Origin of the sequence: Azohydromonas aeria (assembly GCF_009760915.1) — a bacterium.
In the GTDB taxonomy this organism is placed as follows: Bacteria; Pseudomonadota; Gammaproteobacteria; order Burkholderiales; family Burkholderiaceae_C; genus Azohydromonas; species Azohydromonas aeria.
This window is the reverse complement of record NZ_VIDQ01000010.1, coordinates 1-53,288: the sequence shown is the minus strand read 5'-3', so window position 1 is coordinate 53,288 and position 53,288 is coordinate 1. Positions and strand designations below refer to the sequence as shown.

The window sequence follows — 53,288 nt, the reverse complement described above, 5'->3', positions numbered from 1 at the left end:
GACGCGCAGCGACGGGCAGATCCGCGCCGAGCTGCCCGTGGTCACCAGCGTGGGCCTGTGCAACCTGTGCGAGGTGCGCAGCCACGAGGTCGTGCGCGTCGCGGGCATGGCCTCGCACAGCGTGCGCTTCATCGACGGCGGCCAGCTGCGCTTCGCCTACAACGACCGCGGCGAGCTCGTCGAGCTGGTGTGCCTGGGCGTAGGCGTGGCGCTGGGCAAGGACGGCCGCGTCATGGCCGCCATGGCCGGCTCGCCCACGCTGCTGGAGTACGCCGACGCCCGCCGCGTCTGAGGCCGTCCGGCCTCAGCCCGCCAGCAGCCGCCCCACCAGCTGCAGCACCTGCGTGCCGCGGCGCAGCAGCTCGTCCTGCAGCAGCTGCACCAGCGTCACCAGCTGCGCCAGCACGATCAGCGTCGCCGCCACCGCCTTGATCGAGCTGGCCAGGGAGAACACGTTGAGCTGCTGCGCGAAGCGGTTCATCAGCCCCAGCACGCCCTCGACCACGTGCAGCAGCAGCAGCGCCGGCGCGGCCACCAGCAGCGCCAGCAGCATGATGCGGCCCAGCTCGCCCTCGAACACCAGCATCCCGCCCGGGGCCAGGCCGGCCAGCGGCTGGCGCACCGGCCAGCGATTGAAACTCTCGACCAGGGCGCCCACCAGCAGCATGAAGCCGCCGGCGGACATGAACACCCAGCCCGCCAGCCGGCCGAACAGCGCGCCGTTGAGCGTGGTCTGGTGGCCCGAGAGCGGGTCGTTGACCTGGGCCTGCGTGGTGCCGATCTTGTTGTCGATGAGCTGCCCCGCCGCCTCGAAGGCCCACAGCACCCCGGCGAACAGGAAGCCGATCGCCGCGCCCAGGAACGCCTCCTTGAAGAACAGCGCCGCCCATTGCGCGCCGGAGAGCTGCAGCGGCGCCGCCGAGGGCTGCAGCGCCAGCGCCAGCAGCGCCACCGACACGAACAGCGCGTTGCGCACCGTCGCGGGCACCACCTCCTGCGTGAAGACCGGCACCAGCAGGAAGGCCACCGCCACGCGCGTGACCGACAGGCCCAGCAGCAGCGCGGTGTCCGACAGCGTGCCGAAGAGCGCCAGCGCCTCCATGGCGAAAGCGTCCCGGGCGCCGCTTCAGCGCACCAGGCCGGCGAAGTCGCTGAAGACGCGGTCGCCGAACTGGTAGAGGCCGCCGCCCAGCATCGAGGCGGTCAGGAAGATCGTGACCACGATCGCGAAGAACTTCAGCACGTACTGCAGCGTCTGCTCCTGCAGCTGCGTGGCGGCCTGCACGAAGGCTACCAGCAGCCCCACCAGCGCCGCCACGATGATCGGCGGCGCCGACAGCAGCAGCACGAACCACAGCGCCTGCTGCGTCAGTTGCACGATCTCGCCCTGGTGCATGGTTGCGTCCTCAATGGGGTGGGTCAGAGGTAGGTCAGGATCAGCCCGTGGGTGAGCTTGACCCAGCCGTCGATGAGCACGAACAGCAGCAGCTTGAACGGCATCGACACGGTGGTGGGCGAGAGCATCTGCATGCCCATGGCCATGAGCACGTTCGAGATCACCAGGTCGATGACCAGGAACGGCAGGAAGATCAGGAAGCCGATCTCGAAGGCCACCGCCAGCTCGCTGACCGTGAAGGCCGGCACCACCACCAGGAAGTCGCGGTCCGTGAGCCTGGCGGCCTGTCCCGGGGGCAATGCGCGCTGCGCGGTTTTCAGGAAGAACTCGCGCTCCACCGGGCGGGCATGCTTGACCAGGAACTCGCGCAGCGGCTCCTTGGCCGCATCGGCCGCCTTGAGCATCGAGCCGGTGCTGGCGCCGATGTTGTCCAGGCCCTGCAGCCGCTCGCCCATCTGCACGCCCACCGGCGCCATGACGTACAGGCTCAGCACCAGCGCCAGGCCGTTGAGCACGACGTTGGGCGGCACCTGCTGCAGCCCCAGCGCGTTGCGCAGCAGGCTCAGCACCACCACCAGCTTGGTGAAGGAGGTGACCATGACCGCCACGAACGGCGCCAGCGCGAGCAGGACGACCGTGAGCAGCGCCGAGGAAGGGGAGAAGGAGGTGAGGTCCATCGCGCGGTGGGTTGCGCGGGGGAGCGCGGGGGTTCAAGCGCCGCGGCGTCAATACACCGGCAGCGTCGCGTCCTCCGCCTCGCCCAGCGCCTCGATGGCCAGCGCCCAGCCGCCGCCCCAGGGCATGAGCCGGCCGCGCGCCGCGCACAGCGCCGGCTGCCCCGGCTCGCGCAGCCACAGCGCCGCGCCCGGCCCGGCCTGCGCCAGCACCGCGCCGCCCTGCCAGCCCGCCAGCAGCGGCGTGCCCATGCCGTGCGGCAGGTCCAGCAGCACTTCGCACGCAGGCCCGGGGCCGCACGCGCCGGCCGCGTCCGCCACGTCCAGGCCCTCGGCTGCGGCCGGCGCGCCCTCGGCGCCCGCCGGCAGCCGTGGCGCCAGCGGCTGCTCCAGCGCCACCGGCAAGCCGGCGCCGCCGCGCTCGCCTGCCGCACGCAGCCGGCCGCGCCAGGGCGTGGCGGCGTCGAAGCTCTCGGGCAGCAGCAGCGCGCCGCCGGGCTCCAGCAGCGCCAGGTCCTCGGCCGCCAGCCGCGGGCAGGAGAGCACCAGCTGCGCCGGCAGCAGCGGCCAGCGCAGCACGGCGGCCAGCGCCGGCCCCGGCGCGGGCAGCGTGCGCAGCAGCGCCCAGGGCAGCTCGATGCTGCCGCGCGCGGCCACCGGCTCGCCCGCGGCGGTGGCGGCATCGAGCTGCCAGGCGGCGCGCACCTGGCTGCCGCGCTCGGCCGGCGCCATCGGGATCTCGGTCCAGCGCCAGTCCAGCGCCCGGCCGATCCAGTCCTCCAGCGCCTGCAGCTGCGGCTCGCAGCGCTGCAGCGCGATGGCCGCGTCCAGCGCGTGCGCCAGCGCCGGCGCCTCCACGCGCAGGCGCAGCGGCCCGGCCGGCAGCACGCACTCGAACACCGGGCCGCGCGGCGCGGCGGCGGCGGCGGCGGCCGAAGCCGAGGGGGCAGACCGGGGCGAAAGGGCAGGCTGCGCGGCGGCAGCGCGCGGGGCGTCGAGCACGGCGTCCATGCCCGTCACGCCCGCTGGCTGACCATCATGCGCGTGAGCTGCGCCACGGAGCGCGCCTGCATCTTGGCCATGCCCCGCGCGCGGTACAGCTCCACCGTCTTCACCGACAGCCCGATGCGGTCGGCGATGTTCTTGTTGTAGGTGCCCTGGATCACGTGGCCCAGCACCTCGCGCTCGCGCGGCGTGAGCGTGCGCTCGCGCGCCACGAAGCGCGCGTGCGCCTGCGCGTCCTCGCCGTCCGGCCCTGCGGCGGACGGCGCCGGGCCCGCCGCCGCGGCGGCCCCGTGCGGCACGGCGCCGCCGGGCGCCTCCTCGTGCGCCTGCGCGCGCCAGGTGAACGCGCTGTGCAGCGCCGCCTCCAGCGTGTCGTCGTCGAAGGGCTTCTCCAGCAGCGTGACCGCGCCCTTGCGCATGGCCTGCACGGCCAGCGGCACGTCGGCATGGCCGCTCATGTAGATCACGGGCAGCGGCGCGCCGCCTTCGAGCAGCGCGTCGTGCACGTCCAGGCCCGAGAGGCCGGGCATGCGCACGTCCAGCAGCAGGCAGGCCTCCTCGGCCGGGTCGCGCCGCGACAGCGCCTCCAGCGCCTCGTGCGGGTCACCCCAGGCGCGCAGCCGGTAGCCGCTGCCGCCCAGCCAGAAGGCCATGGCGTCGCGGAACTCGGGGTTGTCGTCGAGGATGTAGATGGTGCGCATGGCGGGGGTTCTCCTCAGCGGGAAGGCGCATCGGCCTGGGCCGCGCGCGGCAGCCCGACGTGGAAGGTGGTGCCGCGCTCGGGGTTACGGCTGAACCACAGCCGGCCCTGGTGCAGCTCGATGAAGGATCGGCAGATCGACAGCCCGATGCCCATGCCCGACGGCTTCGTCGAGGCGAACGGCACGAACAGCCGCGCCTGGGCCTCGTCGTCGAGGCCGCAACCGTTGTCGCTGACCTGCAGCTCCAGCTCGCCGTGGTGGCGCAGCAGCCGCAGCGCCAGGCGCGGCTGCGGCGGCGGGTCGGTGCGCAGCGCGTCCAGCGCGTTGCGCATGAGGTTGACCACCACCTGCTGCAGCATCACCTCGTCGCCGCACACCGGCGCCTCGCCGTCGGGCAGCGCCAGCTCCAGCCGGGCGTTGCTGCGCTGCAGGTCCCAGTCCAGCAGCGCGGCGCTGGCGCGCAGCAGCCGGTTCAGGTCCAGCCGCGCACGCCGCGGCTGGTGCGAGTGCGTGAACTCGCGGATGCGCGCCACGATGCGCGCGGCAAACATGGCCTGGTCGATGGCGCGGTCCAGCGCCTGCGCCTCGGCCTCCTGGAGCCGGCCGCTGGCGCGCCGCGCCAGGCGCGAGCGCAGCCCGCGCAGCAGGTTGGCGCAGGCGCCGATGGGCTGGTTGATCTCGTGCGCCAGCGTCGTGGCCATCTCGCCCACCGACAGCACGCGCGAGGTGAACAGCAGCTGCTCGCGGGCGTCGAGCTGGCGCTGCAGCGCGCGACCCTGTTCGCGCCGGTCGGCCAGGCGCAGCAGCCGCAAGCCGCCTTCGACGGGCGCGGACAGCTCGGCCTGCCACTCCTGCGCGTCGCCCAGCACCAGGCGCTGCGCCGCTGCCGCCGCGGCGGGGGTGGCGGCGGGCTGCGCACGCAGCGCCGCGGCCAGTCCCGGCAGGGCGTGCTCCAGATCCACCAGCGGCGTTCCCTCGCCCAGCGCGGGCAGCAGCCGCAGCCAGCCCGGGCTGGCCCAGGCGACACGGCGCCGGCCCGCGTCGAGCGCGGCCACGGCGTCGCCCAGGGCGGCGAAGGCGGCCGCGGCGCGAGCAGCGCCAGCGGTACCGGCGGGCGCGGCGGCAGCTTCAAGGGCATCAGGCACGGCATTCATGCGGGCTCCTCGGTGCGGGGTGTCCGGCCGCTGGGTTGCGGCAGCAGCGCCGGGCGGTTCTGTGCGTGTGGCGCGCGCCCCCGCGGCCGCGGGAATAAGTCACGCCGGCGCCGGCGCCGGCGCGGGGCCGGCCAGCGGCAGCGGGCACACCACCAGCAGCACGCTCCACTGCATGCCCAGCGCGTTCCAGAAGCTGCGCGCGGCGGCGATGCGCAGCGTCACGGCGCAGGGCGCGCGGCGCTCGGCCAGCACCGGGCCGAGCTGCACGGCGCAGTCCCCGGCCTGCGCCGCGTCGGCGGCGACGAGGCGGCGGCCGTGGCGCGGGTGGTGCTCCTTGACCAGCCGCGCGTGGCACCAGCGCGCCGCGCGTGGCGGCTCGCGCGGCGGCTCGCGCCATTGCAGCCCGGCTTCGAAGCAGGGTCCGGCCAGCCGGGCCGCCGCGCCGTTCGCGGCCGGACCCGGCGCCAGGACGAACGCCCAGGCCGCGCCCTGCGGCGCCGGCGCCTGCGGGCAGGCCACGACCACGCAGCGCCCGCGCCGCCACTGCTCGGCCGCCGCGCGCAGCGCCGGCGGCGGGTTGGCCCCGCGCAGCGCGGCGTGCAGCGCGCGCAGCAGCGCGTCCAGCCGCGAGTCGGCGGCATCCACGGCATCGAAGACCAGCTCCGTGCTGGCGCGGCCGTCCTGCGCGCCTGGACCGTCGTCCGGCGTTGGCGCGTCCGTCCCGGGCCCGGATTCCTGGCGCTGCCGGCGCGGGTCCGGCTCGCGTTCCTTGTCCGCTTCTCCGGGCCGCAACCGCGGCGCTTCGGGCAGGGGTGGCGGCAGCGTCCAGCCCATGCCCGGATCGACCTGCAGCCCCACCATCAGCGCTGGCGCCAGCAGGGCTTCAGGCAGCGCGAACTCGCCGGGGACGCTGTCCGCGGTGGCGGGCGCGCTGGCCTCCAGGCGCTGCTGCGGCGTCGGCGCGTCGCCCGGGGCGGGCGGCGGTCGCATGAAACCCTGCTGCACCGCCGTCTCGGCCGCCGGATGCGCCGCGGCCGGCAGCGCGCCGGACGGGTCTTGCGGGCTGGCCGCGGGGGCTGGGCCGAGCAGTCGCTCGGCCAGGCTTTCGCGCAGCAGCAGCCGGGAGGTGCCGTCGGGCGGGCGGGCCGCCGCGCCGGCTGCCGTCCCGGCTTCGCCGCTGCCCCCGGCAGCCGACAGTGCCTCGACGGCGTCCAGCGCCGAGACGGTGCTCAGAGGCAGGGTGTCCATGTCAAGTCATGCCGGGGTCAGGTCTTGCCTTTTGCCTGGTGCAACTACCTATGTGCTTGTGGTGAAGCAAGGTCGGTTCGGACGCATTGAGGGGGCAAAAGGCAAGACCTGACCCCATCTTTTGCATCTTTTGGCCATCAACCCGCGCCCCCCACCGCCACCAGCCCGCCCGGGCCCAGCGTCAGCCGCTGCGGCTCCAGCCCCAGCAGCTCCAGCAGGTAGCCGCGCGCGGCCTGGCGCACGTTGGCCATGGCGGCCGGGCCCTGGCGCAGCGCCACGGTCCAGGTCTCACCGATCAGAACCGCCAGCAGCGCGAACTTCTCGAAGGTGTCCTGCTGCTCGCGCAGCGCCAGCGCCGCCAGGCCCGGGCGCAGCACGCCGGCGAGCTGCGCCTTCAGCGCGTCGAACACCGCCGGCGTCGCGTCCACGCCCTGCAGCGCGCGCAGGTTCGCCACCACGAAATGCGCCGCCGCCTCGGCCACGTCGTCGTCCCGGCGCGATCCCGTGCCGGCACTGGCGCCCACGCTGCGGCGGTAGTGCGCCAGGCAGCGCACGTACAGCGCGCGCCGCTCCTCGCGCGCCGCCGGGCTGCCGGGCAGGGCGTCGGCCAGCAGGCCCGGCGCGCGCGGCACCCGCGCCGCGGGCAGCGTCAGCGGGGCGGCGTCGGCCACGGCGTGTGCATCGGCGAGCGCGTGCCGCATCCGCTGCGGCAGGGTGCGGGCCGGGCCGGCGGCGGCGAGCTGGGGCATGTTCATGCGGAGGTCTCCTCGGTCGGGTTCGGGATCGGGGTGGCGGCTGGAGTGGTGCCGGGACGCGGCGGGCGCAGCGCCGCGCGCAGCCGCTGCCGCCGCGGCAGGGCGCACGCGGCGCGCCAGGCCGGCGCGCCCAGGCGGAAGTGCAGGGCCACGCCGTCGCCGTAGGGCCGAGGGCCCAGCTCGCTGAAGCCCAGCGCCAGCAGCACGGCGCGCGCGCTGCGGTTCACGGGATGGCAGGTGGCCCAGACGCGGCCGAGTCCCAGGCGCGTGAAGGCGTGCTCCAGCAGCAGCGCCGTGCCGTCGAAGACCACGCCCCGGCCCCAGGTCGCGGGCAGCAGCCGGCTGCCCAGCTCCACCGCGCCGGGCTTGTCCGGCATGGGCATCAGGCTGAACCAGCCGGCGAACGCGTCGCTGCCACCACTGTCCGGCGTGGGTTGGGAAACGTCGGCGCGCCAGATGCCCAGCCCCTCGTGCTGGCGGTACAGCACCGCCATGCGCGCCAGGAAGAAGCGCAGCACCGCCGGGTCGTCCAGCGGGTAGTCGTCGGTGAGTTGCGCGCGCACCCGCGGCTCGCGGTGCATGCGCAGCAGGTCGGCCGCGTCGGCCGGGCCCAGCTCGCGCAGCCTGAGCTGCGGCGTGCGGCCCCAGTCGGCAACGGGCGCCGGGGCGGTGTCCACGATTCGTCGGGCATTCACGGCAGGTCTTCGGCGTCGGTGGAGGCGGTGTCGGGCGGGTGCAGCGTCAGCGCTTCGTGGCTCACGCCCCGGGCGCGCAGCCGCTCTTCGAGCCGCCCTAGGTTGCGGCGCAGCTCCTGCGGGTTCAAACCGTGCGCGCCGATGGACAGCGTCCACTGCGCGCCCACGGCCGGCGCCACGGCCTGCAGCGTCAGCGCCGCGCCCTGGAGGGGCTTGAGCGACACCTCGAAGGCGCGCGCCGCGTCGGTGGCGGCGGGTGCGGGCGCGGCCGACTGCGCCAGTTGCGCGCGCAGCGTCGCGGACGGGGCTTCCACCAGGCCGCGCGCGGACGGCGCCGCCTCGATGGGGACGGGCGGCTGCACGGTGGGCAGTCCCAGGGCGAAGGGATGCGGGGCGGGCGTCGGCGGCGGCAGGCCGGCGTCGGCGGGCGGCTGCCCGGTGTCTTCGTCGCCGAACGCGTGACCGCTGCCGCCGCGCTCGCCCAGCTGCGCGCGCTGGCGCAGGGCACGCTCGAAGTCGGCGGTATGCCTTTCGTCGGCGCAGGACCGTCCGGGCTCACCCCGGCGCGTGGCACCTGCAACCTGGCTGCTGGCAGCCGAGGTCGAAGAAATCATGGACAGCTCCCGGGTACAGGGTTCGACGACGCGTCGTTGCCGCTGGGTTGCCGCAAGGCGCTCCCGGGTTCAATGAATGACTCCGCTGCTTGGAAATGGTCCGGCAACAAGCCTTTCGCCGAGCGCGTGCGCCGATTTCAATGGAGGAAAACAAAAGCAGCCGATGCTGGATTTGATGGCTGCGCGTTTTCGCGCCAAATCAATGTCGCCAAATATCCGTGCCACGGGCCTGTTCACTCGGTGTTTTCGATCCGCATCTTCATGTCGGCACGTCTTCCAGGGTGAATCCGGAGGATTGCCGAGATTTTTGGAAAAATGCCGGCCGGCGGTTCAATGGCGCCGGCGTTTGCGGGAGATCCTGAATGAAGAAGCTTGCCGTGGGGGAACGTGCGACCTTTGAAGTGGATGCGCGCAGGATGTTCAACGAAAGTGGAATACAGGTTGAGAGTGGCGCGGTATATCGGCTGGCTGTGAGTCAGCAAATTGAAGCCTGGGACGATGCCTCGGTTCACTCGTCGCCACGTCACGGCTGGTCCATGCCGTGGTCCTTGATCGAACCTTTGGTCCGCCTGCGGGCCCGAGCCTCGAATGTGCCGATGTATGCACTGGTCGGTGCAGTGGATGAAGACCCCTCGACCTATTTTCATGCCTTGGCGGAGCAGGACTGGACGCCCAGCAGGAACGGCCAGTTCACCTGCTTTGCCAACGACTGGGCACGTAAATACGACAACAACAAGGGAAGACTCCTGCTCGAAATGACCCGCGTGGCCTGATCCGTCAATTCCAGGCGGGAGCGGGCTTTCAATGGCGAGGCCTTCCCTGGTCTTCCACTTCCAGCTCCAGCCGCCGCTCCGCCGCCTGCGCCCGCTCGCGCTGCGCCACCTCCATCAGGCTGCGCACGGCGTCCTGGCCGGCCAGCGCGCGCGTGAGCTCGGCGCGCACCTGCTGCTGCTGTTCCTGCGCGGCCTCCAGCGCGTGCTCGTCGTCGATCAGCCCGTACTCGGCGCGCTCCAGCAGGTCGGCCAGGCGCTCGCGCTCGGCCGCGGCCACCTCGATCCAGCGCGGCAGCGACGGCGCCAGCGCCCCCACCACGCCGCGCGCCAGCGCGTCCAGCCCGGCGCGCAGCCCGTGCACTTCCGCCTCGCGCTCGCGCACCACGCGCAGCGCTTCTTCCACCGCGGCCTGCGCCTCCGCGCAGCGCGCGCGCAGCCGCTCCACGCGCAGCGCGCGCAGCCGCAGCAACTCGCGCGCCTCGCGGATCACGACGCCACCGCCTCGCGCAGCCTCTGCAGCGTCTCGTCGAAGCCGGTGGGCTCTTCCGCGTGCTGCTGCAGCAGCGCCTTGATGGCGGGCATGCGCTCGATGGCGGCATCGGCCACCGGGTCGCTGCCGGCCTGGTACTCGCCCACGCGCAGCAGGAACTCGACTTCCGCATGCCGCGCCATCAGCGTGCGCAGCCGCGCCGCGGCCTCGCGGTGGTCCCGGTCTGCCACGCGAGTAAAAACCCGGCTGGCGCTGCCCAGCACGTCGATGGCCGGGTAGTGGTGCGCCTGCGCCAGCTTGCGCGACAGCACGATGTGCCCGTCCAGGATCGAGCGCACTTCCTCCGCCACCGGATCGCTGTTGTCGTCATCCTCGGCCAGCACCGTGTAGAAGGCCGTGATCGAGCCATGCGCGTCGTTGCCCGCGCGCTCGAACAGCCGCGGCATCTCGGCGAACACCGAGGGCGGATAGCCCCGCCGCACCGGCGGCTCCAGCGCCGACAGCCCCAGCTCGCGCAGGCCACGTGCGAAGCGCGTGACGGAATCCATCAGCAGCAGCACGCGCCGGCCCTCGCGCCTGAACCCTTCCGCGATGGCGGTGGCCGCGTAGGCCGCGCGCACCCGCTCCAGCGCCGGGCGGTCCGAGGTCGAGACCACGAGCACCGAGCGCCGCAGACCCTCCTCGCCCAGGCTGTCGTCGAGGAACTCGCGCACCTCGCGCCCGCGCTCGCCGATGAGCGAGATCACGATCACGTCGGCCCGCGCGCAGCGCGCGAGCATCCCCAGCAGCGTGGACTTGCCGCCGCCGGCCATGGCGAAGATGCCCACGCGCTGCCCCTCGCCCACGGTCAGCGCCGCGTCGATGGCGCGCACGCCCGTGGGCAGCGGCGTGTCGATGCCGCGCCGGCGCAGCGGCGAGGGCGCGTCGGCATGCAGTGGCGTCCAGTCGAGCGTGCGCTCGTCCAGCGGCCGGTCGTCCAGCGGCCGGCCGAAGGGGTCGATCACCCGGCCCAGCAGCGCCGGCCCGCAGGGCACGCGCGCCACGTCGGACAGGGCCTGCACCGCCGCGCCCACGGCCAGGCCCTGCAGCGGCCCGTAGGGCGCCAGGATCGCCTCCGGCCCGGCAAAGCCGATCACCTCGGCCAGCAGCGGCTCGCGCTCGGCTTCCACCGCGTCGAACACCCGAACCTGCTGCCCGATGCGCGCGCGCAGCCCCGTGGCACGCAGCACCGTGCCGCCGGCCTGCACCACGCGGCCCTGCTCGGCCACGGTGCGCGTGCCGTGCAGCGCGCGCAGCAGGCGCTCGGATTCCTCGGCGAACGCCGTGCTCATGGATTCGGCTCCTCCGCGCCACGCGGCGCCCAGGCCTGCGCCAGCCGCGCGAGCTGCCCCTCCAGCGACGCGTCGATGGCGCCGTGCGCCGTCTCCAGCCGGCAGGCGTCGATGGCGCAGGCGGCGTCGCCGCGCACCTCGATCCCGATGCCGGGCCCGGCCGCATCGAGCGCCGACAGCCGCGCGCGCACCGCCTCGGCCCGGTCCGGGTGCACGGCCAGCACCAGCGGCTGCGCCGGCACCACCTCGGCCGCGGCGGCCTGCGCCAGCGCGGCCAGCACGTCGTCGGCGGCGAAGTGGCCGAGCAGCTTGCGCACCACCTGCAGCGCCAGCGCGCCGGTGTCGCGGCGCAGCCGCGCGCGCTCGCGCTCGGCGGCCTGGCCCAGCTGCAGCAGGGCGCTGGACAGCTCCTCGCGCGCCGCGCGCCGGCCGTCCGCCAGGCCCTGCTGCTGTCCTTCGGCGCGCGCCGTCTCCAGCACCGCGGCGATGCGCTGCGCCTCGGTGCGCTGCAGCTCGGCGAGCTCCGCGCACAGCCGCTGCGCGTCCTGCAGCACCGGCACCTCGGCCGCGCGCAGCACCAGGCGCGGCGAGGCGATGCGCGCCGGCCCCTCGGCCTGCCACAGCAGCCAGCTCATTGGGGCACCCTTGCGCTGCGCGCGGTCCCGCCAAGCGGGACGGTGCGCCGCCTTCGCAGCGGCCGTGCGGCGGCGCTCATGCCAGCGCCTCCAGGCTTTCGGCGGCGGCGATGAGCTGCCGCGCCGCCTCGGCCGTGAAATCCAGCGGCGCCGGCACGGCCAGCAGCGGGGCGGCGGCGCGGCGCAGCGGCAGCGGCTCCAGGGCCGACAGCAGCACCGCCGCGCCCAGCGCCTGCAGCCGCTCCACCACCGGCGCGCCGTCGCCCACGCGCTGCGGCGCCACGCCCGGCGGCAGGGCGGGCACGGGTTGCGCCAGCAACGCCTTCCACCAGGTCTCGCCCACGGCGGCGCGCGCCGCGGCCACGCGCGGGCGGTCGATCCACAGCCGCAGCTCCGCGCCGCACAGCAGCGCGCCGGCGCGGCACTGCAGCCGGTCGCTGGCGGCGGCGTCCAGCGCCAGCCACGGCGGCGCGGCGTCGAGCGCGTCCCACTCGATGTCGCCGGCCAGCGCGGGCGAGGCCGCGAGCAGCTGCTCGGCGATGGCGGCGCGGCGGCGGCGGTGGAGGGCGGGGTTGGCGGTGGGTGGGTTCATTGCTTGTTGCTCGCTGAAATGACTTCGTATTGGCTGCGAAAGCGCAGTGCTGTCCGGAGAGGCCGCAAGGGCGCCGGCCGGAAGCCGACACGCCGCCCCCACTACTTCGTCATCCCCGCGCAGGCGGGGATCCAGGCGGTCCCCAAGGTGCCGATGGCTGGTCGGGTAGCTCACCAGGGCCCAAGGCACGGCAGGCGCTGTGCATCAGCTGGCAGCTGGCTTGGGGGCCGCCTGAATTCCCGCCTTCGCGGGAATGACGAAACAGGGTGCGGTGCGGCGCAGCTGACGGGAAACCTTTCACGGCGGGCCTTTTCGCATACCGTTGCCCCGGCAACCGCCATCAAACCTGCTTCACCCCCGCCGCCGCCCGCCTCAACATCGCCTGCAGCTCCTCATGCGGCGCATGCGGCGCTTCCGGCGCGGGCAGCGCCCGGGGCGCGGCGCCATCCCGCTCGGCGTGGGCGCCGCGCCGGCGCAGCCACAGCAGCCCCCCGCCGCCCAGCAGCAGCACGCCGCCCACGCCGCCGGCCAGCAGCGGCACGGGCGAGGCCGCGCGCGCCGCGCCGGCGGCGGCGGACGCCGCGGCCGGGCGTGCCGCGGGAAGTTCCTCCGCCGGGAACAGCGCCACGGTGACGTTGTCGTAGGGCAGGCCCTCGATGCCGTTGACCACCAGCGCCTTGATCTGCGCGACCTGTGCCGTCATGTCCTTGTCCGGGCGGTGCTTGATGAACACCGACGCCGCCGCCGGCACGGCCTTGTCGGCCAGCGGGTGCCTCTCGGGCATGACCAGGTGCACGCGCGCCTGCACCACGCCGTCGATGCTGGTGAGCGTGTTGGCGATCTCCTGCGACATGGCGTGCACCAGCCGCGCGCGCTCCTCCAGCGGCGAGGACACGAAGCCCTCGCGCTTGAAGATCGTGCCCATGCTGTCGAACTCCGCGCGCGGATAGCCCTGCGCACTGAGCGCGCGCACGGCGGCGGGGAAGTCGTCGCGCGCCGTCCGGATCGAGAACACCCCGGCCTGGCCCTGCTTCTCGGCCTCGATGCCGGCGCTGCGCAGCACCGCCACCATCTCGTTGGCCTGCCGCTCGGAGAGCTGGCCGTAGAGCTCCTGATCGTTGCAGCCGGCCAGCAGCGCGAGCAGGACGCAGGGCAGGGCGAGTCGCTTCGACAGGCGCGAAAGGCTCGGCATGAAAGGCTCCTGTTTGAAGGTTTGAAGAACGGTTTTTCTGGAATCGAGGACCGCTGAACTCTTGATCCGTTCGCCCTGAGGTATCGAAGGGTGGACGGCCCGCACGGTGTGCGGGCATCCGAGCCTGTCGGATTCGGCCTTCGGTACCTCAGTCCGAACAGTTCGTGATGCCAGCCGCTTTTGGCCTCCGTACCAGCCTGACGGCTTCACCCTTCGATACCTCAGGGCGAACGGGGTGGGAGGCCTGGAACCTCACGCCGACTCCCATCACGACTGTTGCCTGAACAACTGCTGCAACCCGTCCGAAGTCCGGTTGGCGATGTTCGAGGTGAGCTGGCAATGGAACATGAATTCCTGACAGCGCACGGTGAGCATCACCACCTCGCCCGGAGACATCGGCGCGCCGCCGGCCTCGGCACTCCTGGCCTGCGCCGCCAGCTGCGTGGCCTCGGTGTTGATGTGGTCGAAGGGGCGCATGAGCTGGCGCGCGGCCTCGGTCGTGGCCTGCACCGGGCGCGCCTCCAGCCGCGCGCCCACGCGCGCCAGCGCGCTCTCGAAACCATTCAGGTCGCCGATCGAGAGGTTGTAGCCGGCCTGGGCGCCACCGGCTGCGCCGGACGCGCCGGCCTGCGCCAGCGCGCCCGCGGCGTGCATCGCCTGCGCGCTGCCGGCGCCCGAGGCCACGGCCACGATCTCCATGCTCATGGCGCGCTCCTCACTGCTTGCGGGCCATCGTGTCGAGCGCCTGCCCGACCGAGGAGATGGCGCTGTGCGAGCTGTTGGCGAGGAAGCTCATCTTGAGCGACTCGGTGGACAGCTGCGTGATCGCGGCGGGCGTGTCGTTGCCCCCGGCAATGATGTCGGACTGCTCCTGGATGCGCCCGGCCTGCGCGTCCAGCGTCTGGCCCCAGGCGCGCGCCATGGCCTCGAACCAGGCGTCCTTGTTGCCGCCCGCGCCCTTGCTCTGCTGCAGGGGCGCGGCCGCGATCAGGGCCAGCGGGTGCGTGTAGTTGGCGGGGGTGGTGCTCATGGGGCTTCTCCTTGCCTCGTGGATGAACCGTGGGTTGCAGGGGCTGCGTCAGAAGTTCAAGCTCGATTCCTCCCCGCCGCGCTCCAGCGTCACGTGCTGGCCGTCGATGCGGGTGATGCGGTGGCCGGTGGGCAGCATCGCGCCCTCGAAGTAGCGCGCGCCGTCGGCCGTGACCAGGTAGGCGGGATCGCCCGGCACCAGCGACGCGATGCGCTTGCCCGGGTCGTCGGGCACCGGCGGCAGCGGCGGCGGCGCGGGCCTGGCCTTGTTCACGAGGGCCAGCGCGGTGAGCCCGCGCACGTCGCGCTTCACCACCTCCTGCGCGCGCTCCACGCGCGCCGCATCCGGCTCGCTGGCTTCCACCGCCACCGCGCCCAGGCCGGTGACGCGTGCCTGCACCGCCACGCCGTTGAGGCGGAAGGTGTCGGTGACGTCGCGCGCCAGCGCCTCATCGACCTGCACCTGGATCGACGGCGCGAGCTGCCGCGTTGTGAACCACGCGTCCAGCCGCGCGCGCTGCGCCAGCGTCGCCAGGCGTCCGCGCACTTCGGGCTGTCCCGCGGCATTGCTGCCCACGCTCAGGCCCGCGAACTCGCCGCCCTGCAGCGCCTCGGCCAGCGAGGGCGCCTTCGCCGGCGCCTGCGGCGCACCGCCCCGCGCCGACACCAGCGCCAGCGTCAGCGCCGCCAGCCCGGCGAGCATCGCCAGCAGCCCCAGCGGCAGCAGCCACGCGGCGCGGCGCGCGCGGGGTTTCACCAGGGCGGGCCACTGCGCGGACTGGGCAATGGCGGCACGCGCTTCCTCGGCGGCGCGGTACGCGGCCGCCGCGTCCTCGCGCGCCGTGTCCGTGGCGCCGTCGCCGCCGGCCGGCCCGAAGGCCACGCTCAGGCCGCCCAGGCGCAGCGGCGCGCGCATCGGCCAGGGCGCGACGCGGCCGGCGTCGAGCCGCTCGCCGTCGAGCTCCACGCTGCCGGCGAGCACCTCCAGCAGCGCGTGGCCACCGGCGGCGGCGATGCGCACGCGCGCATCCGCGCCGCCGCTGCCGCGCAGCAGCAGCTCGGCCTCGTCGTCCCCGGCCGGGTCCTCGGCCACGGCCAGCACGCAGGTGCCGGCCAGCGGCGCCCGCGCGCCGGCCTGCGGGCCGTCGAGCACGCGCAGCTCCAGGGCGGGGTCAGGGGCGGTGAAGGGATGGGAGTCCATGGTCAGCCTTCCTTGTCTGGTCATTCCCGCGTGCTTCACGCTGTCGAAGCTCCAGGCCTATGCCGTTCGTCCTGAGGTATCGAAGGACGAACGGAGTAGCGCGTGCCGCAGCCTTTCACCGCCCAGGTCCCACCGCATCCAGGTCGATCTCCACCGGCGCGCGCTCGGGCGTGTAGCGCGCGCCGCCGGCGCCCGGCGCGGGCACGGGCGGCAGCTCGGGCTTGAGCGCGGTGGTGGTCGGCGCCGGGCGCGAGGACGCCAGGCGCGGCGTGATCAGGAACATGCGCTCCACGCGCGCCACGCTGGTGGCCTTGTTCTTGAACAGGTTGCCTACCACGGGCGCGTCGCCCAGGCCCGGCACCTTGTCCACGTTGGAGGTGGAGACCTCGCGCGTCATGCCGCCGATGAGCAGGCTCTCGCCCTCGGCGATTAGCGCCTGGGTGTTGATGCTGGAGCGCTCGACGATGGGGATCTGGTCCACCTGGCGCCCGGTGAGCGAGCCGTCCTCGACGTTGACCAGCAGCTTGATGCGCGTCTGGTCCTGGTCGCGGAAGACGTGCGGCGTCACGCGCAGCGAGGTGCCGGCGCTGACGTTGAAGAGGTCCACCTCCTCGCGCCCGGCCACGCGCACGAAGAAGGTCGAGGTGTTGTCGAACACCGCCTCCACGTTGGACAGCGTCACCACCTGCGGGCTCGACACCACGCGCGCCGCGCCCTCGGCCTGCAGCGCGTTGATGCGCGCGATGAACTGCCCGATCGAGCCCAGCACCGTGGACGCCACCAGGCCGCGGCCCAGGGTGCCCGCGGCCAGGCTGCCGAAGCTTGCCGAATTGCCGGCGTTGTTCCAGCGCCAGTTGATGCCCAGCTCGCGCAGCCGGTCGGTGTTGACGTCGATGATGGTCGCCTCGATCTCCAGCGACTGCGGCTCCACGTCCAGCGCGGCGATGAGCTGCTCGTAGCGCGCCAGCCGCTCCGAGACGTCGCGCACGATCACGGCATTGAGCCGCGGCTCGGCCTCGATGCTGACCTGGCGCGGGTCGTAGCCCGGCGCGGGCAGGCCCGGCGCCGGGGCGCTGGCCTGGGCTGCTTCGGGCGCCGCCGCGGTGCTGTTGAGGGCGTTGACCAGCGCGTCCACCGCGCGGCCGCGCGCGGCGTCGGCCGACTCCTTGCCGCGCTCGGCGGCGGTGGGCGCCACGCCCTGCGAGGCCAGGCCCTGGCCCTTGAGCTTGGGCAGGGTCGGGCGCAGCGCCACGTCCTGCGCGCCCGCGCCCAGCGGCCGCGAGCCCACCAGCGAGCGCAGGATCGACGCCACGCCGGGCACCACGATCTGGCGCCCGCCCAGGTTCACCGAGGTGTCCTGGGCCCAGGCGTAGCGCAGGTAGAAGACGCGGAAGTCCATCTGCCCCGGGGCGGCCGGCGCCGCGGCGGCGGCCTGCACCTGCTGCGCGCTGCGGACGAGCTCATCGACCTGCTCGGCAAAGCGCTTCGTGCCGCTGACGACGAGCTGGTTGCCCGAGGTCAGGCGCAGCGAGTTGCGGGCGTCGGGCAGGTTCAGCGCCTGGGCCTCGCGCAGCACGCGCTCGGCCGCGGCCGTGGGCAGCGCCTGGCTGCGCGTGACCAGCTCGCCCGCGGGCACCACGTGCATGGCCGCGCCGTCGTAGTAGGGCACCAGGTTGTAGACGCGCGCCACGTCGCGCAGCACGCGCTCGGCCGGGCCTGCGAAGTTGCCGTTGACGCTGCCGGCCAGCTGCGGGCTGATGACCGCGGGCACGTCCACCGAGGCGAACAGGTTCTGCAGGAACGCGGCGATCGGCTGCTCGCGCGCCGTGAGGTTGACCATGCGGCCGGCGTTGGGCATGGGGGCGGCCATCGAGGTTGCAGTGGCAACGAGCAGGCTGATGCGGACCAGCGCCCTCAAAAGCCGTCCTGGATGGAAAAGGACATGCCCATCCCGAAAGAAGGCCCGTCCGTCTTGAGTAAAGACCCGCCTGTCCCGAGAAATGACCCGTTCGGCTTGAGAACAGACCCGTTCGTCCTGAGAAAGGATCCGTTCGTCCTGAGGTATCGAAGGACGAATCCGGCAGGCTCGCATGGTGCCCAAGAGGCCGCTAGCTTCCTGGCCCGTTCGCACTGAGGTATCGAAGTGCGAATCCGGCAGGCTTGGATGGCCGCTGCCCGGCAGGGGCCGTTCATCCTTCGATACCTCAGGACGAACGGAATGCATCGCGGCCTCGGGATCAGCGCCCGGCAGGGGCCGCTCATCCTTCGATACCTCATACGCATCGCATTTGGTCCTCGAACACCACCCCGTTCGCCCTGAGGTATCGAAGGGTGAAGCCGTCAGGCTGGTAGGGAGGCCAGAAGCTGTGGGCTCCATGAACCGTTCGGACTGAGGTATCGAAGGCCGAATCTGACAGGCTCGGATGCCCGCACCACGGTGCGGGCCGTCCACCCTTCGATACCTCAGGGCGAACGGAAAGGGGTTGTCCGGCTGTTGAATGCGGCTGCGCAGGGTGCGCAGGCAGGCGGAGAGTGTGGTCACGCAACCTCCAGCAGGGGCGCGGCCGGCAGGGCCACGCGGTCGATCACGTCGAGCTGCAGCGTGGGCGTGAGCTCGTGGTAGGACAGCACCGGGGTGTCGAAGCATTCCGCCTCGACCAGCCGGCGCACGTGCCAGCGGATGTCGATGGGCGTGAGCAGCGCCGCCGCCTGGTGGCGCCGCACCGCGGCGCACAGCGCCTGGCTGACGGCCTGCGCCACCTGCGGCTCCAGCGCCAGCTGCGACACGCCGGCGTTGACGCGCACGCCCTGGCGCAACAGTTCCTCCAGCGCCGGCTCCAGCATCAGCGCGCGCAGGGTGCCGCCGGGCGCGGCCTGCCAGCTGAGCTGGCGCTTGAGCGCGATGCGGGCGAACTCGGTGAGCGAGTGCGCGTCCTTCTCGCGCTGGCCGGCATCCGACAGCGCCTCCAGGATGTCGCGCAGGTTGCGGATCGACACCCCTTCAGCCACCAGGCGGCGCAGCACCTCGGCCACGCGCTGCACCGGCAGCGCGCGCAGCACCTCCTTGACCACGTCGGGCATGTCGGCCGAGGCGCGGGTGAGCAGCAGCGTCGTGTCCTGCAGGCCCAGGAACAGCGGCGCCTGCCGGCGCAGCGACTGGCGCACCGCCTCGGCCAGGGCGCGCGGCATGTCTTCGCCGGGCAACTCGCCCTGCGCCAGCGGCACCTCGAAGGCCAGCAGCTCCCAGCCGGACTCGCCCGCGCCGTGCAGGTGCACGCGCGGCAGCGGCAGGCCGAGCTGCAACTGGAAATCGTCGAGCACCTCCTCCAGCGCATGGCTCAGCCGCGCGGCGCCGTCCCCGGCGAGCAGCCGCTGCGGCACGCGCAGCAGCAGCGGCACGGAGGGGCGAGCCTGCGGCAGCGCGGTGGCGGTGACGGGCGCCTCGGTGTGCAGCCGCTTCACCAGGCCGCTCACGGCCGGGTTGCGCACCTTCACGAGGCGCTCGCGCCAGGCCGGCGTGAGCAGCACGCCGGCGCCGCCGCACAGCAGCGCCAGGGCCAGGAAGGCGCCCACCGGGAAGCCCGGCACCAGCGACATCAGCACGCAGATGCCGCCGGCCACCAGCAGCACGCGCGGCTTGGCCATGAGCTGCTTGCGGATGGCGTCGCCCAGGTGCTTGTCGTCGTCGTCGCCGCTGCGCGTGACGATCAGGCCCGCGGCCATCGCGCCCAGCAGCGCCGGCACCTGCGCCACCATGCCCTCGCCGATGGTCAGGATCGAGTACTTGTGCACGGCCACGCCCACGGGCATGTCGTTCATGACCACGCCCACGGCCAGGCCGCCCAGCAGGTTGATGGCGATGATGACGATGCCGGCGATGGCGTCGCCCTTGACGAACTTCATGGCGCCGTCGAGGCTGCCGTGCAGCTTGCTCTCCTGTTCCAGCGCGCGGCGCTTGCGCCGGGCCTCGTCCTTGTCGAGCAGCCCGGAGCGCAGGTCGGAGTCGATCGACATCTGCTTGCCCGGCATGGCGTCGAGCGAGAAGCGCGCCGCCACCTCGGCCACGCGCTCGGCGCCCTTGGCGATCACGATGAACTGCACCACCGTGATGATCAGGAACACCACCAGGCCGACCACGAGGTTGCCGCCCGCAACCACCTTGCCGAAGGTGTCGATGATGTGGCCCGCGTCGCCGTGCAGCAGGATCATGCGCGTGGTGGCGATGGACAGCGACAGGCGGAAGAGGGTGGTCATCAGCAGCACGCTGGGGAACACCGAGAACTCCAGCGGCGAGCGGATGTAGATCGCCAGCAGCAGCAGCATCAGCCCCGAGGCGATGTTGGCCGCCACCAGCAGGTCGATCAGCCACAGCGGCAGCGGCAGCACCATCAGCGCCACGATGGCGACGACGCCGGCGACGAGCACCAGGTCGCTGTAGCGCGACAGCACGCTCTCGGGGGCAGTGCCCGCGCTGCTGCGGAAGTAGTCGGACATGCTCATGGCTTACTGCCCCCCGAGCCTGGCCACGATCTGGCCGCCGGGCGAGACGCCGAACTCCTGCTGCAGCCGCCGGTACACCGCCGCGACGTCGCGCACGTAGGCCCGGGTCTCGGCGTAGGGCGGCACGCCGCCGTACTTGTCCACCGCGCCCTCGCCGGCGTTGTAGGCGGCGAGCACGCGCGTGAGGTCGCCGTTGAAGCGGCGCTGCAGCAGGCGCAGGTAGGCGGCGCCGGCCTGGGTGTTGGTGCGCGCGTCGAGCAGGCTGCGCTCGGCATCCGCCCCGGCGCCGAAGCGCTTGCCGGTGGCGGGCATGACCTGCATCACGCCGCGCGCGCCGGCATGCGACACCGCCGCGGCGTTGTGGCGCGACTCGACGTGGGCGATGGCGTGCATCAGCAGCGGGTCGATGCCGTTGTCGCGCGCCGCCTGCAGCAGCGCCGGTGCCACCACCAGCACGCGCCGGCCGTGGTCGTCGAGCACGGGGGCGGCGCGCCGGGGCGCGCCTTGCGGTTGCGGGGACAACTGCGGCGCGGGCTCGGTGGCATAGGGATCGGGCACCGGGTCGGACATGCGGATCGTCACCGAGGGCACGCCGGGCCGCGCGTAGATGTCCAGCGCGCGCGAGCGGTGCAGCGTGGCCTCGCCGTCGAGCACGCGGCACTGCCGGGCCACGAGGCGGAACTTCTCGACGCCGTCCGCGCCCTGCTCGGCGGCCTTGGCGTCGGGGAGCTTGCCGGCGCAGGGTGCCTCGGCCTGCGCCCGCGGCGCGGCGGCCAGCAGCGCGGCCAGCATCAGGGCGCCGGCCAGGTGCGCGAGGGACTGCGGCGGGTGGCGTCGGGCGGCGGTGCGGGCGGCGGGATTCATGCGGGCGCTCCAGGCTGAGGGACCTTGGTGGCGCTGGGTTGCGGCGGCGCGGCGCGGGGTTCATGCGGCGCGGCGGGCAAGGGCAGGGCGGCCCGCCGAAGGCGGGAAGAACTCACGGAACGGAGGCAGGCCGCCAGCCAAAGGAGTCGTCATTCCCGCGAAAGCGGGAATCCATGTTCCAGCCGTCCGCCAGGACGGCCTCAACGCCACGTTCAACCTCCAGTCAGACCGACACGGCCTGAGTTGCTGCTTTCGCGCACGGCTGTGCGGGAAAACCTCAACACATGGCATCCCGTCAGCCACGACGCCTCGCACCCCGATCCGTCATTCCGGCGAAAGCCGGAATCCACGCGTACTGCTGCGCTGGCATGGCCTACGCCGACACGTGCCTGCACTGGCCAGCGCGACATCGCGGCGCTCGTGGATTCCGGCTTTCGCCGGAATGACGAAGTAGGGGGCGGGGCGCCTGTGCCGTCGGGATGCCAGTCGGTCTTGTCTTTCCCCGGACAACACTGAGCCTCCGCGCAACTGCCGCCTTCTCTTCCCCAACCTGCTTTTCCCGCGCGCAGCCGGTTGCCTCGGTGCGTTGCGCCTTCCCACCCCACCGGCGCATTGCATTGGTAACGGCCCCAACTGGGAATGAACCCATCCGCAGCGACCCGCAACCCAGCCGCCATCACGACCTCTGTTTGCAGGAGCCCGTCATGGCCGAGGACGCCGGCGACAAGACCGAGAAGCCCACACCCAAGAAGCTGCAGGACGCACGCAAGAAGGGCGACGTGCCCAAGAGCAAGGAGCTCACCAGCACGGCGCTGCTGGTGGTGTGGCTCGCCGTGGGCGGCTTCGCCGTGAGCGAGGCGGTACACAGGCTGCACGCGCTGTTCGAGGCCTTCTTCGCCACCATCGGCAGCGGCTGGGCGCTCACGGGCTTCGCCGGCGCGGTGCGCGCGCTGGGCTGGCAGGCGCTCGAAGCCGGGCTGCTGCTCACCGCGCTGGTGCTCGCACCCGTGGCCGCGGCCGGGCTGCTGATCGACTTCCTGCAGACCGGCCCGGTGCTGGCCTTCGAGAAGGTCAAGCCCAAGCTGGAGAACCTCGACCCGGTGGCCGGCGTCAAGCGCATGTTCTCGATGGACAACCTCGTCGAGCTGCTCAAGGCGGTGGCCAAGGCGGCGCTGCTGCTGGCCATCGGCTGGTTCCTGCTGCGCGCGGCGCTGCCGCAGCTCGTGGGCCTGGCGCGCTCGGCCCAGCCCTCGCCGCAGGTCGTCGGCGAGATCGCCTGGAGCCTGAGCTCGCGGCTGCTGCTGTGGACGCTGGGCGTGTTCGCCTTCGTGGCGCTGCTCGACGTGGTGTACCAGCGCCACGCCTTCGAGAAGAAGATGCGCATGAGCCTGCGCGACATCAAGCAGGAGTACAAGGAAAGCGAGGGCGACCCGCACGTCCGGCAGCAGCGCAAGCAGGCGCACCAGGAGTGGTCGCAGAGCAACCAGGCGCAGGCCGCGCGCAACGCCAACGTGCTGGTCGTGAACCCCACGCACGTGGCCATCGCCATCGACTACGACCGCGACAGCGCACCCGTGCCCACCATCGCCGCCAAGGGCGAGGACCACGTGGCTCGCGCCATGCGCGAGGCGGCCGAGGAGGCGGGCGTGCCCATCGTGCGCAACGTGCCGCTGGCGCGCGACCTGCTGGCGCGTGCCGAGGTCGGCGAGATCGTTCCCGGCGACCTGTTCGAGATCATTGCCGAGGTCATCCTGTGGGCGCGCGAGGTGCGCGAGCGCGTCGATGCACAGCGCCGCGAGGCCGGCGGCGAAGTCCTCTCCACCCCGCTGCCCGCGCCGCGCATCCCCACGCCGGGCGTGGACCTCACCCACTACCCGGACCCGGCATGGAAGCGTTCGTGAGCAACTTCGCGCGGATGCTCGCCGCGCTCGCCCTGGTGCTGGTGCTGGCGTGGATCGCGCTGCGCCTGCTGCGCCGGCGCATGGACGCCAAGGGCGCTCTTGTGAAGGGCTTGCCCGCGGGCAGCGAGGCGCTGCGCTTCGTGCGGGCGCTGCCCGTGGGGCCGAAGGAGCGCGTCGTGATCGTCGAGCACCGCGGCGAGCGCTGGATGCTCGGCGTCGCGGCCGGGGGCATCAGCACCCTTGCGCACTGGCCGGCGCAAGGTGCGGCGGCCGTGGCCGAGCCCGTGTCCGAAGCACGGACCATCGATGAAAAAGCCCTGCGTGGCGGGGCTTCCGACTAGGAACGCTACTGACTGCGGCCGTCCCCGGCTGCCGCAGGTCCCGACTTTCGGCGAGGGCGTCTTTCGCCTTCAATGGACACGTCAGCGATGCGAATGCCCCAGGGCAGCAAGCGTCGCAGGCGAGAAGCAGGCCGCGGCAACGTGGCAAGTTGATTCAGCAACCAGGGCGCGGTTTTCCATCAACCCCGAAGCGCCCGCACACCCAAGGAGATCACATCATGTCCAGCGCACTCAACAGCGTTTTCGGCGGCAGCGGCATCGGCAGCCTGGTCAGCACGGCCCTGAGCATCGGCAGCATGGCCTTTCCGCCGCTGGGCATCGCCAACGCGGTGAGCAACCTGCTGGCCGGCGGCATCGGCCAGGCCGTGGGGCAGGCGGTGCAGACGCTGTGCCGCGAGTCGGGCATGCCCAAGTTCGTCGGGGACATCGTCAACCAGATCGCCGGCCAGGTGCTGGGCGGGATGATGAAGCCCGTGGACCGCGGCTGCGCCGACCACGTCGGCGGCAACCACGGCATCCAGGACAGCATCAAGGACTTCGTCAAGGACCTGTGCCAGAAGATCATCGAGGCCACGCGCAAGAACCTGGACAAGGACGGCGAGGAGGGCTGCGGCGGCAAGGGCGGCAAGGGCAAGTCCGGCGCCACGGCCGGCAGCTGGCTGCAGGCCATTGCCATCGCCATGGGCGAGATCGCCGGCGACAAGGCCGCGCAGATGGTGGACCTGAGCAAGAAGATGTCCGACCTCAACGCCAACGGCCAGGAGCTCACCGGCAAGCTCGAAGGCCTGGGCAAGGACGACGCCAAGGGCCGCGGTGACATCCAGTCGCAGCAGTCCGACAATGCGCGCGAGTTCAGCGTGGTGCAGGCCCAGTTCCAGGCCACCTCGCAGGAGTTCAGCATCCTGCAGAACACCTTCTCCAACGCGCTGAAGTCCATCGGCGAAGGCCTCACGACCATGGGCCGCAAGGGCTGATCGGTCCGCCGGGCTGACCGCCGTGTCGGCAGCCCCGCCGCGGCCCTTTCCCTCCACCGCGAGGGGGCGAGCCGCGGCCTTCCGTTTCCTGGAGGTCCCCATGAAGCGATACCGCCCGATCCTGCCGCTGGTCCTGGCCGGCGCCGCGTGCCTGGCGGGCACGGCCGCGCAGGCGCAGATGCACGTGCCGGTCTACACCGGCACGCCGCTGATGATCGCCACCGGCGTGGTCACGCAGCAGACGCTGAACCGGCAGATCGACGCGGCCCACTCCCCGGGAGGGTCGTCAGGGCGCGCCACGTCCGGCGGCGGCCACGGTGCTGCGGCACCGCGCGGCGCGGACCTGTCCGTCTCCGGCACCCCGGCGGGCATGCCGGCGAAGCTGGCGGCGCATGCGCCGGCCGCGGCGCGCGCGGACACGCAGCGGCTGTACGAGGAGATCCTGCAGCGCTACCCGGCGCTCATGCGCCAGCTGGGCGTGCCGGCGCAGGACCTGGCCGCGGCGCTGGCCACCTTCCTGGCCGGCAGCTACGTGGCCTACCGCGGCGTGGACTTCCCCGACAGCCATTTCAAGCCGCTGGTGCAGCAGATGCGCGGCGTGCTCGACACCCAGCCGGCGCTGGCCCGCGCCGGCGCCGTCCAGCGGCGCGAGCTGTACGAACAGTTCGCGATCCTGGGCACCTACATGGCGCTGACGACGTCGGCGCTGAAGCAGCGCCCCGATGCGCAGCAGCAAGCCCGGCTGCGCGACGCGGCGCGCAACTACCTGCAGCAGTTCATGCAGCTGGACCCGGAGCGCCTGCGCCTCTCGGACCAGGGGCTGAGCGTGCAGTAGGCGGCAACAGTCCCCGGCCGCGGCCCCCGCGCCGCGCGCCGCACCGGAGACCCGGCGATGTTCATCCTGCCCAACGATTTCAGCTGCCTCCTGTGGCCCGCGGGCCGGCTGGAGTTCGAGACCGAGCTGCAGCCGGCGGAGCCCGGGCCCGGGCCGGCCTGCGGCGAGCCCGGCGCCGGCCTGGCCGGGCTGCCGCCGCCGATGCGGCTGGTGGTCAGGAGCGTGCGCTGGGTCGAGTGCCCGGTGTGGAGCGCGCGCGCCAATCCGCAGTGGGAGCAGATGACGCAGCTGCAGCGCGAGCAGGACGAGCAGCGCCTGCGCCAGCGCGCGCACACGGCCCCCGTGGCGCCGGCGGCTCCTGCCGCTCCGGGCGCCGGCGCGCCGCCGCAGGATTGAAGCCGTCCCGGCCCGGACGCCGGCGCACCGCCAGGGAGTGAGCGCATGAGGATTTCCGATTTCGTCCCGCTGCGCCCGATGCCGGGTGCCGGCCCGGCCGCGCCGGCGCGCTCGGCCGCCGGCACGCAGGCGTCACCGGCCGCGTGGCTCGATGCGGCCCTGCACGAGGACGCGGCCATCGTGGCCGATCCGGGCGCCGCGCCGCGGGCCTGGAGCGTGGAGCGGCATGCCGCGCGCGTGCTGCAGGCGCTGTGCGGCGAGCCGGGCGGCGCGCCCTGAGCCGCGGCGGGAGGGCGTCATGGCCGCGCTGCTGTCCGAACCCCAATGGGCCGCCGCCGCGCAGGCGCTGGTGGACGGCTGCATCGACCTGCGCAGCGACGAGGACCGCGTGGCGCTGCTGGCGGCCGTGGCGCAGGGGTTGGGCGACGAGCTCTATCCCGCCTTCATCCGGCTGCTGTGGCTGATCGGGCGCCACGGCGACCACGCGGCCAAGGCCGCGGTGGCGCGGGCCCTGGTGCACGCGCTGCGCACCGGTCGCCTGCCCGGCGGGCGGCGCAGCGCCTGGGGTGCCGACAGTCCCGGTGCCGCGGGCACGGCCTGGGGCCGCGCGCGCACGCTCGACCCGCTGGAATACCTGTGCGCCTGGCACGCGCAGACCGACCCGGTGTGCGCGCTCAGCGCCGAGCAGTTCCACGTCGCCGCGCGCGCGCTGATGGACCTGGTGGCCTGCAGCCCCGAGGCGCGGCTGCTGTACTGCGAGAAGCTGCTGGCCGATGCCGGCGACCCCATCGGCGGGGCGCTGTCGCGCGCCACGCGCGAGGCGCTGCGCGCGCTGGCGCTGGCCTGGAGCCAGGGAGCGGACGCCTTCGATGCCAGCGCGCGCTTCCTGTGCGCGCTGCAGCAGCAGCGCCCGCGCACGGATGCGCTGGCCGCGCTGGCGCTGCGCTGAGCGAGGACGAACACGCACGCCGGGCAGGGTTAGCCCGGACAACGAACCGGTGGAAACCGCCGTTTTTGCCGGATTGACGAACCTTCGGAGGGAGTCGGCCGGGCCACCAGGACCCGGGCTGCGAAGGGGAAGCGCTAGAGAGGCGCGCCGCGGGCCGCCGGCATGTGGTTGTGCATGCTGGCGGTCCGCGGTGGCGACCCGCAGGCGCTCCGGTGAGAGCCTGCGGTTGTCCCAAAGGACTCCAGCTTGTGGCCTCCCGTCAGCCACGATGCCCCGACCCCCGATCCGTCATTCCGGCGCAAGCCGGAATCCACGCGCACTGGTGCGGTGGCATGAGCGGCGCCGGCATGTGTCAACCCCGGCCAGCGAGGCAGTGCGGCGTTCGTGGATTCCGGCTTTCGCCGGAATGACGAAGTAGAGGGCCAGCACATCGGCTCGCGGCCTGCGTCACCGCTCCACAAGACAACGATGCCCGCTTGCGCGGGCATCCCTTTCAGTGAACTTTCGCGAGCCATGGTCGGCCCGCTGTTCCCACTTTCAGCGCCGCAGCAGGTCGGCCAGATCCCAGCGCACCGAGTCCCAGCCCGGGCCGCCGTGGTTCACGTCGCGGCCGGGTCCGCCGTCGAGCCGGTCGTTGCCGTGCCCGCCGTCGAGGTGGTCGCGGCCCGCGCCGCCGTGCAGCACGTCGTTGCCGCAGCCGCCACCGACGTAGTCGTTGCCCCGGCCACCTTCGACGTGGTCGTTGCCGCGGCCGCCCAGCAGCACGTCGTCGCCGTGGCCGCCGTCGATGCAGTCGTTGCCGCCGCGACCGGCGATGACGTCGTTGCCGCAGCCGCCCTTGAAGTTGTCGTTGCCGCCGCCGCCGATCATCAGGTCGTTGCCGCTGCCGCCGTTGGCGTTGATGCCGACCTTCACGTCGCTGTCCACCACCAGCACGTCGTTGCCGGCGCCCAGGTTGAACTGCGTGTTCTCCAGTTGCTGCTTCGTCATGTACTGCGTCTGGCCGTTGACGGTGACCTTGTACAGGCCCATCAGCCCGGCCAGTCCGTCGGCCCTGGAGACGTGGACGAAGTCGTTGCCGCACGTGCCGTTGACGTGGTTGGCGGGCGGCGTGCAGCCGCCGGGAGCGATGGTGGTCATGGTGGCTCTCCTCGTGGGGTGCTGGTGCAGCGGCCCGGAATTGGTTGCCGCTGGGTTCCATTTCAGGCGAGCCGCCGCCCCACGCCAAGACGGGACGCTCGGCAGCTAGGCACGCTCCCAATGCCGTGCCCGAACGCCTGGACCTGGTTGTGGACGCAACGGCAACGGCAACGGCAACGGCAACGGCAACGGCAACGGCAACGGCAACGGCAACGGCAACGGCAACGGCAACGGCAACGGCAACGGCAACGGCAGCGGCAGCGGCAGCGGCAGCGGCAACGGGCTGTGCCGCCGCACCGGCCTGGGGCTGATACGACCGGTTACGCTGGCACGCGGCTTGCGTGCCGTGGGGGCCTTGACCAGTCCCTGCCGCTGCCGACCATGAATCTCGAGGAATGCCTGCCCCACATGCGCGACGTCGTGTCCTGCGAGTCCGCGCTGCGCGACATCAGCCTGATGTGGCGGCTGATCGAGGGCACGGCGCGCATGACCTGCCCGCCGGGCACGCAGGGGCTGCTGTCGATGCTGGCCGCCACGCGCGAGGGCTTCGAGACGCTGCAGCGCGACCTCGTGGCCAGCTTCGCGCGCCAGAAGGTGGACAGCTTGATGGTGGAGGCCGGCATGCCCGCGCGGCACGCCATCGACGCGCTGGTGCGCAACCTCTTCGAGCGCACCGCCGACGTGGGCTTCCTGGCCACCGACCAGGCGCTGCGCGACTTCCTGGCAGGCACCGGCATGGACGCGGCGGGTGCCTGCGAGCGGCTGCGCGCCTACCGCGCCAAGTACAGCGTGTACGACGCCATCGCGCTGCTCGACCCGCAGGGCCGCGTGCTGGCCGCCGCGGGCGCGGCGGAGGGCGTCGCGCTGGGCGACGCGGCGCTGGTGGCGCACACGCTGCAGGCTTCAGGCTACGTCGAGACCTTCGCCGCGACGGCGCTGGTGCCCGGCGGCGCGCCGGCGCTGCTGTACTCGCAGCGCGTGCTGCACCCGCGCACCGGGCAGCCCGCGGGCGTGCTGTGCCTGGTGTTCGGCTTCGCCACCGAGATGGCGGGCATCTTCGGCTCGCGCCATGCGCGCGAGGGGCGCTGCAACCTGCTGCTGCTCGATGCGCAGGACCGCATCCTGGCCAGCGCCGAGCCGGCCTGGATGGCGCCGGGGCTGCGGGTGCCGTCCGGCGCCGGCGAGGCGGCGGCGCTGCGCATCTGGTGCGGGCGCAAGTACCTGGTGCAGACCTTCGCCGCCGAGCCGTTCCAGGGCTATGCCGGCCCGCCGGGCTGGAAGGCGCAGGCCATGGTGCCGCTGGACGTCGCCTTCGACGGCGCATCCGGCGGCGGCCTGGATGGCCTGGACGAGGCGGTGGTGGACGCGCTGCTGGCGCATGCGGCGGGCTTCTGCCCGCCGCTGCACGACATCATCGTGGCGGCCGACGCGGTGCGCCGCGTGGTCTGGAACGGGCAGGTGATGGTGCCCGCCGAGCACCGCCACGAGCGCGCGTTGCGCACCGTGCTGGAGCAGATCACGGACAACGGCGCGCGCAGCGACGCGCTGTTCTCGCGCTCCATCCGCGAGCTGTGCGACACCGCGCTGGGCGCGCGGCTGGACGCGGCGCGCTTCGCGGCGCAGTGGCTGGTGGAGCTGCTCGACCGCAACCTCTACGAGCGCGCCAACGACTGCCGGTGGTGGGCGCTGGCGCCGGAGCTCGCGGCCTGCCTGGCGCCGGGCGCCGGCGCCGCCGCGGCGCAGGAGGCGGCGCGGGTGCTGGCGCACATCCATTCGCTCTACACGGTGTACACGCGGCTGGTGCTCTACGACCGCAGCGGGCGCATCGTCGCCGCCAGCGCGCAAGGCGGCGCCGTGGGCGGCTGCATCGAGGCCGACACGCTGGCGGCCGTGCTGGCGCTGCCCGGCGAGCAGCGCTACCACGTCACGCCGCTGCGGCCGAGCCCGCCTGACGGCGGGCAGCCGGCGTGGGCCTATCACGCCGCCATCCGCGGCGGCGAGGGCGGCGCGGTGCTGGGCGGCATCGGCATCGTCTTCGACACCGGGCCGCAGCTGCAGGCCATGCTGCGCGGCGTGCTGGCCGGGCAGGCCGGGGCGCAGGCGGCGTTCATCGACCGCCAGGGGCGGGTGCTGTGCGCGGGCGACGCCGCGCTGGCCGCGCAGGGGCGGCTCGACGGCCTGGCGCCGGAGCTGCTGCAGCTTGCGCACGGCCAGGCCGCGGCACGCATCGTGGTGCGCGATGGCCAGGTGCTAGTGCTGGGCATCGGCGCCTGCCCCGGCTACCGCGAGTTCCGCCACGGCGACGGCTGCGACGACACGGTGCTGGCGGTGACGCTGCAGCCGCTGGGGCGGCTGCACGCCGCCCGCGCGGCGGCGCGCCGGCCGCAGCTGCCGCCGGCGAGCCGGCGCGATGCCGGCGCCGACGCCGACGCCGCCGGCACCGAGTACGCCACCTTCTGCCTGGGCGAGAGCCTGTTCGCGGTGCGGGCCGACCAGGTGGTGGAGGCGCAGCCCGCGGCGCAGGTGCTCCGGCTGCCGGCCGTGGGCGGCTCGCGCCGCGTGGGCATGCTGGCGCTGCGCCGCGACGGCCAGGTGCTGCGCCATGTCTCGGTGTTCGACCTGGACGCGCTGCTGGGCGGGCCGGGCACGGCGCTGGACGGATCGGGCCAGGTCGTGGTGCTGCGCGGCGACGGCTTCGAGCTGGGGCTGCTGGTGTCGGACCTGCACGGCGTCTGGCGCTTCACGCCGGCGCAGGCGCGCCCGGCGCCCTGGAGCGGCGAGGCGCAGCCGCTGGTGATGCAGCTGCTGGCCGCCGACGGCGGGGCGCGGCTGATCCAGGTTCTGGACGCGCAGCGGCTGCGCGAGGGGCTGATCGGCCGGGCGGGCGCGGCGCGGGCGGCGGCGGAGCCGGCGCGGCTGCTGGCGGTGGGCTGAGGCGCGGCGGCGCCCGGGCTCAGGCCGCCTGGGCCTGCGCCGGCGCCTCGGTGGCGCGCGGCAGCCGCACCGTGAAGCGGCTGCCCTGGCCGGGGCGGCTGTCCACCACGATGGCGCCGTGCATCGACTCCACCAGGGAGCGGCTCAGCGCCAGGCCGATGCCCGAGCCCTCGATGCGGCTGCGCTCGCGGCCCAGGCGGTTGAAGGGCTGGAACAGCTGCGCGAGCTGCGCCTCGTCCATGCCCAGGCCGTCGTCCTCCACGACCAGTTCCACGTCCTCGCCGGCGTGGCGGGCGTGCAGCCGCACGTGGCCGCCGGGGCGGTTGTACTTGATGGCGTTGGACAGCAGGTTCTGCACCACCTGGCGCAGCCGCGTGGCGTCGGCGCGCACCGGCGGCGCATCGCCCGGCAGCGCCACCTGCACCGACACCTCGCAGCGGCGCGCCAGGGTGTCGAGGTCGCGCGCCGCGGCGTGCAGCAGCTCGGCCGTGTCCACGCTGCCGAGCTGCATCTCCAGCGCGCCGCTCTCGATGCGCGAGATGTCGAGCAGGTCGTTGACCAGCGCCAGCAGGTGCTGGCCCGAGCTCTGGATGTGCTGCACCCATTCGCGCTGGCGCGGCTCCAGCGGCGTGAGCCGCTGCAGCAGGTCGCTGAAGCCCAGGATGGCGTTGAGCGGCGTGCGCAGCTCGTGGCTGACGCGGGCCATGAACACCGACTTCTGGCGGTTGGCGGCCTCCGACAGCGCCTGCGCGGCGCGCGCCTGCTCGGCCTCGATGCGGTTGCGGTGCGCCTGCTCCAGCGCGTCGAGCATGGCGTTGATGCGCTGGTTGACCAGCTCGATCTCCGGCGTGCGCGCGCGCGGCAGCCGCGTCGGGCCGCCCGCATCGGGTCCCGCGTCGCGCAGCCGCGCGGCATGGGCCACCAGGGTGTTGAGGTCGCGCGTGAGGCGCTGCGCCAGGAAGCGGCCGGTGGCCACGGCCAGCACCAGGGCCAGCGCCAGCATGGCCAGCACCGGGCGCAGCGCCTCGTCGGGCGGCGGCGGCTGCAGCGTGCCGGGACGGCGGCGCACGCCCAGTTGCAGCGGCGCGAACTGCGCCTCGGTCGCCAGCGGCGCGACGCCGCCGATCGCGTCGGCGCCGGGCCCGCCGGTGAGCTCGTAGTGCGGGTCGGGCACCAGGTCGACCAGGCGCACCCGCGCCAGCAGCGCGCCTTCGGGCGCGGCGGTGCGGGCATAGCGCACCAGCGTGATGAAGGCCAGCTCCAGCTGCGGCCCGTTGCTGAAGAGGGCCACGGCCGGCTGGCCCTGGCGCACCGACTCGGCCAGCCAGTGCAGCTGCGCCGCGTCGAAGTGCACGCCGCGCCCGCTGGCGATGGGCTGGCCCTCGAAGTCGGCGAACAGCACGGCCACCGGCACGCCGCCGACCTGGCCGAGCTGCTGCAGGTAGGGCTGCAGGTACAGCTCCTTGCCGGCGCTGTCCACCAGCGCCGTGGCGATGAGGCTGCTGGTGGCGGCCTGCTGCAGCCGCTCGTGCACCGCGTCGAGCCGGTCGCCGGCGCGCACGGCCTGCTCCGACAGCAGCTGCTCGGCGATGGCCTGCTGCGCGCGCAGCTGCTGGCGGTGCAGCAGGTAGGCCGAGCCCAGGCCCAGCAGCAGCACCGTGCCCAGCGCCACCAGCAGCGACGCGGCCGTGATGCGGGTGGCCAGGCCGGCGTGCGAGAGCGCCAGCAGCGGCCGGGCGAGCCAGCGTTTCACGCCGCCTTGCGCACGGGCTTGCGCCCCTCGGGCACCAGCGCGCCGTCGGGGCGGTAGCGCGCCATGAGCAGGTCGCCGGCATCCAGCGCCTCGTGGCGTGCCGGCGTGAAGGGCTGCGCGTAGCGCTTGATCAGGCCGTCGTGATCACGCACCTGCTCCAGCGCGTCGCGCACGCGCGGGCGCTCGGCGCTGCCGGCGCGCTGCACCGCCAGGGCCAGGATGTGCATCAAGTCGTAGGCATGGGCCACGCCCACGGGCGCGGCGATCTGCTCCGGGCGCTCGATGCCGTAGCGCGGGCCGGCCACGGCCAGGAAGCGCTTCCAGGCCGCGGGCCGCTGCTGCGCCGCGTTGAAGAAGCTGAAGGTCTGGATCACGCTGAAATCGACTTCCCACAGCGCCGGCCCGGCCTGGCGCACGAAGTCGCCGCCGGAGACGCCCCAGTGGCTGAGGATGGGCAGCCGCTGCGACGGCGGCAGCGCGGCGATCTCGCGCACCAGCACTGCGGCCTCGTCGTCGTTGGCCACCAGCACGATGGCCTCGGCCCCGGCGTCGCGCAGATGGCGGTAGGGCTCGATCAGCGAGGTGTCGCGGAAGTTGTACCAGGCGGTGGCGGCGATGCGCGGCGTGGCGTGGGCCGCGCCGTAGGCCTTGGCCGCGGCGAGGTTGCTGCGGCCCCAGCCGGTGTTGGTCAGCAGCAGTCCGACCTGGGCGATGCCGCGCTCGGCGCAGGTGCGCAGCAGTTTGGGCATGGCCAGGCTGTCGCGCAGCGACAGCCGGAACACGTAGTTGGGCTGCATGCCGTTGTCCACGATGGCGTCGGCCGAGGACCAGGGCGCCATCAGCAGGGTGCGCGTCTCGCGGATGAGGTCCATCTCCTCCAGCACCACGGGGCTGAAGCGCCCGGCGAAGACGGCCAGCAGCCCGGGCATGGCGGCGAACTCGCGCAGGTTGCGGATGCCGCGCGCGGCGATGGAGCCGTGGTCGCGCGTGACGACCTCGAAGCTCCGGCCGCCGAGCACGCCGCCGCGGCGCTCGATCTCGTCGATGGCGCAGCGGATGCCCATCTCCACGGCCTGCGCCGAGCGGCTGTTCTGCAGGCTGAACTCGCCGTCGATGCCGATGAGGACCGGGGAGGTGTCGGCCGCGCGCGCCGCGCGCGCCAAGGACAGGGGCGCGACCGCACCCAGCGGCGCGGCGGCGAGCGTGTGCAGGAGGCGACGGCGGCTGTAATGCATGGCTTGTCCCGAACCATTGTGCACCGCACACAAGACCCGATCCAGGGGGAAATCGGGCCGCCGCCACCGCGACGGCGTGACGGATGACGCCGGTCAAGGCGCGTCGGTCAGGCGCGTTCCCAGGTGGCGGGCCAGGCCGCGGGCGCCGTCGCGCATGACGGCGCGGTGGTGCCAGCGGAACAGCGGCGCGGCCAGCGGCGCGAGCAGCCGCAGCGCGGGCGCCTGCGGCTCCACGCACTAGATGTGGCGCACGCGGGTGGAGCCGCCGCTTTCGGGCGTGAGCTCCCAGGTGCCCAGGCCACTGAGGTCGCCGCGCACGCGCGCACGCAGCAGCCAGGGGCGGCGCACCTGGATCACTTCGGCCTCGAAGGTCAGGCCGCAGGGCAGGCGGCTGCCCCAGGTCAGGCAGTGGCGCGCGCCCAGGCCGTCGGCCATGCCGGGGCGCAGCGGCTGCACCGAGCGCCAACTGCCGATGTCGGGGCGAATCTGTAGGCCAATTAGGTTTGCGCTACCCGGCACGCTTAGGCGTCTGAAGCTCCATGTTGTCCGGCCGCTGCCTGTGCCCAGTCCATCACGTCTTTCAGCCACTCGGCAGCAAGCAGCCGGTCAAGAGGCCCCGTGTCCAAGGCGCCATAGCGTGCCTGCACGGCATAAGGGTTGAACTCATCCAGGTTCTGGGCGTGGGGCGGTAGGGGCAACGCACCGTCCTGGAAGACATCAAGCAGCTGGTCGATGCGGTGGGTGCGGGGCACCAGTACGCCATGGCGGGACAGCACGGCCTTCAAAGCCTTTTCGATGGCCTGCTGGGCGTGGAATCCAAGCATCGAGTCGTGCACCTCCACGTCATCCACCAGCTTGAAGAACACCACGGCGTCGCGCCGTGCCGCTTCCAGCAGGGTGCTGACCATCGGTGACTCAGCCATGGAGCACACGCCCTTCCTTGAGCGCCCACCAGTACACCGAGCCCGGCTCGTTGCCCCACTGCTGCAGTTCTTCCTCGGTCACCACCAGCACGTCCGCCGGCACGCCCAACGGGCGCAGCGCGCGGCTCAACCGCACCATTTCCTTGCCGCGATGCGCGACCTCCTTTTCCACCACCAGGAAGTCGAGGTCGGAATCCGGGCCGGCATCGCCGCGGGCATGCGAGCCGAACAGCACGATGCGCTGCGGGTTGGCTGCGGCGACCAGGGCGGCAACGGCCTGGCGGATGGTGTCTTCGGAAATCATGGCGGGGCGGTTGCTCGGGGGAGCCCGTGGGGCAGGCGTCGGCATTGTTGCCGCTGCGCCCGGGGCGGGCAGACCCGGGTGAGAAAATCCGCCCCATGAACGCCCCGCAAACGCTCACCTTCACCCGCCCCGACGACTGGCACCTGCACGTGCGCGACGGCGCGGCGCTGCAGTCGGTCGTGCCGCACACGGCGCGCCAGTTCGGCCGCGCCATCGTCATGCCCAACCTGCGCCCGCCCGTGACCACCGCCGAGCAGGCCGTGGCCTACCGCGAGCGCATCCTCGCCGCCGTGCCGGCGGGCACGGCCTTCGAGCCGCTCATGACGCTGTACCTCACCGACCGGCTGCCGCCCGAGGAGATCGTGCGCGCCAGGGCCGCCGGCGTCGTTGCCGTGAAGCTGTACCCGGCCGGCGCCACCACCAACTCCGACGCCGGCGTCACCGACATCCGGCTGACCTACCCGACGCTGGAGGCCATGCAGCGCGAGGGCCTGAAGCTGCTGGTGCACGGCGAGGTCACCAACGCCGACATCGACCTCTTCGACCGCGAGGCGGTGTTCATCGACCGCGTGCTCATCCCGCTGCGGCGCGACTTCCCGGAACTGAAGATCGTCTTCGAGCACATCACCACGCGCGAGGCCGCGCAGTACGTGGCCGAGGCCGACGCCTTCACCGCCGCCACCATCACCGCGCACCACCTGCTCTACAACCGCAACGCCATCTTCACCGGCGGCATCCGCCCGCATTACTACTGCCTGCCCGTGCTCAAGCGCGAGGAGCACCGCCAGGCACTGGTGCAGGCCGCCACCTCCGGCAGCGCGAAGTTCTTCCTGGGCACCGACAGCGCCCCGCACGCGGCGCACCTCAAGGAGCACGCCAGCGGCTGTGCCGGCTGCTACACGGCGCTCTCCGCGCTGGAGCTGTACGCGCAGGCGTTCGAGGACGCCGGCGCGCTCGACAAGCTGGAGGGCTTCGCCAGCCTGCACGGCCCGGACTTCTACGGCCTGCCGCGCAACGAAGGCAGCGTCACCCTGGTGCGCGAGGACTGGACCCTGCCCGAAACCGTGCCCTTCGGCGACGCGGCGCTGAAGCCGCTGTGCGCGGGCGAGGTGCTGCGCTGGAAGCTGGCGGCATGACGCCGCGGGACGCGGCGGCGCCCGAGGCGCGCATCGCGCTGCTGATCGACGCCGACAACGCGCCCGCGTCCCGGATCGAGCTGATCCTGGCGGAGCTGGCGAAATTCGGCGTGGCCAACATCCGCCGCGCCTACGGCAACTGGAAGAAGAGCGAGCTCAAGGGCTGGGAGGCGGTGCTGCACGAGTACGCCATCCGGCCCATCCAGCAGTTCGACCACAGCAAGGGCAAGAACGCCACGGACATGGTCATGGCCATCGAGGCCCTGGACCTGCTCTACACCGACCGGCCGCAGGTCTTCGCCCTGGTGTCGAGCGACGCCGACTTCACGCCGCTGGTGATGCACCTGCGCGCCAAGGGCGCCACGGTGCTGGGCTTCGGCGCGCAGAAGACTCCCAAGCCCTTCGTCAACGCCTGCTCGCGCTTCCTGTACCTGGAAAGCCTGGGCCAGCCGGCCGAGATGGTCGCCGCGCCCGCGCCGGCCGAGCCCACGGCGCCCCCGGAGCCTGCGGCGCCGGCCGTGCCGGCGGCGAAGAAGGCGCGCCGCAAGGCGGCCAGCGCCGTCGCTGCCGAGCTGCCCCCGCCACCCGCGCCGGAGCCGCTGCCGGCGCCGGCCGCCGCCGCGATCGCGCCGCAGCCGGGCAACGTGCTGCGCCAGGACGCGCGGCTGGTGAGCCTGCTGCGCAACGCCGTGGAGGGCGCCTCCGGCGACGACGGCTGGAGCCACCTTGGAGCGGTGGGCACGCTGATCCGCAACCAGGCCTCCTTCGACCCGCGCAACCACGGCTACAAGAAGCTGGCCGACCTGATCGAGGCGATCCAGCTGTTCGAGGTGCGGCGCCAGGGCCAGGCGGTGCAGCTGCGCGACAAGCGCCAGGGCCGCTTCGCCGGCCCGGCATGAGCGCGCCGCGCGGGATGCGCCTGCCCGTGGCGCGGCTGCCCGCCCACGAGGCTTTCAGCCGCATCGACTGGACACGGCCCTGGCTGGCGCCATACCGCGCTGACGGCGAGCCGGCCTGCGCCGCGGTGCTCGCCGGCGCGAGCGTGGCGCAGGCGCTCAATGCGCGGCTGGCGCTGCGGTCCGGGCCGCCGCTGCGGCTGGACGCCGGCCCCCTGCGCTTCGTGCCCCAGGCCGAGCTGCCCGCCGGCGAGGCCTACGAAAGCTTCATCTTCCGCAGCGGCGCCGTGCCCACGCGCGACCACCTGCACGACTTCTTCAACGGGCTGGTCTGGCTGGCCGAGCCGGCATTGAAGCTCCGGCTCAACGCGCTGCATGCCGGCGTGCTGGCCGGGGAGGGCGTGCAGCCGCGGCGCAGCCCGCTGCGCGACGCGCTGACGCTGCTCGACGAGAGCGGCGCGCTGCTGCAGGCGCCGCCCGACGCGGTGGAGCTGCTGCGCGCGCGGCGCTGGCACGAGCTGCTGGCGGCGCAGCGCCCGCGCTGGGACCGCGGCGAAATCCGCCTGCGCGTGGTCGGCCACGCGCTGCTGGAGCAGCTGGTGCAGCCCTACAAGGGCATCACGGCCCAGGTCTGGCCCGGGGGCGGCGCGGCGGCGCTGGAGGCGGGATGGCAGGCGCTGCAGCCCCGGCCCTTCCTGCCGCTGCCGCTGCTGGGCGTGCCGGGGTGGTGGGCCAATGCCGCGCCCGGCTTCTACGACGACGCGGCGGTGTTCAGGCCGCTGCCGTCGCTGGGGCGGGCCGGCTCGCTGCGGTCGCGGCCGAGCAGCTTGGCGCGGTAGAGCGCGCGGTCGGCGCGCGTGATGAGGCTGTCCATGCCGTCGCCGGGCAGCGCCTGCGCCACGCCGGCGGAGAAGCCGAAGCGCAGCGCCTGGCCCGGCTCCAGATCCAGCGCCAGCAGCCCCTGGCGCAGCCGGACGGTGATCTCCAGCGCCTGCTCCAGGCACGCGCCCGGCGTCAGCAGCAGGAACTCCTCGCCGCCGATGCGCCCGAACAGGTCGCCGTCGCGCAGCTTGCCGCGCACCTGCTGCGCGAAGCTGCGCAGCACCGCGTCGCCCACGGTGTGGCCGTGGCCGTCGTTGATGCGCTTGAAGTGGTCCAGGTCGATCAGCGCCAGGCTGCAGGGCTGCGCGGTGGCCTCGCAGCAGTCCAGCAGCGCCTGGCCGGACTCGAAGACGTGGCGCCGGTTGGGCGCGCCGGTGAGCATGTCGGTGCGGGCGTCACTTTCGGCCTGGGCCCGGGCCTGGCGCAGCCGCTGCTCGCCGTCTTTCAGCGGCGTGATGTCGGTGGCCACGCACAGCAGCCAGCCTTCGGGCAGCAGCGTCTCGGTCATGCGCACCCAGCCGCCTTCGAGCGTGTCCGTCTCGAAGGCGCGGAAGGGCCGGCTGCGCCGGCGCGGCAGGATGTTGCCGAGAAACTCCTCGATGTCGCCGCAGTCGATGCGCACGCCGATGCCGCGCTCGAAGCCGTGGCGCATCACGTCGGCAAAGGGGGCGGGCAGCGCCAGCCCGTCGAGGAAGCGCTGCGCGTAGGCCGGGTTGCACCAGCACAGCCGGTCGTCGGCGTCGTACAGCGCCGCCAGCAGCTCGCTGGCCGAGAGCGCGTCCAGCAGCGCCGCGGCCACCGCGGGCGGCGGCATCCCGGCGGACGCCGGGATGGTGAAAGGGGTTTCGGACGACGGCTTCTTTTTCTTCACGGGCGGCAGCCGGCAACGAGTCGGGAGCTTATTGCGCCACAGGCAAGAAACGGGCGCGGGCGCGCCCGGGACGGCAGCGGCTCACTCGGCGGGCAGGAAGCCCTCGATGGAGAGGTAGCGCTCGCCGGTGTCGTAGTTGAAGCCCAGCACGCGGCTGCCCGCGGGCAGGTCGGGCAGCTTCTGGGCGATGGCAGTGAGCGTGGCGCCGCTGGAGATGCCCACCAGGATGCCTTCCTCGCGCGCGCAGCGGCGCGCCATCTCGCGCGCGGCCTCGGCATCGACCTGGATCACGCCGTCGAGCAGCCCGGTCTTGAGGTTGTTGGGGACGAAGCCCGCGCCGATGCCCTGGATCGGGTGCGGCGAGGGCTGCCCGCCGCTGATCACGGGCGAGGCCGCCGGCTCGACCGCGAACACCTTCAGGTTCGGCCACTTCTCCTTGAGCACCTGCGCGCAGCCGCTGATGTGGCCGCCCGTGCCCACGCCGGTGATGAGCACGTCCAGCCCCTCGGGGAAGTCGGCCAGGATCTCCTGCGCCGTGGTGCGCGCGTGCACCTCGACGTTGGCCGGGTTGTCGAACTGCTGCGGCATCCAGCTGCCCGGCGTGGTGGCGACGAGCTCCTGGGCGCGGGCGATGGAGCCCTTCATGCCCTTCTCGCGCGGCGTGAGCTCGAACTTCGCGCCGTAGGCCAGCATCAGGCGGCGGCGCTCGACGCTCATGCTGTCGGGCATCACCAGCACCAGCTTGTAGCCCTTGACCGCCGCCACCATCGCCAGCCCGATGCCCGTGTTGCCCGAGGTGGGCTCGATGATGGTGCCGCCGGGCTGGAGCAGCCCGTCGCGTTCGGCCGCTTCGACCATGGCCAGCGCGATGCGGTCCTTGATCGAGCCGCCGGGGTTGCTGCGCTCGGACTTGATCCAGACCTCGGCGCCGCCGAAGAGGCGCTGCATGCGGATGTGCGGCGTGGCGCCGATGGTGTCGAGGATGGTGTTGGCCTTCATGGGAGGCTCCCTTCTTGCGTGGGGCGATAATGCCGGTCGTGAAGCAGGCCAGACCGCCGCTGGTGCACCACGCCGCAAGGCGGCACTGGAGGAAGGTCCGGACTGCACAGGGCAGCGTAGCAGCTAACGGCTGTCCGCCGCGAGGCGAGGATCAGAGCAACAGAGACGAGTCGGCCCCCGCGCGAGGCGCCAGTGTCCCTTCACGGGGAGACCAGCCACGCGCGGGGAAGCCGGGTGAAACGGGCAATCTCTACGCGCAGCAACACCAAATAGGCCGGCTATGAGGCGGCCCGCGGAGCCGGCGGGTAGGTGGCACCGAGCCGTGCGAGCGATCCACGGCCCAGAGGAATGGCGGTCACGGAAGCGGCGTCCGCAAGGACGTTGCGTCCGCACAGAATCCGGCCCATCGGCCTGCTTCACACCACACAGCGACAGGTACGCCGGCGGCAGCGCCGCCGGCGCTGCCCTCACGTCCCCGTATCCATCAGGTGCGGAATTTCCGCCGCGAGCTCGCGCGCGAGGAAGCCCAGGCCGCCCATGCGTGCGGCGAGCTGCTCGCCGGCGCGCGCGTGCAGCGCCACGCCCCACACCGCGGCCTGCTCCAGCGGCGTGCCGCGCGCCACCAGCCCGGCGATGAGCCCGGCCAGGATGTCGCCCGAGCCCGAGGTGGCCAGGCCCGGGTTGCCGCCCTCGTGGCGCCAGAGCCGCCCGTCGGGCGCGGCGATGTGCGTGGTCGCGCCCTTGAGCACCACCACGGCGTGCAGCCGCCGCGCGGAGTCCGCGGCGCAGCGCGCGGGGTCGGCCTGCACCTCGTCCTTGGCCTCGCCGCAGAGCTTGGCCATCTCGCCGGCGTGCGGCGTGAGCAGCAGGCCCCCTGCGCGCGGCGGCACGTGCGCCGCGGCGCACAGGCCCAGCGCGTCCAGGATCAGCGGCAGCTCGGGCGGCAAGTGCTGCAGCAAGGTCTGCACGAAGCGCGGCGCGGCCGCCTCGTCCTGCAGCCCGGGGCCGTAGAGCAGGGCGTTGATGCGCGGCGCCAGCGGCGCCAGCAGCGGCGCGCCCGACGCGTCCAGCCCCCCGCCGGCCGTCTCCGGCAGTCCCATCACGCGCGCCTCGGGCAGCGCCATGGCCATGGCCAGCGCCATGCGCTGCACGGTGGCGACGGTGAGCTTGCCCGCGCCGGCGCGCAGCGCGGCGGTGCCGGCCAGCAGCACCGCGCCGGGAATCTCGGCGCTGCCGCCGACCACCACGGTGCGGCCGCGCTCCTCCTTGTCGCTCTGCGCGGAAGGTTTCGCCAGCGGCCAGGCGCGCAGCAGCTCGTCGTCAACGGCGATCGGGTCCATGGGCGTGTTCGTCGTGGTTCGTCATGGTTGGTCGTGGGAAGGGCCGGGGCGCCGGCACGCGCGTGCAGCGGCTGCGGCGCGGCGCTCAGGACTTGGGCGCGGCGGGCACGTCGGGCTCGGCCGTGACCGGGGCGCCGGCCTGGCGCAGCGGCGAGACGAAGTTGAGCTGGCGCAGCACCAGGCGGCCGCGCTTGCCCGCGGCCGGGTCGAAGGCGTAGCTGGTGAGGCCGCAGTTGGGCACGTCGGCCTGGCGGTCCACGTCCAGGATCTGCGCCTCGTCCATGCGCTCGATGAGGTAGCGCAGGCAGTTCACGACCACCTGGTGCGCCACGATCAGCACGCGCTCGCGCCGGTACTCGCGCACCACCGTCTCCAGCAGGCTGCGCAGGCGCAGGATCACGTCGCACCAGCTCTCGCCGCCAGGCGGGCGGAAGTAGAACTTGCCGACATGGCGGCGCTGCTCGCTGAGCTCGGGGTACTTGAGCTGGATGCCGTGCCGCGTGAGCCGGTCGAGCAGGCCGAACTCCTTCTCGCGCAGCCGCTCGTCGACGATCCAGCTCACGTCCTCGCAGGCCATGCCCGCGGCTTCGAGCACCAGCTGCGCCGTCTGGCGCGCACGCACGTAGGGCGAGCACAGCACGATGTTGGGCTTCTCGCCGGGCGGCAGCGCGCCGAACCAGTCGCCCAGCGCCTGCGCCTGGTGGCGGCCCAGGTCGGACAGCGGCACGTCCACGTCACGCTCGGCGATGTCGATCAGCGGCAGCCCGGCGGACTCGGCCAGGTCGCGCGCCACGTTGCCGGCGCTCTGGCCGTGGCGCACGATCCACAGCACGTCGGGCCATTTCTGTTCGAAGGCGGTTTGCGGAAGGTTCAAGGCGGTATCGGGAGTGGCGGTGGAGCTGCGGCGCCAATGCCGGCCGCTTCGCCGCACGGTCGGGGCGATGCGCCGGATGCAAGAGGCCAGGGGGCCAAGCCGGGCGGGCGGAGGCGGCGGAAGGCGGGGCGGCGAGAGACGTCCGGCAGCGTCGGGTCCTCACCCACGAGGAGCAGGACCGGAGCCGACCCGGCTGTGCGCAGCGCGCCCGTCACGGCTTGGCAAGGGAGTTTCGGCAACCGACGTGCCCGCGCGGCGTGGCGCGGTGGCGTCAGCCGGGCAGGCCCAGCTCGCGGTGCAGCGCCGCGGCGGCGATGGCGGCGCCGCCGGTGGCCACCGTGATCTGGTTGAGGCTTTGCGCCACGTCGCCCACGGCGTACAGGCCCTCGATGCTGGTGCGCTGGCGCGCGTCGGTGACGAGGTAGCCGTCGTCGTCGTGGTCCGCGCCCAGCTCGGTGGCCAGGCGCGAGTGCACGCGCAGCCCCAGCGCGCCGTAGATCGCGTCGCAGTCGTCGGTGCCGGCCTCGTGCTCGATGCGCACGCCGCCGTCCCCACGCAGGCGCAGCGCGCGCACGGGGGCGGGCTGCAGCGCCACGCCGGCGCCGTCCAGGCGCTGGCGGTCCTCCCCGGACAGCTCCACGGGCTGCGTGAAGTAGAGCGTCACGCGTTCGCTGAAGTGGCGCAGGTACAGGGCCTCGCGCACGCCGGCGCAGCGGTCGGTGAGCACGCCCACCGCGCTGCCGATGACCTCGAAGCCGTCGCACACCGGGCAGTAGCGCAGCGCGCCCTCGCGCAGCGCCTGCGCCAGGTGCGGCATGGCCGGCTCGTTGTCGCTCACGCCGGTAGCCAGCAGCACACGGCGGCAGCGCAGCGGCGCGCGGCCGGCCTCGGTGAAGTGCAGCAGGAAGCCGCCGCCCTCGCCGTCGGGCAGGCATTGCAGCCGCTGCACGCAGGCCGTTTCGAGCTGCGCGCCGTAGCGCTCGGCCTGCGCGCGCATGGCCGCCACCAGCTCCTTGCCCACCACGCCGTCCGGATAGCCGGGCATGTTGTGGCTGCGCGGGATCTTCACGGCGCGGCTGCTGCCGGCGTCGAGCACGTGCACGCTGCGCCGGAAGCGCGCCAGGTAGATGGCGCCGGTGAGCCCGGCCGGGCCGCCGCCGACCACCGCCACTTCGCAATCGAAGTTTTCATTGGCCGGCATGCCGGGGGCCAGGGTGTCCGGGGCGTGGGTCATCGGCCGGCCGTGCGCTCAGGCGCCGCCGATGCCGACGTTGACCTTGCCGGTGCCGCCGCAGTCCGGGCAGGCGCTGGCGCCGAGCTGGCCGCTGCCGCCGCATTTCGGGCACACGTCCTCGCCGGTGCCGGGCGTGCCCGGGGCCGCCTGGTCGCCCGGGTTCATGGGCGTGCGGGCCGCGGCATCGGTGGCGGGCGGGGTGTTGCTGGATTCGGCGCTCATCGAGATCTCCTCTGTCAGGGGGTCTGCGCCAGCGGCAAGCGTTGTTCCCCGGCGCGCAGCCACTGCACGGCCGGACACCCGGGAACAAGCCGGAAACGGGCCGGGAATCGGCCTGGGAGCGGCAGGGAAGCATTCGGGAATGGGTCTTGCCGCGGCGGGCCGGCATGGACATCGACCTGCGCCGCCGCCACTGCGCCCGCCTGCTGCTGGGCGGCGGCCTGGCTGGCCTGGGCCTGGGCTGGCCCGGCCGGGCGCCGCGCGCCCAGGCCGAGGCGCCGCCGGTGCTGCGGCTGCCGCTGCCCGTGGCGCCGGGCGGCGCGCCGGCGCCGGCCGGTGCGCCGCAGGGCTCGGTGCTCTTCATCGGCACCGCCACGGTGGTGCTGCAGCTGGGCCCGTTCACGCTGCTGACCGACCCCAACTTCCTGCACCGCGGCGACCACGCGCACCTGGGCTACGGCATCCACTCGCCGCGCCAGACCGACCCGGCGCTGACCATCGAGCAGCTGCCGCCGCTGGACGCGGTGCTGCTGTCGCACTACCACGGCGACCATTTCGACCAGGTGGCCGAGCAGAAGCTCGACAAGCTGCTGCCCATCGTCAGCACGCCGCACGCGGTGCGGCAGCTCGCGCAGCGGGGTTTCCGGTCGCTGCACGGGCTGGCCACCTGGCAGGCCATCGAGCTGGAGAAGGGCGCGGCGCGGCTGCGCATCACGGCGCTGCCGGCGCGCCACGGCCCGCCGGTGCTGCACGCGGCGCTGCCGGAGACGATGGGCAGCCTGGTCGAGCTGCTGGCTCCCGGCGGCGCGCCGGCGTGGCGGCTCTACATCAGCGGCGACACGCTGATCCACGAGGAGCTGGCCGAGATCCCGCGCCGCTTCCCGGACATCGACCTGGCGCTGCTGCACCTGGGCGGCACGCGGCTGTTCGGCGTGCTGCTGACCATGGACGCGGCGCAGGGCGTGCAGGCGCTGCGGCTGATCCAGCCGCGGCGCGCCATCCCGATCCACAACGACGACTACCCGGTCTTCAAGTCCTCGCTGGAGGAGTTCCTGGCCGCGGCGCGCGCCGCCGGGCTGCAGGACAAGGTGCAGGTGCTGCGCGCGGGTGAGCGTTTCAGCTTCGCGGTCCCGGCCGAGCGCTGGCGGTAGCAGGCCGCAGGGCAGGCCGTCGTCGCGTCCGCTCCCGCGGGGCGTGACGCCGCGCCGGCGCGGGTACCATCCGCCCCCCGCGCCGCCGGCCGTCGGCTCAGCGCTTGTCGGCGGCCGGCGGGTCGCTCTCCTGGCCGCCGCCGGTTTCGGGCGGCGTCTGCGCGCCGGGGCGCAGCGTCCAGTCGTGGCTGTCCTTGTCGGTGGCGATCTTCTTGTCGGCGTGCATGGCCGCGCTGGGCGAGATCGGGTCGCTGGCGGGGAAGGTCTCGTCCACCGCCTCGTCGAGCAGTTCCTGGTAGGTCGGCACCCGCTCCTCGGGTTGCTGGCCCTGGCCCTCGTGGCGACGGGCTTCCTGCGGGGTGGATGGGGTGTCGGGCATGGCAGTCCTCCTGCGGGATGAATGACCTGGAGGGCGGCAAGCCCTGTTCCCGCGGCGCGACAAAAAGGGTGTGGAAAAGCCCCGCGCCGAAATTCACCGCAAGACCCTGCGCCCATCTCAGCATTCACTTTCAGTGGGGTCCGCAAGTCCTTATTTCTGCAGCACTTTTTTACTCTCAAACGGCATTCACTTCCACGCCTAACTTGTTGATTTCATTGCATTTTTTCCGCGCAAAAAGTTGACCGGGGTGTGCCACTCCGGTACAGTGGGGAAAAGTGGATGGAAGTGGGGTGTTGTGGCTGTTCATGTCTTTCAGGGTCCTGCGGCGTTGACGCTGGACGGCAAGGGGCGCTTGACCGTCCCGGCCCGTCATCGCGATGCGCTCATGGACCTGTCGGGCGGGCAGCTCACCCTCACCAAGAGTCCGGCGGGTTGCCTGCTGATGTTCCCGCGCCCGGCGTGGGAGCAGTTCCGCGACAAGCTGCTGCAGCTGCCCATGGCGGCTGACGGCTGGCGTCGCGTGTTCCTGGGCAACGCGCTGGATGTGGATATGGATGGCGCCTCGCGTGTGCTGGTGGCGCCGGAGCTGCGCGAGGCCGCCGGGCTGGTGCGTGACGTGATGCTCATCGGCATGGGCTCGCGTCTGGAGCTGTGGGACCGCGCGCGCCTGGCGGCGCACGAGGCGCAGGTCATGGGCTCTGAAATGCCGGCTGCGATCCAGGACTTCGTCGCGTGATGGCTTCTTCTTCTCCCGGGCAACACCTGACGGTGCTGCTGCATGAAACCGTGGACGCCGTGCTCGGCGCGCCCGACGGCGTTTACGTGGACGGCACTTTCGGCCGTGGCGGGCACTCGCGGCTGCTGCTGCAGCGCCTGGGCCCGGGCGGGCGGCTGATCGCGCTGGACCGCGATCCCGAGGCGCTGGCCGCGGCCACCTCGGGCCCGGGCGCGATCGACGACCCGCGCTTTTCGATCCACCACGCCAACTTCGGCGCCATGGCCGAGGTGCTGGCCGATCTGGGCGTGGCGCGGGTGGACGGCGTGATGCTCGACATCGGCGTGTCCTCGCCGCAGATCGACACGCCCGAGCGCGGTTTCAGCTTCCGATTCGACGGTCCGCTCGACATGCGCATGGATCCCACGCGCGGCCAGAGCGCGGCCGATTTCCTGGAGCGCGCCGACGAGCGCGAAATCGCACAGGTGATACGCGACTATGGCGAAGAACGGTTTGCTGGCCCGATTGCAAAGGCGCTTGTGGCTCGCCGGACAGGCGGCCATCCCGTGCGGCGCACCGCCGAGCTGTCCGCCCTCGTGGCTGGTGCGGTCAAGACCCGCGAGCCGGGGCAGGACCCCGCCACACGCACCTTTCAAGCTCTTCGGATTCACGTCAACGGCGAGCTCCAGGAGCTGGAGCAGGGCCTGAGCGCGGCGCTGGCGCTGCTGGCCCCGGGCGGGCGGCTGGCCGTGATCAGCTTCCACTCGCTCGAGGACCGCATCGTCAAGACCTTCATGGCGCGCGAGAGCCGTGCCGAGGTGGACCGGCGCGCGCCCTTCGCACCGCCGGCGCCGTCACGGCTGTGCGCGCCGCAGCGCATCCGCCCCGGCGAAGCCGAGGTCGCGGCCAACCCGCGCTCGCGCTCGGCGGTGCTGCGCGTGGCCGAGCGCACCGAGGTGCCCTTCGACGCCGTCGCCCCGGGCGCGGCGGCGCGCGGCGCGCGCGGCGCGCATGCGGCGGGGAGGGCACGATGACGCGGCTGAACCTGCTGCTGCTGGCCGCGCTGGTGGGCAGCTGCGTCTACCTGGTGCAGGTGGCCTACGAGGGCCGCAAGCTCTACTCCGCGCTGGACCGCGCGCGCACCGAGCAGGCGCTGCTGGAGCGCGACTTCAAGCGGCTGCAGGCCGAGCGCGAGGCGCAGGCCACCTCCAGCCGCGTGGAGAAGACGGCGCGCGAGAAGCTGGCCATGCACACCGCCACGCCGGCCGTGACCTTCTACGTGGACGCCGCGGCGTCGGAGGCGCAGCGATGAGCGCGCTCCATCCGCGCAGTGCCGCCGTGAGCGTGCGCAGCGTCAACTACGCCACCAGCCCGCTGCTGGCGTCCAAGACGCCGCCGTGGCGCTCGCGCTTCCTGGTCGCGCTCGTGGGCGTGGGCTTCGCTGCGCTGCTGGGCCGTGCGGCCTGGGTGCAGGTCGTCAAGACCGACTTCTTCCAGCAAAAGGGCGAGGAGCGCTACGCGCACAAGGAGCCGCTGGTGGCCAGCCGTGGCCGCATCCTTGACCGCAACGGCGCGCTGCTGGCCACGAGCATCGCCACCCACACCGTGGGCGTGAACCGCAAGTACTTCGACGGCGGCGAGGAAGGGCGCCGGCGCCTGGCCTCGGCGCTGGGCATGAAGCCCGCGGAGATCGACAAGCGCTTTGCCGACAGCAGCGGCAACTACGTGCTGCTGCGCCGCCAGGTCGATCCCGAGATGCTGGCCAAGGTCAAGGCCCTCAAGCTCAAGGGCATCGAGGAGGAGACCGACTACGTGCGCCGCTACCCCGAGGGCGAGGCCGCGGCGCACGTGGTGGGCTTCACCGGGCTGGAGGACAACGGGCAGGAGGGCATCGAGCGCGCCTTCCAGCGCGAGCTGCAGGGCCACGACGGCTCGCGCATGGTGGTCAAGGACCGCCTGGGCCGCGTGGTCGAGGACATGGGCCAGCAGCGCGATCCCGTCGACGGCCACGACATCACGCTGTCGCTCGACGCCAAGGTGCAGTTCTTCGCCTACCAGCGCATCCGTGACGCGGTGGCCGAGCACAAGGCCAAGGCCGGCAGCGTGGTCGTGATCGACGTGCGCACCGGCGAGGTGCTGGCGCTGGCCAACTACCCCAGCTACGACCCGGACGTGCGCGGCAAGCTGCGCGGCGAGCAGCTGCGCAACCGCGCCCTGACCGACACCTTCGAGCCGGGCTCGACGATGAAGCCCTTCATCGCCGCACAGGCGCTGGACACCGGCCGCGTGCGCTCGGAGACGCCCGTGGTCACGGCCGCGGGCAGCCTGGTCATCGGCGGCAGCACCATTCGCGACGCGCACCCCCACCCGGTGCTGACGGTGACGGAAGTGATCCAGAAGTCCAGCAACGTCGGCGCGGCGCGGCTGGCCATGCAGATGCCTCCGCGCGAGATGTGGGAGCTCTACTCCAACCTGGGCTTCGGCCAGAAGCCGCAGCTCAAGTTCCCCGGTGCCGTCACGGGCCGGCTGCGCCCGTGGAAGACCTGGAAGCCCATCGAGCAGGCCACCATGTCCTACGGCTACGGACTGTCGGCCTCGCTGCTGCAGATCGCGCAGGCCTACACCGCCTTCGCGCGCGACGGCGAGGTGATCCCGGTGTCGATGTTCAGGCAGGACGCGCCGCCGCCGGGCACGCGCGTGTTCAAGCCGCAGACCGCGCAGCAGGTGCGTCAGATGCTGCAGATGGCCGCCGGCCCCGGCGGCACCGCGCCGCTGGCGCAGACCATCGGCTACTCGGTGGGCGGCAAGAGCGGCACGGCCCACAAGCAGGAGGGGCGCGGTTACGCCAGCAACAAGTACCGCTCCTGGTTCGTGGGCCTGGCGCCCGTGGACAAGCCGCGCGTGATCGTGGCCGTGATGGTCGACGAGCCCAGCAACGGCAAGTACTACGGCGGCGCGGTGGCCGCGCCGGTGTTCAGCCAGGTGGTGCAGCAGACGCTGCGCCTCAAGGGCGTGGAGCCCGACCTGGACGTCAAGTCGCAGATCGTCACCAAGGCCGTGCCGGCCGAGCCGGAGAGCTTCTGATGGCCGCCGCATCGATGCACCGGGCGGTTGCGCCCGTGACGGAAAGCTGCAACGTGACGCGCCGCGGCGCGCGTGGCAGCCAGGGAGGCACGCCATGGCGCTGACCCGCTTCGACGACGCCGAGGCCGCCGCGCAGTGGCTGCGCGAGCGCGTGGCCGGCACGCTGCGCAGCGACAGCCGCCGGCTGCGCGCGGGCGATGCCTTCATGGCCTGGCCCGGCGCCGCGCATGACGCGCGCCGCTTCGTGCCGGGCGCGCTGGCCGCCGGCGCTGCCGCCTGCCTGGTGGCCAGCGAGGGCGTGGAGGCCTTCGGCTTCGACGACCCGCGCATCGCCGCCGTGCCCGGCCTCAAGGCCGCCGCCGGCGTGATCGCCGACCGCTTCTTCGGCTCGCCCAGCGCCGCGCTGCGGCTCGTGGCCAGCACCGGCACCAACGGCAAGACCTCCACCAGCTGGTGGATGGCGCAGGCGCTCACGGCGCTCTCCCGGCGCTGCGCGCTGGTGGGCACGCTGGGCATCGGCGAGCCGCCGCGCGCGGGCAGCGGCGAGGCCGCGGCCATCGAGTTCACCGGGCTGACCACGCCCGACCCGGTCAGCTTCCACGCGGCGCTGCGGCGCTTCGCCGACGCCGGCTTCCAGGCCTGCGCGCTGGAGGCGTCCTCGATCGGGCTGGTCGAGCAGCGCCTGGCCGGCACGCGGCTGGACGTGGCGCTGTTCACCAACTTCACGCGCGACCACCTCGACTTCCACGCCGACATGGCCGCCTACTGGGCCGCCAAGCGCATGCTCTTCGACTGGCCGGGGCTGCGCGCGGCGGTGGTGAACCTCGACGACGCCCAGGGCGCGGCGCTGGTGGGCGAGCTGGGCGTGCGCGGCGACCTCGAGCTCTGGACTTACTCCCTCCACGCGCCGGCGCGGCTGCGCGCCGAGCGCCTGCGCTACGAGGCCGGCGGCCTGGCCTTCGAGCTGGTCGAGGCGGGCTGCGCACCGGTGGCGGTGCGCAGCCGCCTCATCGGCGACTACAACGCCAGCAACCTGCTGGCGGTGCTGGGGGGGCTGCGCGCGCTGGGCGTGCCGCTGGCCGAGGCCGCGGCGGTGGTGCCGCTGCTCACGCCGGTGCCCGGGCGCATGCAGCAGGTGCGCGCGGCCACGGCCGGCTGCGACGGCGCGGCCGACCCGGAGGTGGTGGTGGACTACGCCCACACGCCCGACGCGCTGGAAAAGGCGCTCACGGCGCTGCGCCCGCTGGCCCGCGCCCGGGGCGGGCGGCTGTGGTGCGTGTTCGGTTGCGGCGGCGACCGCGACGCCACGAAGCGGCCGCTGATGGGCGCCATCGCACAACAGCTTGCAGATGACGTCGTCCTGACAAGCGACAATCCGCGGTCCGAGCCACCGGGAGCCATCCTGGCGCAGATCGCAGCCGGGCTGCCGCAGGGCACCCGGGCCGTGGTCATCGAGGACCGGCGCCAGGCCATCCTCGACGCGGTGCGCTCGGCCGACCCCGCCGACGTGCTGCTCATCGCCGGCAAGGGACACGAGGACTACCAGGACATCGGCGGCCGCAAGCTGCCCTTCTCCGACATCGACGAGGCGCTGATCGCGCTGCAGGCGCGACGGGCGCAGCCATGACCCATTCGAACCACATTTCCCCTCTTGCGGCAGCCGCTGGGCGCGGCCCCGCGCGGCCGGGCGGCCTCCATGGGAGGCGCGCATGACCATGCTCACGCTGCGCGAGGCGCAGGCGCTGCTGTCCGCCGCCGCCATCCCCGCCACCCTCGCCGGTGCTCCTGACACGGCGCTGTTGCGCGTGCACACCGACACCCGCACGCTGCAGCCGGGCGACCTGTTCGTCGCGCTGCGCGGCGAGCGCTTCGACGGCCACGACCACCTCGGCGCGGCGCGCGGCGCCGGCGCGGCCGCGGCGATTGCGCAGCACGGGCTGGAGCAAGCGGGATTGCCCGGCCTGTACGTGGGCGACACGCTCGCGGCGCTGCAGGCGCTGGCCGCCGGCTGGCGCGCGCGCTTCGCGGCGCTGCCGCTGATCGCCGTGACCGGCAGCAACGGCAAGACCACCGTCACGCAGATGACGGCGGCGATCCTGCACGCCTGGCTGGGCGACGCGGCGCTGGCCACCGCGGGCAACTTCAACAACCACATCGGCGTGCCGCTGACGCTGCTGCGGCTGCGTGCCGCACACCGCGCGGCCGTGGCCGAGCTGGGCATGAACCACCCCGGCGAGATCGCCGAGCTGGCGGCCCTGGCGCGCCCGACGGTGGCGCTGGTCAACAACGCGCAGCGCGAGCACCAGGAATTCATGGCCTCGGTGGAGGCGGTGGCGCGCGAGAACGGCAGCGTGATCGAGGCGCTGGGCGCCGAGGGCTGCGCCGTGTTCCCGGCCGACGATGCCTTCGCGCCGCTGTGGCGCGAGCTCGCCGGCGCGCGGCGCGTGCTGCGCTTTGGCCCCGGTGGCGAGGTCGGCGGCCAGGCGCAATGGGTCGCGGACCACTGGTCGCTGGCGCTGGACACGCCGCTGGGCTCGGCGCGCCTGGCGCTGCGCCTGCCCGGCGAGCACAACGTGCGCAACGCGCTGGCCGCCGCGGCCTGCGCCCTGGCCGCCGGCGCGCCGCTGGCCGCGGTGGTGCAGGGCCTGGAGGCCTTCGAGCCCGTGGCCGGGCGCTCGCAGATCAGGAAGCTCCTGCGCGGCGGGCGCGAGATCACGCTGGTGGACGACAGCTACAACGCCAATCCGGATTCCGTGCGCGCCGCCATCGAGGTGCTCGCGGCGCTGCCGGGGCCGCGCGCGCTGCTGCTGGGCGACATGGGCGAAGTCGGCGACCAGGGGCCGGCCTTCCATGCCGAGGTCGGCGCCCTGGCGGCGCAGCGCGGCATCGAGAACTTTTATTGCGTGGGCAGCCTGTGCGCGCATGCGGCCCGGGCCTATGGGGCCGGGGCGCGCCATTTCGCCTCGGTCGAGGCGTTGATCGAGGCACTGCCCGACCTGCCCGAGGTCGCCACGGTGCTGATCAAGGGTTCGCGCTTCATGCGCATGGAGCGCGTGCTGCCGTCGCTGGGGGAGCCGGCCTGATGTTGCTCCTTCTGACGCAATGGCTGGCGGAGCTGTACCCGGAGCGGCTGGGTTTCCTGCGCGTGTTCCAGTACCTGACGCTGCGCGCGCTGCTGGCGGCGATGACGGCGCTGCTCATCGGCATCGGCTTCGGGCCGCTGGTCATCCGCAAGCTCGCCGAGCTCAAGATCGGCCAGCCCATCCGCGAGTACGGCGTGGCCGCGCACATGGTCAAGAGCGGCACGCCCACCATGGGCGGCGTGCTCATCCTCCTGGGCATCGCCGTGTCCACGCTGCTGTGGTTCGACTGGGCCAACCGCTTCGTGTGGATCGTGATGATCGTCACCTTCGGCTTCGGCGCCATCGGCTGGGTCGACGACTGGCGCAAGGTGGTGCACAAGAACCCGGAAGGGATGGCCTCGCGCGAGAAGTACTTCTGGCAGTCCGTGATCGGGCTGGTGGCCGCCATCTACCTGGCCTTCAGCGTCAGCGAGACCTCGGCCATGCGCGTGATCGAGCTGTTCGCGCGCTGGGTGGGCAGCGGCTTCTCCAACGAGCTGCCGCCCAAGGCCGACCTGATCGTGCCCTTCTTCAAGACGGTGAGCTACCCGCTGGGGGTGTTCGGCTTCATCGCGCTGACCTACGTCGTGATCGTGGGCGCTTCCAACGCGGTGAACCTCACCGACGGCCTGGACGGGCTGGCGATCATGCCGGTGGTGATGGTGGGCGCGTCGCTGGGCGTGTTCGCCTACGTCACGGGCAGCGCGGTATACAGCCGCTACCTGCTGTTTCCCTACATCCCGGGCGCGGGCGAGCTGCTGGTGTTCACCTCGGCCATGGCCGGCGCGGGGCTGGCCTTCCTGTGGTTCAACGCGCACCCGGCCGAGGTGTTCATGGGCGACGTGGGCGCCCTGGCGCTGGGCGGCGCGCTTGGGACGATCGCCGTGATCACGCGCCAGGAGATCGTGCTGGCGGTCATGGGCGGGGTGTTCGTGGTCGAGGCGCTGTCGGTGATGGCGCAGGTGGCGTGGTTCAAGTACACGAAGAAGCGCTTCGGCGTGGGCCGGCGCATCTTCCTGATGGCGCCGCTGCACCACCACTTCGAGAAGAGCGGCTGGAAGGAGACGCAGGTCGTCATCCGCTTCTGGATCATCACGATGCTGCTGTGCCTGCTGGGCCTGGCCACGCTGAAGCTGCGCTGACAACGACGAAGAAGAACACAGGCCATGAGCTCCCTTGATTTCCCGACGACCTTCACGCCCGTGATGGCGCAGCTGCAGGGCCAGCAGGTGCTGGTGCTCGGCCTGGGCGACTCGGGCCTGGCCATGGCGCGCTGGTGCGCCGCGCACGGCGCGCGCGTGCGGGTGTGGGACTCGCGCGAGCAGCCGCCGCAGGCCGCGGCGCTGCACGCGCAGTGGCCCGGGGTGCCGGTGTTCTCCGGGGAGCTGGCGCTGTCGCAGCTGCAGGGGCTGCAGCTGCTGCTCAAAAGCCCGGGGCTGTCGCCGCACGACGCGCGCATCGAGCCGCTGCTCACCGCCGCGCGCGCCATGGGCGTGCGCATCGAGGGGGAGCTGGGGCTGTTCGCGCGCGCGCTGGCCGAGCTGCGCGCCACGCGCGGCTACGCCCCGCGCGTGCTGGCCATCACCGGCACCAACGGCAAGACCACCGTCACCTCGCTGACCACGCTGCTGCTGCAGCGCTGCGGGCTGCGCGTGGCCACCGCCGGCAACATCGGCCCGACGCTGCTGGACACGCTCTCGCGCGCGCTGGCCCAGGAGACCTTCCCGCAGCCGCCGGCGCCCGACGCCGAGCCGGCGGCCGTGGCGGCCGAGGCCGCCGCAGCGCAGGACGGCGCCGCCGAGCGGCCGCGGGAGGGCGCCGAGCCGGCCGAGGCCGGCCCCGCGCTGCCGCC

Annotated in this window: 58 protein-coding genes and 1 other RNA gene (1 of these 59 running past the window's edge); 24 read left to right on the top strand and 35 right to left on the bottom strand. The window is 73.3% G+C overall.

Translation table 11 applies throughout. The features are described from left to right. Positions 1-292, top strand: partial view of a hypothetical protein gene (locus tag FJ694_RS08275; protein WP_157265997.1) — the 3' portion only. 83 nt of this gene lie to the left of the window's left edge; the window shows 292 of its 375 coding nt (coding positions 84-375); its start codon lies off the left edge, out of view; it ends in the stop codon at positions 290-292. A gap of 12 nt (positions 293-304) precedes the next feature. On the opposite strand, the gene sctT is transcribed toward FJ694_RS08275, so the two are convergent. From sctT to FJ694_RS08225, 10 genes are all read right to left on the bottom strand, one after another. Beyond that, the gene (gene sctT, locus FJ694_RS08270) at positions 305-1,102 is read right to left on the bottom strand and encodes a type III secretion system export apparatus subunit SctT (protein WP_157265995.1); all 798 of its coding nucleotides are present in this window, start codon (positions 1,100-1,102) and stop codon (positions 305-307) included. 24 nt (positions 1,103-1,126) lie between these two features. Next, complete coding sequence (gene sctS, locus FJ694_RS08265; protein ID WP_157265993.1) at positions 1,127-1,396, bottom strand: type III secretion system export apparatus subunit SctS; 270 nt, start codon at positions 1,394-1,396, stop codon at positions 1,127-1,129. 23 nt (positions 1,397-1,419) lie between these two features. Further along, positions 1,420-2,073, bottom strand: a complete 654-nt coding sequence (gene sctR / locus FJ694_RS08260; protein ID WP_157265991.1) for a type III secretion system export apparatus subunit SctR — start codon at positions 2,071-2,073, stop codon at positions 1,420-1,422. A 48-nt stretch (positions 2,074-2,121) separates the two neighbouring features. After that, positions 2,122-3,081, bottom strand: coding sequence for a hypothetical protein (locus FJ694_RS08255; RefSeq protein ID WP_157265989.1), 960 nt, complete (start codon positions 3,079-3,081; stop codon positions 2,122-2,124). 5 nt (positions 3,082-3,086) lie between these two features. Further along, positions 3,087-3,776, bottom strand: a complete 690-nt coding sequence (locus FJ694_RS08250) for a response regulator transcription factor (protein ID WP_157265987.1) — start codon at positions 3,774-3,776, stop codon at positions 3,087-3,089. 14 nt (positions 3,777-3,790) lie between these two features. After that, on the bottom strand, positions 3,791-4,930 hold the full coding sequence (locus FJ694_RS08245) for a sensor histidine kinase (protein ID WP_157265985.1): 1,140 nt from the start codon (positions 4,928-4,930) through the stop codon (positions 3,791-3,793). Between the two features lie 99 nt (positions 4,931-5,029). Further along, entirely contained in the window at positions 5,030-6,178 is a 1,149-nt protein-coding gene (locus FJ694_RS08240) for a hypothetical protein (RefSeq protein ID WP_157265982.1), read from the bottom strand. 137 nt (positions 6,179-6,315) lie between these two features. Further along, positions 6,316-6,933 carry a DUF6683 family protein gene (locus FJ694_RS08235; RefSeq protein WP_157265979.1) on the bottom strand — a complete coding sequence of 206 codons (618 nt, stop codon included), beginning with the start codon at positions 6,931-6,933 and terminating at the stop codon, positions 6,316-6,318. Next, entirely contained in the window at positions 6,930-7,628 is a 699-nt protein-coding gene (locus FJ694_RS08230; RefSeq protein ID WP_157265976.1) for a GNAT family N-acetyltransferase, read from the bottom strand. The genes FJ694_RS08235 and FJ694_RS08230 overlap by 4 nt, the downstream gene beginning before the upstream one ends. Next, positions 7,625-8,242 carry a hypothetical protein gene (locus FJ694_RS08225; RefSeq protein WP_157265973.1) on the bottom strand — a complete coding sequence of 206 codons (618 nt, stop codon included), beginning with the start codon at positions 8,240-8,242 and terminating at the stop codon, positions 7,625-7,627. The genes FJ694_RS08230 and FJ694_RS08225 overlap by 4 nt, the downstream gene beginning before the upstream one ends. Positions 8,243-8,314: 72 nt before the next feature. On the opposite strand from FJ694_RS08225, the gene FJ694_RS08220 reads away from it, so the two are divergent. Beyond that, complete coding sequence (locus tag FJ694_RS08220) at positions 8,315-8,527, top strand: hypothetical protein (protein ID WP_157265970.1); 213 nt, start codon at positions 8,315-8,317, stop codon at positions 8,525-8,527. Between the two features lie 77 nt (positions 8,528-8,604). Next, positions 8,605-9,015, top strand: a complete 411-nt coding sequence (locus FJ694_RS08215; protein WP_157265967.1) for a hypothetical protein — start codon at positions 8,605-8,607, stop codon at positions 9,013-9,015. A 28-nt stretch (positions 9,016-9,043) separates the two neighbouring features. Here the strand turns inward: FJ694_RS08215 and FJ694_RS08210 are convergent, their stop codons facing one another. From FJ694_RS08210 to FJ694_RS08160, 11 genes are all read right to left on the bottom strand, one after another. Further along, positions 9,044-9,505, bottom strand: a complete 462-nt coding sequence (locus FJ694_RS08210; RefSeq protein ID WP_157265964.1) for a hypothetical protein — start codon at positions 9,503-9,505, stop codon at positions 9,044-9,046. Next, positions 9,502-10,836: a FliI/YscN family ATPase gene (locus FJ694_RS08205; RefSeq protein ID WP_157265961.1), complete on the bottom strand. Its 1,335-nt coding sequence runs from the start codon at positions 10,834-10,836 to the stop codon at positions 9,502-9,504. Before FJ694_RS08205 ends, FJ694_RS08210 begins: the two co-directional genes overlap by 4 nt. Beyond that, entirely contained in the window at positions 10,833-11,471 is a 639-nt protein-coding gene (locus FJ694_RS08200) for a FliH/SctL family protein (protein ID WP_157265958.1), read from the bottom strand. Before FJ694_RS08200 ends, FJ694_RS08205 begins: the two co-directional genes overlap by 4 nt. 76 nt (positions 11,472-11,547) lie before the next feature. Beyond that, positions 11,548-12,063 (bottom strand): hypothetical protein, encoded by a 516-nt coding sequence (locus tag FJ694_RS08195; RefSeq protein WP_157265955.1) that lies wholly within the window; start codon positions 12,061-12,063, stop codon positions 11,548-11,550. 340 nt (positions 12,064-12,403) lie between these two features. Beyond that, positions 12,404-13,255: a type III secretion system inner membrane ring lipoprotein SctJ gene (gene sctJ / locus FJ694_RS08190; protein ID WP_157265952.1), complete on the bottom strand. Its 852-nt coding sequence runs from the start codon at positions 13,253-13,255 to the stop codon at positions 12,404-12,406. A gap of 267 nt (positions 13,256-13,522) precedes the next feature. After that, positions 13,523-13,960, bottom strand: coding sequence for an EscF/YscF/HrpA family type III secretion system needle major subunit (locus FJ694_RS08185; RefSeq protein ID WP_232539951.1), 438 nt, complete (start codon positions 13,958-13,960; stop codon positions 13,523-13,525). 10 nt (positions 13,961-13,970) lie between these two features. Then, positions 13,971-14,285, bottom strand: coding sequence for a hypothetical protein (locus FJ694_RS08180; RefSeq protein WP_157265948.1), 315 nt, complete (start codon positions 14,283-14,285; stop codon positions 13,971-13,973). 48 nt (positions 14,286-14,333) lie between these two features. Further along, on the bottom strand, positions 14,334-15,485 hold the full coding sequence (locus FJ694_RS08175; RefSeq protein WP_157265945.1) for a SctD/MshK family protein: 1,152 nt from the start codon (positions 15,483-15,485) through the stop codon (positions 14,334-14,336). 115 nt (positions 15,486-15,600) lie between these two features. Continuing rightward, positions 15,601-17,355: a type III secretion system outer membrane ring subunit SctC gene (sctC, locus tag FJ694_RS08170; protein WP_157265942.1), complete on the bottom strand. Its 1,755-nt coding sequence runs from the start codon at positions 17,353-17,355 to the stop codon at positions 15,601-15,603. A gap of 668 nt (positions 17,356-18,023) precedes the next feature. Continuing rightward, positions 18,024-19,985 (bottom strand): flagellar biosynthesis protein FlhA, encoded by a 1,962-nt coding sequence (locus FJ694_RS08165; protein WP_157265939.1) that lies wholly within the window; start codon positions 19,983-19,985, stop codon positions 18,024-18,026. Positions 19,986-19,988: 3 nt separating this feature from the next. Beyond that, positions 19,989-20,849, bottom strand: a complete 861-nt coding sequence (locus tag FJ694_RS08160) for a lytic transglycosylase domain-containing protein (protein WP_157265936.1) — start codon at positions 20,847-20,849, stop codon at positions 19,989-19,991. A 704-nt stretch (positions 20,850-21,553) separates the two neighbouring features. Between FJ694_RS08160 and sctU the strand changes: the two genes are divergently transcribed. From sctU to FJ694_RS08125, 7 genes are all read left to right on the top strand, one after another. Next, entirely contained in the window at positions 21,554-22,750 is a 1,197-nt protein-coding gene (gene sctU, locus FJ694_RS08155) for a type III secretion system export apparatus subunit SctU (RefSeq protein WP_157265933.1), read from the top strand. Beyond that, positions 22,735-23,091, top strand: coding sequence for a FliO/MopB family protein (locus FJ694_RS08150; RefSeq protein WP_157265930.1), 357 nt, complete (start codon positions 22,735-22,737; stop codon positions 23,089-23,091). The genes sctU and FJ694_RS08150 overlap by 16 nt, the downstream gene beginning before the upstream one ends. Positions 23,092-23,309: 218 nt before the next feature. Beyond that, entirely contained in the window at positions 23,310-24,065 is a 756-nt protein-coding gene (locus FJ694_RS08145) for a hypothetical protein (RefSeq protein WP_157265927.1), read from the top strand. A gap of 100 nt (positions 24,066-24,165) precedes the next feature. Then, a complete protein-coding gene (locus FJ694_RS08140; protein WP_157265924.1) occupies positions 24,166-24,900 on the top strand; it encodes a DUF6683 family protein in 735 nt (244 codons plus the stop codon). 57 nt (positions 24,901-24,957) lie between these two features. Then, on the top strand, positions 24,958-25,296 hold the full coding sequence (locus FJ694_RS08135) for a hypothetical protein (protein ID WP_157265921.1): 339 nt from the start codon (positions 24,958-24,960) through the stop codon (positions 25,294-25,296). Between the two features lie 45 nt (positions 25,297-25,341). Further along, a complete protein-coding gene (locus FJ694_RS08130; protein ID WP_157265918.1) occupies positions 25,342-25,575 on the top strand; it encodes a hypothetical protein in 234 nt (77 codons plus the stop codon). Between the two features lie 19 nt (positions 25,576-25,594). Continuing rightward, positions 25,595-26,245: a hypothetical protein gene (locus tag FJ694_RS08125; protein ID WP_157265915.1), complete on the top strand. Its 651-nt coding sequence runs from the start codon at positions 25,595-25,597 to the stop codon at positions 26,243-26,245. Positions 26,246-26,782: 537 nt separating this feature from the next. Here FJ694_RS08125 and FJ694_RS08120 read toward each other — a convergent pair. Continuing rightward, complete coding sequence (locus FJ694_RS08120; RefSeq protein WP_157265912.1) at positions 26,783-27,385, bottom strand: calcium-binding protein; 603 nt, start codon at positions 27,383-27,385, stop codon at positions 26,783-26,785. A gap of 381 nt (positions 27,386-27,766) precedes the next feature. On the opposite strand from FJ694_RS08120, the gene FJ694_RS08115 reads away from it, so the two are divergent. Then, complete coding sequence (locus tag FJ694_RS08115) at positions 27,767-30,319, top strand: chemotaxis protein CheW (protein ID WP_157265909.1); 2,553 nt, start codon at positions 27,767-27,769, stop codon at positions 30,317-30,319. 19 nt (positions 30,320-30,338) lie between these two features. Here the strand turns inward: FJ694_RS08115 and FJ694_RS08110 are convergent, their stop codons facing one another. The 6 genes from FJ694_RS08110 to FJ694_RS08085 form a co-directional block, all read right to left on the bottom strand. Then, positions 30,339-32,072, bottom strand: a complete 1,734-nt coding sequence (locus FJ694_RS08110) for a sensor histidine kinase (RefSeq protein ID WP_157265905.1) — start codon at positions 32,070-32,072, stop codon at positions 30,339-30,341. Beyond that, the gene (locus tag FJ694_RS08105; RefSeq protein WP_157265902.1) at positions 32,069-33,307 is read right to left on the bottom strand and encodes an ABC transporter substrate-binding protein; all 1,239 of its coding nucleotides are present in this window, start codon (positions 33,305-33,307) and stop codon (positions 32,069-32,071) included. Before FJ694_RS08105 ends, FJ694_RS08110 begins: the two co-directional genes overlap by 4 nt. 93 nt (positions 33,308-33,400) lie before the next feature. Further along, positions 33,401-33,541 carry a hypothetical protein gene (locus FJ694_RS08100; RefSeq protein ID WP_157265899.1) on the bottom strand — a complete coding sequence of 47 codons (141 nt, stop codon included), beginning with the start codon at positions 33,539-33,541 and terminating at the stop codon, positions 33,401-33,403. Positions 33,542-33,544: 3 nt separating this feature from the next. After that, entirely contained in the window at positions 33,545-33,763 is a 219-nt protein-coding gene (locus FJ694_RS08095; protein ID WP_157265896.1) for an SRPBCC family protein, read from the bottom strand. Positions 33,764-33,828: 65 nt separating this feature from the next. Continuing rightward, positions 33,829-34,215, bottom strand: coding sequence for a HEPN domain-containing protein (locus FJ694_RS08090; protein ID WP_157265893.1), 387 nt, complete (start codon positions 34,213-34,215; stop codon positions 33,829-33,831). Between the two features lie 7 nt (positions 34,216-34,222). After that, positions 34,223-34,534, bottom strand: a complete 312-nt coding sequence (locus FJ694_RS08085; RefSeq protein WP_157265890.1) for a nucleotidyltransferase domain-containing protein — start codon at positions 34,532-34,534, stop codon at positions 34,223-34,225. 95 nt (positions 34,535-34,629) lie between these two features. On the opposite strand from FJ694_RS08085, the gene pyrC reads away from it, so the two are divergent. Genes pyrC through FJ694_RS08070 form a run of 3 tightly spaced genes read left to right on the top strand, consistent with a single transcriptional unit; the run spans position 34,630 to position 37,405 of the window. Beyond that, positions 34,630-35,670: a dihydroorotase gene (pyrC, locus tag FJ694_RS08080; protein WP_198320763.1), complete on the top strand. Its 1,041-nt coding sequence runs from the start codon at positions 34,630-34,632 to the stop codon at positions 35,668-35,670. Further along, positions 35,667-36,569 carry an NYN domain-containing protein gene (locus tag FJ694_RS08075; RefSeq protein WP_157265887.1) on the top strand — a complete coding sequence of 301 codons (903 nt, stop codon included), beginning with the start codon at positions 35,667-35,669 and terminating at the stop codon, positions 36,567-36,569. Before pyrC ends, FJ694_RS08075 begins: the two co-directional genes overlap by 4 nt. Beyond that, a complete protein-coding gene (locus tag FJ694_RS08070; RefSeq protein WP_198320762.1) occupies positions 36,566-37,405 on the top strand; it encodes a DUF3025 domain-containing protein in 840 nt (279 codons plus the stop codon). Before FJ694_RS08075 ends, FJ694_RS08070 begins: the two co-directional genes overlap by 4 nt. Here FJ694_RS08070 and FJ694_RS08065 read toward each other — a convergent pair. Together FJ694_RS08065 and cysK are read right to left on the bottom strand one after the other, a co-directional pair. Beyond that, a complete protein-coding gene (locus tag FJ694_RS08065; RefSeq protein WP_157265884.1) occupies positions 37,318-38,319 on the bottom strand; it encodes a GGDEF domain-containing protein in 1,002 nt (333 codons plus the stop codon). The two genes, FJ694_RS08070 and FJ694_RS08065, sit on opposite strands and share 88 nt — an antisense overlap. Before the next feature lie 81 nt (positions 38,320-38,400). Continuing rightward, complete coding sequence (gene cysK / locus FJ694_RS08060) at positions 38,401-39,318, bottom strand: cysteine synthase A (RefSeq protein WP_157265880.1); 918 nt, start codon at positions 39,316-39,318, stop codon at positions 38,401-38,403. Between the two features lie 40 nt (positions 39,319-39,358). Here cysK and rnpB point away from each other — a divergent pair. Then, positions 39,359-39,740, top strand: an RNA gene (gene rnpB, locus FJ694_RS08055) — RNase P RNA component class A. 45 nt (positions 39,741-39,785) lie between these two features. On the opposite strand, the gene FJ694_RS08050 is transcribed toward rnpB, so the two are convergent. The 4 genes from FJ694_RS08050 to FJ694_RS08035 all read right to left on the bottom strand — a co-directional run bounded on the left by FJ694_RS08050 (position 39,786) and on the right by FJ694_RS08035 (position 42,988). Continuing rightward, positions 39,786-40,658 carry an NAD(P)H-hydrate dehydratase gene (locus FJ694_RS08050; RefSeq protein WP_157265877.1) on the bottom strand — a complete coding sequence of 291 codons (873 nt, stop codon included), beginning with the start codon at positions 40,656-40,658 and terminating at the stop codon, positions 39,786-39,788. Between the two features lie 85 nt (positions 40,659-40,743). Next, the gene (locus FJ694_RS08045; protein WP_157265874.1) at positions 40,744-41,532 is read right to left on the bottom strand and encodes a histidine phosphatase family protein; all 789 of its coding nucleotides are present in this window, start codon (positions 41,530-41,532) and stop codon (positions 40,744-40,746) included. Positions 41,533-41,803: 271 nt separating this feature from the next. After that, the gene (locus tag FJ694_RS08040) at positions 41,804-42,766 is read right to left on the bottom strand and encodes an NAD(P)/FAD-dependent oxidoreductase (protein ID WP_198320761.1); all 963 of its coding nucleotides are present in this window, start codon (positions 42,764-42,766) and stop codon (positions 41,804-41,806) included. Between the two features lie 15 nt (positions 42,767-42,781). Continuing rightward, on the bottom strand, positions 42,782-42,988 hold the full coding sequence (locus FJ694_RS08035) for a hypothetical protein (RefSeq protein ID WP_157265871.1): 207 nt from the start codon (positions 42,986-42,988) through the stop codon (positions 42,782-42,784). A 164-nt stretch (positions 42,989-43,152) separates the two neighbouring features. Here FJ694_RS08035 and FJ694_RS08030 point away from each other — a divergent pair, with 164 nt between their 5' ends. Then, entirely contained in the window at positions 43,153-44,136 is a 984-nt protein-coding gene (locus FJ694_RS08030; RefSeq protein ID WP_157265868.1) for an MBL fold metallo-hydrolase, read from the top strand. A 97-nt stretch (positions 44,137-44,233) separates the two neighbouring features. Here the strand turns inward: FJ694_RS08030 and FJ694_RS08025 are convergent, their stop codons facing one another. After that, on the bottom strand, positions 44,234-44,515 hold the full coding sequence (locus FJ694_RS08025) for a hypothetical protein (RefSeq protein WP_157265865.1): 282 nt from the start codon (positions 44,513-44,515) through the stop codon (positions 44,234-44,236). Between the two features lie 295 nt (positions 44,516-44,810). Here FJ694_RS08025 and FJ694_RS08020 point away from each other — a divergent pair, with 295 nt between their 5' ends. The 8 genes from FJ694_RS08020 to FJ694_RS07985 all read left to right on the top strand — a co-directional run. Then, complete coding sequence (locus tag FJ694_RS08020) at positions 44,811-45,251, top strand: division/cell wall cluster transcriptional repressor MraZ (RefSeq protein WP_157265862.1); 441 nt, start codon at positions 44,811-44,813, stop codon at positions 45,249-45,251. Continuing rightward, positions 45,251-46,264, top strand: coding sequence for a 16S rRNA (cytosine(1402)-N(4))-methyltransferase RsmH (rsmH, locus tag FJ694_RS08015; RefSeq protein WP_157265859.1), 1,014 nt, complete (start codon positions 45,251-45,253; stop codon positions 46,262-46,264). Before FJ694_RS08020 ends, rsmH begins: the two co-directional genes overlap by 1 nt. Then, positions 46,261-46,542 carry a cell division protein FtsL gene (gene ftsL, locus FJ694_RS08010; RefSeq protein ID WP_157265856.1) on the top strand — a complete coding sequence of 94 codons (282 nt, stop codon included), beginning with the start codon at positions 46,261-46,263 and terminating at the stop codon, positions 46,540-46,542. The genes rsmH and ftsL overlap by 4 nt, the downstream gene beginning before the upstream one ends. Further along, positions 46,539-48,314: a peptidoglycan D,D-transpeptidase FtsI family protein gene (locus tag FJ694_RS08005; protein ID WP_157265852.1), complete on the top strand. Its 1,776-nt coding sequence runs from the start codon at positions 46,539-46,541 to the stop codon at positions 48,312-48,314. Before ftsL ends, FJ694_RS08005 begins: the two co-directional genes overlap by 4 nt. A gap of 94 nt (positions 48,315-48,408) precedes the next feature. Further along, entirely contained in the window at positions 48,409-49,941 is a 1,533-nt protein-coding gene (locus FJ694_RS08000) for a UDP-N-acetylmuramoyl-L-alanyl-D-glutamate--2,6-diaminopimelate ligase (protein WP_157265849.1), read from the top strand. An 82-nt stretch (positions 49,942-50,023) separates the two neighbouring features. Then, positions 50,024-51,397, top strand: a complete 1,374-nt coding sequence (locus FJ694_RS07995; RefSeq protein WP_157265846.1) for a UDP-N-acetylmuramoyl-tripeptide--D-alanyl-D-alanine ligase — start codon at positions 50,024-50,026, stop codon at positions 51,395-51,397. Then, on the top strand, positions 51,397-52,578 hold the full coding sequence (gene mraY, locus FJ694_RS07990; RefSeq protein WP_157265843.1) for a phospho-N-acetylmuramoyl-pentapeptide-transferase: 1,182 nt from the start codon (positions 51,397-51,399) through the stop codon (positions 52,576-52,578). Before FJ694_RS07995 ends, mraY begins: the two co-directional genes overlap by 1 nt. Positions 52,579-52,602: 24 nt before the next feature. Next, a partial coding sequence (locus FJ694_RS07985; RefSeq protein ID WP_375140203.1) for a Mur ligase family protein occupies positions 52,603-53,288 on the top strand: 686 nt, incomplete at its 3' end.

What these genes read in the sequence shown, in the direction of transcription:
- FJ694_RS08035 (WP_157265871.1), bottom strand. Translation starts at nt 42,988, where the DNA reads ATGAGCGCCGAATCCAGCAACACCCCGCCCGCCACCGATGCCGCGGCC.
- FJ694_RS08160 (WP_157265936.1), bottom strand. Translation starts at nt 20,849, where the DNA reads ATGAATCCCGCCGCCCGCACCGCCGCCCGACGCCACCCGCCGCAGTCC.
- FJ694_RS08220 (WP_157265970.1), top strand. Translation starts at nt 8,315, where the DNA reads ATGAATGACTCCGCTGCTTGGAAATGGTCCGGCAACAAGCCTTTCGCC.
- FJ694_RS08025 (WP_157265865.1), bottom strand. Translation starts at nt 44,515, where the DNA reads ATGCCCGACACCCCATCCACCCCGCAGGAAGCCCGTCGCCACGAGGGC.
- FJ694_RS08040 (WP_198320761.1), bottom strand. Translation starts at nt 42,766, where the DNA reads ATGACCCACGCCCCGGACACCCTGGCCCCCGGCATGCCGGCCAATGAA.
- FJ694_RS07995 (WP_157265846.1), top strand. Translation starts at nt 50,024, where the DNA reads ATGACCATGCTCACGCTGCGCGAGGCGCAGGCGCTGCTGTCCGCCGCC.
- FJ694_RS08235 (WP_157265979.1), bottom strand. Translation starts at nt 6,933, where the DNA reads ATGAACATGCCCCAGCTCGCCGCCGCCGGCCCGGCCCGCACCCTGCCG.
- sctC (WP_157265942.1), bottom strand. Translation starts at nt 17,355, where the DNA reads ATGGCCGCCCCCATGCCCAACGCCGGCCGCATGGTCAACCTCACGGCG.
- FJ694_RS08090 (WP_157265893.1), bottom strand. Translation starts at nt 34,215, where the DNA reads ATGGTCAGCACCCTGCTGGAAGCGGCACGGCGCGACGCCGTGGTGTTC.
- FJ694_RS08050 (WP_157265877.1), bottom strand. Translation starts at nt 40,658, where the DNA reads ATGGACCCGATCGCCGTTGACGACGAGCTGCTGCGCGCCTGGCCGCTG.
- FJ694_RS08250 (WP_157265987.1), bottom strand. Translation starts at nt 3,776, where the DNA reads ATGCGCACCATCTACATCCTCGACGACAACCCCGAGTTCCGCGACGCC.
- FJ694_RS08215 (WP_157265967.1), top strand. Translation starts at nt 8,605, where the DNA reads ATGAAGAAGCTTGCCGTGGGGGAACGTGCGACCTTTGAAGTGGATGCG.
- FJ694_RS08255 (WP_157265989.1), bottom strand. Translation starts at nt 3,081, where the DNA reads ATGGACGCCGTGCTCGACGCCCCGCGCGCTGCCGCCGCGCAGCCTGCC.
- ftsL (WP_157265856.1), top strand. Translation starts at nt 46,261, where the DNA reads ATGACGCGGCTGAACCTGCTGCTGCTGGCCGCGCTGGTGGGCAGCTGC.
- FJ694_RS08005 (WP_157265852.1), top strand. Translation starts at nt 46,539, where the DNA reads ATGAGCGCGCTCCATCCGCGCAGTGCCGCCGTGAGCGTGCGCAGCGTC.
- FJ694_RS08245 (WP_157265985.1), bottom strand. Translation starts at nt 4,930, where the DNA reads ATGAATGCCGTGCCTGATGCCCTTGAAGCTGCCGCCGCGCCCGCCGGT.
- FJ694_RS08145 (WP_157265927.1), top strand. Translation starts at nt 23,310, where the DNA reads ATGTCCAGCGCACTCAACAGCGTTTTCGGCGGCAGCGGCATCGGCAGC.
- FJ694_RS08075 (WP_157265887.1), top strand. Translation starts at nt 35,667, where the DNA reads ATGACGCCGCGGGACGCGGCGGCGCCCGAGGCGCGCATCGCGCTGCTG.
- pyrC (WP_198320763.1), top strand. Translation starts at nt 34,630, where the DNA reads ATGAACGCCCCGCAAACGCTCACCTTCACCCGCCCCGACGACTGGCAC.
- FJ694_RS08205 (WP_157265961.1), bottom strand. Translation starts at nt 10,836, where the DNA reads ATGAGCACGGCGTTCGCCGAGGAATCCGAGCGCCTGCTGCGCGCGCTG.
- FJ694_RS08140 (WP_157265924.1), top strand. Translation starts at nt 24,166, where the DNA reads ATGAAGCGATACCGCCCGATCCTGCCGCTGGTCCTGGCCGGCGCCGCG.
- FJ694_RS08085 (WP_157265890.1), bottom strand. Translation starts at nt 34,534, where the DNA reads ATGATTTCCGAAGACACCATCCGCCAGGCCGTTGCCGCCCTGGTCGCC.
- FJ694_RS08175 (WP_157265945.1), bottom strand. Translation starts at nt 15,485, where the DNA reads ATGGACTCCCATCCCTTCACCGCCCCTGACCCCGCCCTGGAGCTGCGC.
- FJ694_RS08225 (WP_157265973.1), bottom strand. Translation starts at nt 8,242, where the DNA reads ATGATTTCTTCGACCTCGGCTGCCAGCAGCCAGGTTGCAGGTGCCACG.
- sctU (WP_157265933.1), top strand. Translation starts at nt 21,554, where the DNA reads ATGGCCGAGGACGCCGGCGACAAGACCGAGAAGCCCACACCCAAGAAG.
- FJ694_RS08000 (WP_157265849.1), top strand. Translation starts at nt 48,409, where the DNA reads ATGGCGCTGACCCGCTTCGACGACGCCGAGGCCGCCGCGCAGTGGCTG.
- FJ694_RS08165 (WP_157265939.1), bottom strand. Translation starts at nt 19,985, where the DNA reads ATGAGCATGTCCGACTACTTCCGCAGCAGCGCGGGCACTGCCCCCGAG.
- FJ694_RS08125 (WP_157265915.1), top strand. Translation starts at nt 25,595, where the DNA reads ATGGCCGCGCTGCTGTCCGAACCCCAATGGGCCGCCGCCGCGCAGGCG.
- FJ694_RS08120 (WP_157265912.1), bottom strand. Translation starts at nt 27,385, where the DNA reads ATGACCACCATCGCTCCCGGCGGCTGCACGCCGCCCGCCAACCACGTC.
- FJ694_RS08115 (WP_157265909.1), top strand. Translation starts at nt 27,767, where the DNA reads ATGAATCTCGAGGAATGCCTGCCCCACATGCGCGACGTCGTGTCCTGC.
- sctJ (WP_157265952.1), bottom strand. Translation starts at nt 13,255, where the DNA reads ATGCCGAGCCTTTCGCGCCTGTCGAAGCGACTCGCCCTGCCCTGCGTC.
- FJ694_RS08105 (WP_157265902.1), bottom strand. Translation starts at nt 33,307, where the DNA reads ATGCATTACAGCCGCCGTCGCCTCCTGCACACGCTCGCCGCCGCGCCG.
- FJ694_RS08185 (WP_232539951.1), bottom strand. Translation starts at nt 13,960, where the DNA reads ATGAGCATGGAGATCGTGGCCGTGGCCTCGGGCGCCGGCAGCGCGCAG.
- FJ694_RS08195 (WP_157265955.1), bottom strand. Translation starts at nt 12,063, where the DNA reads ATGAACCCACCCACCGCCAACCCCGCCCTCCACCGCCGCCGCCGCGCC.
- FJ694_RS08180 (WP_157265948.1), bottom strand. Translation starts at nt 14,285, where the DNA reads ATGAGCACCACCCCCGCCAACTACACGCACCCGCTGGCCCTGATCGCG.
- FJ694_RS08135 (WP_157265921.1), top strand. Translation starts at nt 24,958, where the DNA reads ATGTTCATCCTGCCCAACGATTTCAGCTGCCTCCTGTGGCCCGCGGGC.
- FJ694_RS08130 (WP_157265918.1), top strand. Translation starts at nt 25,342, where the DNA reads ATGAGGATTTCCGATTTCGTCCCGCTGCGCCCGATGCCGGGTGCCGGC.
- sctS (WP_157265993.1), bottom strand. Translation starts at nt 1,396, where the DNA reads ATGCACCAGGGCGAGATCGTGCAACTGACGCAGCAGGCGCTGTGGTTC.
- FJ694_RS08150 (WP_157265930.1), top strand. Translation starts at nt 22,735, where the DNA reads ATGGAAGCGTTCGTGAGCAACTTCGCGCGGATGCTCGCCGCGCTCGCC.
- mraY (WP_157265843.1), top strand. Translation starts at nt 51,397, where the DNA reads ATGTTGCTCCTTCTGACGCAATGGCTGGCGGAGCTGTACCCGGAGCGG.
- cysK (WP_157265880.1), bottom strand. Translation starts at nt 39,318, where the DNA reads ATGAAGGCCAACACCATCCTCGACACCATCGGCGCCACGCCGCACATC.
- sctT (WP_157265995.1), bottom strand. Translation starts at nt 1,102, where the DNA reads ATGGAGGCGCTGGCGCTCTTCGGCACGCTGTCGGACACCGCGCTGCTG.
- sctR (WP_157265991.1), bottom strand. Translation starts at nt 2,073, where the DNA reads ATGGACCTCACCTCCTTCTCCCCTTCCTCGGCGCTGCTCACGGTCGTC.
- FJ694_RS08030 (WP_157265868.1), top strand. Translation starts at nt 43,153, where the DNA reads ATGGACATCGACCTGCGCCGCCGCCACTGCGCCCGCCTGCTGCTGGGC.
- FJ694_RS08240 (WP_157265982.1), bottom strand. Translation starts at nt 6,178, where the DNA reads ATGGACACCCTGCCTCTGAGCACCGTCTCGGCGCTGGACGCCGTCGAG.
- rsmH (WP_157265859.1), top strand. Translation starts at nt 45,251, where the DNA reads ATGGCTTCTTCTTCTCCCGGGCAACACCTGACGGTGCTGCTGCATGAA.
- FJ694_RS08070 (WP_198320762.1), top strand. Translation starts at nt 36,566, where the DNA reads ATGAGCGCGCCGCGCGGGATGCGCCTGCCCGTGGCGCGGCTGCCCGCC.
- FJ694_RS08200 (WP_157265958.1), bottom strand. Translation starts at nt 11,471, where the DNA reads ATGAGCTGGCTGCTGTGGCAGGCCGAGGGGCCGGCGCGCATCGCCTCG.